We start from the raw sequence: 57,671 nt of genomic DNA on the forward strand, positions 1-57,671 counted from the left end.
GCAAAATAACCGGCAATATATGTGTAGCAAGATAAACGGTAATACCGACTGTAATTCTGCCCTTTTTCAAATTATTTATATCGCTGACCTCGATTTCAAAATCACTATAGATCTTCATGATATCAGTAGCAATTTGATAATATCTTTCTCCCGCAAAGGTCAGAAGTAGACCGGTGTTTGTACGCTTAAACAACTTGGTGCCGAGGTTGGTTTCAATCTTTTGGATACAATGGCTGAGAGAAGGCTGGCTCAAAAATAGCTTTTTGGCTGCTTTGGAAATACTTTGTTCGTCTGCAATTGTTTTCACATATAATAATTCACGCTCTGTCATAGTAGCTCATCTACCTCTTCTATTTTATTTAGAGAAATACTTTTATTTTCACAATTTCCAGGACTACAGCTCTCTATTTACCGCTATTGGCAGCTAGCTTGTTAGCAAATCTATCGATATAGAAAAAAACTATATGAGATATAAAATAATAAGTATTTGATTATACCCAGTCCTCATTATATAATTTGAAATATAAAAAAACAAGAATTTTCACAATACATATATTATTGAAGAATTTTGTTCATGGCCATGTTCTCAGGCGTAAGAATGCCATTGACGAATATGATGCAACATTACAAGCTTGCATAAGTTTGTAAAAATTTTTTATTACAACTTGGTATACCGTATACCATTAATAGTGATTGTAAAAGTAATATAAAAAACAATTAATGAAAGAAGGGTGATTTGTATGGTTGAACTATTAAATAAAGGTGTTTATCTTTTGCAGGGACAGGTAATTTTAGAAGATGCTGATACGCTAAGACCACAAGAGGTTAATAATCGCTTGGCTTATGAGGGACTTGAGCTGCTAGCAGAATCCAGTATTAGTCGTGAACAAGCTCGTGCTGGCACAATGGCCCATCAAATTCTTAGCGCTCATAATACGATCGCTGATAAACAGAATTTGAGAATAAAGTTTGATGCCTTGGCCTCCCATGATATTACCTATGTTGGTATTATCCAGACAGCTTCTGCTAGTGGTATGAAGGAGTTTCCAGTGCCCTACGTTTTGACAAATTGTCATAACAGTCTATGTGCTGTTGGTGGAACAATCAATGAAGATGACCATGTTTTTGGTTTATCTGCGGCTCGGAAGTATGGGGGGATTTTTGTTCCCGCACATCAAGCGGTTATTCATCAATACATGAGAGAAATGATGGCCGGCTGCGGTAAAATGATCCTCGGTTCTGATAGTCATACTCGCTATGGTGCATTGGGAACGATGGCAATTGGTGAAGGCGGCGGGGAACTTGCCAAGCAACTGGTAAAACGTACTTATGATATTGCTTATCCTGATGTGGTTGCGGTATATCTTGAAGGTTCTCCAGTGCCAGGTGTCGGACCTCAGGATATTGCCCTTGCTATCATTAAGGCCGTCTTTAAAAACGGCTTTGTTAAAAATAAGGTCATGGAGTTTGTAGGGCCTGGCATTAGCAATCTTACGGTAGATTACCGTAATGGAATTGATGTTATGACTACTGAAACTACTTGTTTAACTTCAATCTGGAGCACAGATGAAAAGGTAAAAGAATATTTTGAGGTTCATGCTCGTCCTGAAGCGTATAGCAAATTAGACCCTAAATCAGTGGCTTACTATGACGGTTTAATAAAAGTAGATCTAGGCCGCATTCAGCCGATGATTGCGCTACCTTTCCATCCTAGCAATGCATGGACTATTGCTGAGTTCAATCAAAATTCACTTGCTATTTTAAAGCAGGTGGAAGAAGAAGGTCGCAAGCTAATTAATAATCCCAACATTAAATTCCAATTAACAGATAAGTTAGTAAACGGTCGATTGAAAGTAGATCAAGCTGTTGTGGCTGGTTGTGCTGGTGGAACTTATGAAAACATTGTGGCTGTAGCCCAAATCCTTGGAGAAAAATCCCTTGGAGATTTCCCTTTAAGTGTTTATCCATCTAGCCAACCAGTGTTTTTGGAGCTCATGAGTAATCGTTCTATTGAAAAGTTAACAATAGCAGGTGCTAGCATCCGATCTGCTTTCTGTGGACCTTGTTTTGGTGCTGGTGATGTTCCGTCTAATAATGCCCTTAGCATTCGTCACACCACGCGTAATTTCATAAATCGTGAAGGCTCTAAACCAGATAATGGTCAGTTGTCTTCTGTAGCATTGATGGATGCTCGTTCCATTGCGGCTACTGCCTTGAATGATGGTATATTAACGGCAGCCACTGATGTTGCAACGTTGCTGTCACCGACACCAGCATATAAATTCAACCAAGAAATATACAAAAACCGAGTATATCAAGGATTTGGTACTCCATGTTCTGAAGAGGATTTAGTGTTTGGACCTGGTATTATTCCATGGCCTAAAATGCGTCCACTGACAGAAAACTTGTTACTTAAAGTAGCTACAGTCATTCATGATCCAGTTACTACGACTGATGAACTCATACCTTCTGGTGAAACTTCATCCTACCGATCTAATCCGATGAGACTTGCTGAGTTTGCCTTGTCTCGTAAAGATCCAGCTTATGTGGGCAGGGCTAAGGCAATTCAGGCAGTTGAGTTACAACGCCAGAAGTTGCTAGCTGCGGGTAAAGTTCTAGAGGGAATGGATGAACTATTCTTTCCTATTTTAGAAAATGGGCATATGACCCCAGAAGAGGTACAAGAGTTAATCAGTAAAACTGGACTAGGAAGTCTTGTCTTTGCAATCAAGCCTGGTGATGGTTCGGCCCGTGAACAGGCTGCTTCCTGTCAAAAGGTTCTGGGTGGAGATGCTAATATTGCAATCGAGTATGCTACAAAAAGATATCGTAGTAATTTGATCAATTGGGGAGTGGTACCTTTCACAATTGATGAAGCTGATAAATTTAAATTCACTGTGGAGGATTTACTATACATTCCCAAGATTCGTCAGGCAATAAAGAATGGTGACGAAAGAGTGAAAGCTTACATTATTAATGTTAGTGGCAAAGTTGCCGTTGAGTTGAAACTTGAAAATCTTTCGAAAGATGATAGAGATATTATTTTGGCTGGATGTTTAATTAATTATTATGCCAAATAAAAGATGATTGGTGGTAGAGGATGGCTAGCCATCCTCAGCCATGTCTTTTAACGGTAAGACTGTTAAATTTTTTTTGAATTTATTGTTTGGAATATTTAGAACAATCGAGTTGCAACTCATTGAGGAGGGAAGCTTGAGAATAACATATTAGGGTGCTTGTAATGAAACATAAAATATTGGAGGTTGAATATGTTAATTATACTGAGTATTATTGTTGTTTTTATTACAGTGTATTGCTTAGTTAAGCAGTATGAGACACGTCTGGTTCTATTCTGCTCAGGTGTTATACTCGCCCTTATGGGTGGTGACGTTATGGGCCCATTTAAAGCTTTTTCCCACGCCATGCTAGAAAGCAAATTATTTGAAGCTATTATATCAGTTATGGGTTTTGCTTTTGTTATGAAATTAACCGAGTGTGATAAACATCTTATTAATTTATTGATTAAGCCTTTAAAAAAAGCTGGACCACTATTGATTCCAGCAACTACGTTAGTGACCCTATTTATTAATACGTCAATTACGAGTTCTGCAGGTTGTTCAGCCGCTGTGGGCGGAATATTGATTCCTCTATTGTTGGCTGCAGGCATTCATCCAGCCATTGCTGCCGCGTCTATATATGCGGGAACATATGGGGCCATATTTAACCCAGGTTATGCACAGGTCGCGATTATTGTTGATGTGGCAAAATCTACGCCAGTAGCTGTTGTCGCCAACCATTTTCCAGCACTACTTACTGCTGGAGTGATTGGTGCTTTTAGTTTGCTTGTAGTCGCCTACCTACGAAAAGAGAATAAAGGTTACGAACTGCCTGTAGAAAAAATGGTAGAAGATACGACAGGCACTTTTAAAGTTAGTCTAGTGCGCGCTTTTATTCCCCTTCTTCCTATCCTCCTGCTAGTGTTGGGAAGCATGAATGTGATTCCAGCTTTGAAGCAATTGCAAATTTCTCACGCTATGATTATAGGTGTATTTTGCGCTTTCATTGTGACAAGGGTCAGCCCTCAGAAAATTTCTAAAGAATTTTGGAAAGGTGTAGGGGATTCTTTTGGCCATGTATTTGGGATCATTATTTGTGCCTTGGTTTTCGTGGGGGGCTTGAGCTCAGTTGGTCTGATTCAGGCGTTAATTAGTCTCATGATTTCTAATCCTTCTATTGCTAAAATAAGCTCAGCAGTCGGTCCATTTCTATTAGGAGTCATGAGTGGTTCTGGTGATGCGGCAGCAGTTGCATTTAATAAGGCGGTCACTCCTGAGGCTGTTAAGTTTGGTTTAACGTCTATGGACATGGGAAGTATGGCTGCAATTGGTGGTGCCCTTGGACGAACCATGTCACCAGTTGCTGGTGGCTTGATTATTTGTGCAACCTTGGCTGGTGTTTCACCTATGGAAGTTGCTAAACGCAATGCTCCTGGTATGATCCTAGCTTGTATCGCTACCCTAATCTTGTTGTTATACCGGTAGAGATAGGCAACATACGTTATGAGATGAAAATGAAAAGAACAATTAAGCAAAAAATAAACCACGCTTTGGTGAAGCGTGGCTGGCAAGAAGTCGGAGTTTAGCGAATGTTAAATTAACAACAAGAGGATGAGTCCTCATCAAAATAGAATAATAATAAGAGGATAATAACCCAGCCGAAACTACCGAAAAATCTATTGCGGGGGAAACAACCAAAGCTCATATGTATGCCTCCTTTATAATTACTAATACAATGTATGATAGTTAAATGCAGGAGGCGAGTAATTAGTCGATGATAATCAATTAATATAGTTATTTAAGTAGCCACCGGTTGAAACATAGACCGGTGGCTGTTGCTATTTAAATAAGAGAGATGATTATACAATAAAGAGCTACTGACATATAGCCAATAGCCCACATCACTTTCATTAACCTAGCGGATACCTAAAAAAATGATTTCTTATTAACCAGTGGATAATATCATTAGTATGTGGCGTAGTTATGGTAAAAACCGACTTCTACATTGTCTAGGCTGGCGAGGGCTTCATCGGTTAGGACAGCAGTTGAGAAATACAGGGTAAGTAGATAGGAGGTAAGGGCCTTGTTGTCAATTCCCATCGTACGCAACGACAGACTCGGCAGTATTTCATCAGGGATTCCTAATTGGTGCAGTCCGACGACCCCTTGTTCTTGCTCGCCCAGGCGCATTAAAAGTATGCTGGTTGTTCCTACATAGCACCCGCTTTTTGCTTTGCCATTTACCATTAGCTTATTGCAGGGCACGATAGGTACACCACGCCAAGTCATGAAAGGAGAACCATGGAGCGTTACGGTAGCAGGCGGGACGCCACGTTTCGTACATTCACGCCCGAAGGCAGCAATGGCTTTTGGATGAGCTAGAAACAGGGCGGGCTTTTTCCAAACTCTTGAGAGCAATTCATCCATATCATCAGGAGTAGGAGGACCATAGCGGGGCTGTAGGCGCATAGATGGTGCTACCGAATGAAGCAGACCGAAGTCTTTATTATTGATAAGTTCCCATTCTTGTTGCTCTTTCATGGCTTCCACGGTCAGCCGTACTTGCTCTTTTAACTGATCAATGGGATCGTTGTAAAGATCGGTAACACGGGTATGTATTTTTAAAACTGTTTGTATGATGCTAAGGGGATATTCTCTGGGTTCTTCGATATAATCGACGAAGGTTTCTGGTAGTATACATTCACCTTTGTGCCCAGCCTGGATACTAATCTTGTGTTCGCCATGTTCGTTGACTTTGGAGTTCCATTCAGCTTTAAGCTGTGCATTATCTTCCAGTCGTTTGCTAAGTTCTGGTTTTTGACGAACAAGGGCTTCGAATTCGGCTTGTTCCAGTGTCAGAACAGAACAGTTGGATAAGGCTGTGATGGTTGCGGTACAGGGCTTGGTATCCAACAAAGCAAATTCACCAAAGAAATCGCCAGTAGATAAGATGGCTAGCTGTAACTTTTGTCCACGGTCTCCTACTGTAGTTGCTTCGACAGTTCCATTGGCAATAATAAAGAGTTTAGTACTTGCTGTCCCTTCATGAATGATTTCTTGATGCCGCTCATATTGTTCTAGAATAAATTTATTTGCCAGTTGGTCCATTTCCTCATTTGAAATGTTAGAAAGTAAGGGTATTTTTCGCAGCTGATCAGCTGCTACACTGAATTGATCAGTATTTTTCGTAACATGAACTTTGCCTTCTTCTTTAAACAAAACTTTTATTCGATTGGCTCGGTAGGTTCCGGAATTAACTTGAACCCAAGGCAGGAATTGAAGAATCCATCGTGGGGTAATTTCCTCCATCATAGGAAGTGATTTCGTAGTGGTAGCCAAATTTCTGGCCACTTGGGTACTTAGGCTTTCCTGATAATTCATTAAATCGCTACTCATTTATTTAGCCTCCTTACTATTCTATTGAATGGATTTTCGGATGGCCCAAACCAATTTTTCGATTTCCGCAAACGTATTATAAAAGGCGATTGAGGGTCTTATTGTGCTTTCTAAACCAAAGCTACGCAGCGAGGGCTGGGCGCAGTGATGTCCAACACGTAACGCGATACCTTGGTTGTCTAGAAATTCGGCGATTTTTTCGGAGGGAAAACCTGGCACGACAAAAGACAAGATACCGGCTTTATGGTCTGATGTGCCTACGAGGCGTAGTTTAGGGATGTTGCCTAAGGCTTCTGTGGCATAGGACAATAGATTTTTTTCATACCTTTCGATTTTACTAAATCCCAGATTGGTGAGGTAGTCTATAGCAGCCCCTAAACCGACTGCTCCTGAGATATGACCGGTTCCCGCTTCAAATTTGTTAGGGAGGGAGTTGAACGTGGTATTCTCAAAGGTAACGTCTTTAATCATATTGCCACCGCCTTGCCAAGGTGGCATTTCTTCCAGTAGGTCTTTTTTTCCATATAACACACCAATTCCTGTCGGACCGAACAGTTTATGTCCGGAAAAGGCATAGAAATCAACCCCCAAATCCTGAACATTAGTTTGGAAATGGGGCAGACCTTGCGCTCCATCGACCAGTACTGGGATGTTGTGGTCATGGGCCATATCAATGATGGTTTTGATGGGTATGACTGTTCCTAGGGAGTTGGAAACGTGGGGGATGGCAATCAAACGAGTTTTAGGACTGAGCAGTTTTTCATATTCCTCTATAATAAGTTCGGCGTGTTCATTTACGGGAATTACCCGTAATATGGCGTCTTTTTCCTCGCACAATAATTGCCAAGGCACAATGTTGGCATGATGGTCCAATATACTGACGATAATTTCATCACCCGGACCAACGATCCTTCGTCCGTAACTTTGGGCTACGAGATTGATGGCTTCCGTAGCACCGCGCACGAATACAATTTCATCTGGGGAACTCGCGCCGATCAGATTCATAACTTTTTTTCGAGCCCCTTCATAAGCGTCAGTAGCTCGTTTGGCTAGTGCATGGGCGCCGCGATGTACATTTGAGTTATCTTGGGAGTAAAACTGAGCAACAGCGGTTATAACGCTTTGCGGTTTTTGGGTTGTGGCAGCATTGTCCAACCAAATTAGCGGTCGACCGTTTACTTGTTGGTGAAGTGCCGGAAAATCTCTGCGGATAGCCTCAACGTCTATTTCCTGACTAGTAAGTGTCGATGGGGCCGAACTTGGGGTCAAAAAATAGTAACTTCCAGTTTCATCAAAACTTGCTTGTGAATCGGGTAAGGAGGATGATGCCAATGAATTGCGGATTTCTGTTAGAAAGTTCGGCTGTGTTAATTGGTGGGAATTGATGCACTGCGTGGGAAAAGCAGTTTGCATACAGCTTTGCTTGGCTAGTTGGTCAATCGGGCTCCAGTTCCAGTGATTTTTCGCTGATACTAGGCCATCCTCTTTCGTCATAAATACCCCCCCTCTGTTGACTGAATGCTGGTATTTGTAGTGTGCTGCAAATGAAGCAAATAAGTATCTGCATAAATAATATTCGGGCGATTGTAGTATAGAACCAAATTGTGCAAACAAATGAGAAGATGTGGCAATTTTGTACAAATTGTCGCATCTTCTCATTTGTTTTATTGTTGAGATTGTAAAACTAAATCTTCTTAAAGGGCTTGCCTATTGGAATGGAAAAGTTGGTGTTTTGGAAGATTATAAACCAAAAGGCCAGGCATAAGCCTGGCTAGTAATAGAGATGAAAACGTTTTAAATAGGGTAGCCCTAATTTACCTATAGAAACATCTACTATACATAATATGATCAATGGTAAGTAAAGGTGATTGGGTGGTTAAAAGGCCCTCTAAAAAGAGAGCTAAGACCAGAAGGGGAGTATTGAGAAGTAGTATCTGGGGTGGCAGAGATAAAAGTCCAAAAAACCACCTGTAATTGCATATATTTTTAAAATTAGAGGATAATATTGTCTTTTATTGAATAAGATGGAAGTATATTTTGAATTTTCGGAAAAATACGAAGGGGGGGTGGTTGTGATAGAAACTACCACTAAAATATTTAGTAAGGATGGAACTGCAGCAATTGTTATATCCGATGATAGATTTCTTTTCTTAAATTTAAAAACAAAACAAGGTAAAACAATTGGTACAACAAGAAAGGAGGCAATGGAACAATTACGGAATATGGGTAAAATTGACGATTTCCCCAATATATGAGGCTAAGCATCCTTCGAGGGTGCTTTTCTTATGAAAAAGAGATAAACCACGCTTTGGCGAAGCGTGGTTGGCAAGAGGTTGGGGATTTAGTGGATTAGTTTATAAAACTTAACAACTAGAGGAAGAGTCATCGCAGCCGCAGAATAATAACAAGAGGATAATTATAATAATAATACAACTGGAACCACCGAAACCATTACGACCGCCTCCGAAACCACCGAAGCCCATAAGTATTCCCCCCTTTTATTTATAACACATTGTATGTTAGTAAAATGCAGGAGGTGAGTACTTTTAATATTTAGTTAATAAAAAGGTTCTTAAAAACAGAAAAAAGCTAGTTGAAGCGCTTTAATCAACTGAGCTATAACCAAATATAAAATAGGCCAGAGACATTTACTTGTCTTTGGCCTTATTTTATGACTACTTGTTCAGATTGATAACTTTGCTATTTTTAAAGCGCTTTCCATGCTTTTAGTCGATGCGATAAAACCTGCTTTGTGGCAAAATATGGCATCATCTATTTTAACTATGGAATTTATTTCTTCACTTGATTTGCCTTTAATAGATTCTAATAGATCTTTTCTTGCTTCGAAAGTATCAACAGTTTTCTTTACAGTCTGAATCTTATAATCGGTATTATTATCATCTGGAGAAATAACGAACAATACCTCATTATTTATATCTATTTTAAGTAATTGTTGGAGCCAGGGGCATCCGTTTTCTAAGACCATTATTTCCTTAATCGTTCTATTTTGAAAGGCCTCATTTACTATGGTCCTTGCTTTTATAACAGAAACTTGTTTACTTATTATTCTTTTTAAAACCTCAGTAGCATAGTGAACAGCTTCTTCAAATGCCTCATCTTTGGAATCATTTGAATCCCACGTAGGATTAAAACTTTGGATAATATCACTTATTGAAGTTACTTTAATTTCTGATTTTATATCTATGCCATTATCTGTAGCGTCAATTCCCTGGACTAAAGTTTTATCAACATAATCAAAAATTGAACTTATATCATTTTCTTCTAATTGAGAATTAAACTTTTGTATTACTCTTGAACCAAATTCTCTCCAGATTAGGCCACAAGAGGCATACGGAATATTATTTTCTCTTATTTCTTTATTTATTTGGTGATGGTCGAATTCTCCCAAGGATATATCATAAACCAGATCTATTTCTTTTAGTATGTTTTCGTCTCTTGTTCTTGTTACCTTTATATCCCCTAGCAGTAACCGAAGTATAGCGGTAGCCATAACATCGTCTGCATGGAATTTTCCGCTGTGTGTTCCTAAAGTTTTAATATTCTTTTCATTAATCATCATTTACCCTTTCCTATTCGAACTATTTATTATCATTCATATTTATATTATAAATATAGTATAGCATTGTTTAGGAAAATCTTATTCAATAACATGAATTTAAGTAAGTTTTCTAATAGTGATTTGACATAGTTTTTAGACGTTGTGAGCCTTGTAGTGTTTTTATTTTGAATATTTATAATTCCCATAATAGTGTTTTTTGACGAAATAAACTTTTAAATTTACAGTTATTGTAAAATGGTGTATATTAATGATAGACTAGTAGTTAATGGAAGGGAATGATTATAATGGCAAATACATATTATCATAATGGATATTGTGAACCAACAGATAAAGAAAGTAATACCTTGGTTAGTGATATAGTTATAATTGGTGGTTATGTTTTATCCATGATAGCTTTCACAGCTATAATATGGTATGGAGCTTCTATAGGAATTTATGTAGATCCTACGTCTATTTCCTAGTAATTGAGGGTTTGAAAGAACTAACTTTAGGAGAGATAATTATGACAAGGTTAAAGAAAATAGGTGCGTTTATCGTAAGGCAATTTGCAAGGCGGGGCGAATTTATACAAAAAACATGGTTTTATGAATAGCGAATCCATTGATATATGTCAGAAGTTTTGAAACCATATATAAGAAACGCACTCCTACGACAGGATATTTTTTGTGCAATTAATCCCGTCTTACTTTGGTAAGATGGTGTTTTTTATTTAAATGGAAAGTGAGAAAATAAAGCGGACATTGTATCGTAATGATTTTAGCAAATATGCAATAGAATGCAATGGCATCCGCCTAACTTATTATATATAAATATGCACACTACACGGCCTAGTAAGCCCTGTAGTATTTTTTTTATTCTTTAACCATATATTGATGTTCGTATTATTTAATGGGTAACTTCTTTTTTCGTATCGAAAAATAGCAAGAATAAGATGCAATGCGGGCATAGAATAAAGTACCCTCATAATAAGATGTATTGTATGAAACAGGGTTTAAATATCTATATGAGGGGGGAGTTGAATGGGGTATATATGGGCTATTATTATAGTTTATATGTTATCGATGGTTGGCATTGGGATTTATGCTGGGCGTAAACAGGTTAAGGGAGCAGAAGATTACTTATTAGCTGGACGGCGTCTCGGTCCGATTATGTTTGCAGGAACACTAGCAGCAACTGAAATTGGCGGAGGTAGCACCATTGGTGTTGCTGCGAAGGCTTATGGGAATTGGGGGTTATCTGCAGGGTGGTATGTTATAACAGCAGGTATTAGCATCCTGCTTGTATCTTTTATTGCACCTTATCTTCGAAGGGCTATGGCTACTACAGTATCTGAAATTATAGGTCGTCGCTTTGGTAAAAATGCTTATTTAATTTCTAGCATTCTCTCTGTTGTCTCTTTGGTGACATTGGGTGGTGTACAAATTACGGCGACTGCCACGATATTAAGTGTATTATTAGTCACGGACTTAAATTTAGCTATTTTAGTTTCAGGAGCAATTGTAACTTTTTATACGATGGTAGGTGGAATGTGGTCTGTCACTTTAACTGATTTTGTTCAATTTTTCTTTATTATGTTTGGTTTTGCATTTGCAATTCCCTTTGCTCTTGATAGTGTAGGAGGGTGGTCTTATGTTGTTGCGAATTTACCACCAGAACAGCTTAGTTTTACAAAAGTAGGTTGGCAAACGATCGTTGGTTTGACTGTAATGTACTATATGACTTTTTCTACAGGACAAGAAGCGGTACAACGCTATTTTTCCGCAAAGGATGAGAAGACAGCGGTAGTTGGTTCAGTAATGTGTGGTTTTTTAATGGTATTATATTCGTTTGTTCCAGCGATTTTAGGACTTATTGCATTGGTAACATTTCCGAATATTAATGCGAATAATGCGTTAGCAACAGTAGCTGTAGAGTTGACACCACCTTGGGTTGCTGGTATTGTATTGGCCGCAGTAATGTCGGCAACCTTGTCTTCGGCTTCGGGAGATTTTCTTGGCGCAGCAACAGTATTTACAAAAGATATTTGGCAACAGTACTTTAATTCAAAACTAAGTGACAAAGAAATTATGAAAATTACGAGATTAACAGTATTAATATCAGGAATTATTGGAATTGGCTTATCTCTTATGTCTCAGACAATTATTCCAATGCTGGTGTTTGCTTTTACGATGCGTTCAGCAGGGCCATTTGCTGCCTTTATTCTAGGGCTTATTTGGGAAAGAGCCACAAAGAATGCTGGACTTGCTTCTATAATAGTTGGTAGTGTTGTTGGTGCATACTGGCAATATCTTAAGGAACCATATGGCATTATGGCGATTATAGCAGGTTCTCTAGCTGGCTCAGTAGCTTTTGCAGTAACTACCTGGATTGAGCAGAATATGGGACGGCCTCCTGCTCCTCCGGCTATTTCTGAGGACATTAAAAGAAAGTATACGAAAGAAAATAAAATTTGGGATTAAATCAGAAAAAACCAGCAAGCAAATTTGAATTTACTTGCTGATTTCGAAATAGAATTTATTGATTTACGGGTCTGCTTGATTTTATTACAACGGATAAAGCCATTGAAGCTACTTTTTTAGAATCACTCGATGATGCTCCAAAATTTTTGGCTATGCTTCTAATTTCATTTTTAAACTTTTCCTCATCAAAATCAATAATCATAATGTCACCCCCTTTCGAGGTGAAATTTGGATCAGTATAATTGAGCAGTGCTCTTTATTTAAGATATGCGTATTTAACATAAGAGGTGAACTGAATGATTTGTGCTAGATGAGGCAAGTCATCGACGTTAATAATGCGCAGTGAATTGATCACACCAAAGACATAACTAGGAAGACTAATGCCGGCATCACGAATAAGACTAAGAAACAAGAGTCTGCCTTATCTAAAAAGGCATGAAAAAAGGCTCTCTAGAAGAGAGCTGAGAGAAGAATGGGAGAGATGTGTCAACGACGTGAGTATGCGTCAACATAATTATCCCCGATAAATAAGAGTTGTATACATAAAGGAGGAAGGAGGATAAAAAATATTAGAAAGTGATTTGCTGCAGCAGATCACTGTTTCATAATAAACTAGAAAATAGTTAAAATAGAAACTCAAAGGTGGACATAATCTGATCAAAGCTTTTCTGATCTTCATCTAGTTGGCTGAGGTTACCGTCACCCTCTACCCTAACAATAACCCCTTTTTTGTAGAAAAGGTAGCTAACTTTATATACCGATTTATTATTATCAACAGTTATAAAGCGTATGGCTTTGCGGTTGTCAACCATTATGATGTGCTTAGCTTCTAACTTACCTGCGTTTTCAATAAGAAAGTTTGCAAATCTGTCTATCTCTTCCTCACTAGGTTCTATTTCAGTATATCCAAGAGAAATATAAACTTTAATCGTGGAACTACTGGGTGAAGTTGCCCCAAATAAAGTTCCATGAAAGTTGCTGATTTGCCAGTCGTTGGGCAATGTGATGCGAAATGTATTGTGGAATCGATCCTCATACACACTTCCCTCGGACGCAAAGGTGCAATTTGTCATAAATACAATAAACAATATAACAAATAATAATATACGTTTCAAATGAAGCCCCCCTATTTCGGCACGTTGCAGAAAGATTTTATTAAAGTAAATACGTTCCCCTTTCGCTAAGGGATTTTCCACATTCCACCAATATATCGGTAAATGTTTGCTATTTCTTAAGTTTGAGTGACCTTGATAATGAAGGCGGGCGTATAACAATGACCTAAATGGAACAATAGAAGCAATTAGTAACTTTTAATTTAATTCTAGGTAATGATGCATATTAAATGATAGAAACCGCTTACAAATGTAGGCGGTTTTTATTGTTACAATTTGTATTAATTTGAACAAAGGAAATAATTACATTTTATCCAATATATGTAAAATATAAAAAGGATGAAATGGATGTGGATGAATGACTTCTCCAGTAACTCGAATAACGCCTATTTATAAAACTGAATTGAGAAAGCAACCCTATCAAAATATATATTTACCAAATAGGAAACCGAAGGAAATTTCTAAAGAAGTATTAAATAAAGAAATATGTAAGGAATTAGGTTCTAAAATTTCAGTGAGAATTTAAGGTTTTAGCGTCCTATAGGACGCTTTTTTTATGCAAAAAACAAACCACGCTTTGGTAAAGCGTGGTTGCAAGAGGTTGGGGATTTAGTGATTAATCTAGAACAATTAGCAACTAGAGAAAGAGTCTTCACCGCCACAACATAAGAATAAGAGGATAATAATAATAATAATAATACAGCCGGAACCGCCAAAGCCGTTGCGACCGCCTCCAAAGCCTAAACCCATAAGTATTCCTCCTTTATCTTTACTCATATATTGTATGTAGTTAAATGCAGAAGGTGAATACAATGTACCTTAATAATTAATTTAATATAGTTTTAAGTAAGCCATTGGATGAAAGAATTAACAGTGGCTATTTCTAGTTAAAATTCCATGAAAAATAGAATTTGGTGAGGTAGTTTAGTTCACTAACATGTGAAACTGGTATAATAGAAATAGTAGAAGTAGACACTAAAAAAGGCTGCCTCTCGTAGATAAATAAAGTAGATAACGAAAAGTCGTAGAATCGTTATGATTTTAGCTAAGATATACAAAGAAAAAAGGCGAAGGAGATACGACGATGGAGAGAAAAACAATATCAGATACTGGATGGAACTTAGATAGCAGTTATGCCTGTTTGCCGGATATGTTTTTTACTAGATTAGCCCCAACCGCTGTACGTTCACCGCAATTGGTTATTTTCAATTATCCGTTAGCTGCGTCACTAGGGTTGAATACCGAGGCGCTGCAAAGTGAAGATGGCATAGCGGTATTTGCTGGTAACCAGATTCCAGAAGGTGCTTCGCCTCTGGCTCAAGCTTATGCAGGTCATCAATTCGGAAATTTTGCTTTGTTAGGGGATGGGCGGGCTCTGCTGCTTGGCGAGCAGATTAATCCTCAAGGTCAGCGGGTTGATATTCAGCTCAAGGGCTCAGGAAGAACGCCATATTCCCGCCGAGGCGACGGTCGAGCGGCACTTGGTCCAATGCTGCGTGAATACATCATCAGCGAAGCAATGCATGGTCTTGGTATTCCTACTACCCGCAGCCTAGCGGTGGTGACAACAGGTGAGACTTTAATCCGCGAAACCTATCAGCCAGGTGCAATTCTAACCCGTGTGGCTGCTAGTCATCTGCGCGTTGGCACCTTTCAGTATGCTTCAAACTGGGGCACTATTGAGGAGCTCCGGATCCTAGCTGATTATACATTACAACGACATTTTTCAAACGTTGACATTGCTCCGAACCGCTATTTGTCTTTGCTTCAAGAAGTGATCAAGCGGCAGGCCGTATTGATTGCCAAATGGCAACTGGTTGGCTTTATTCACGGGGTGATGAATACGGACAACATGACCCTTAGTGGCGAAACTATAGATTATGGTCCTTGTGCCTTCATGGATATCTATGAACCAGCAACGGTATTCAGTTCTATTGATATACAAGGTCGCTATGCTTATGGCAATCAGCCGCATATTGCTGCATGGAATCTCGCGCGATTTGCTGAAACCTTATTGCCATTGTTGCATGACAATCAGGAGCAGGCTGTCAAGTTAGCCCAGGATGCAATTTCAGATTTTACTGAGTTGTATCAATCTAATTGGCTTGCGGGAATGAGAGCCAAACTGGGAATATTTAATGAAGAAGAACAGGATAAAAATCTTATTGAAGACCTTCTCGGTATGATGAAGAAGTATGGTGCGGACTATACCAATACCTTCCGCGCATTAACTTTTGATACGCGGCCTGATATGGAACTGTTTGGCACCACAGAGTTTGCTCAATGGCATGAGTTATGGCAGGCGAGGCTAGGCAGACAGCAGGAAGTAGAATCCTCCTCGCATCAGTTGATGCAAAACAGCAATCCAGCAATAATCCCTCGCAATCACCGAGTAGAAGCCGCGCTAGAAGCCGCGGTGCAAGGAGACTACAGTGTAATGGAGCGGCTTCTTGATGTTCTGGCAAGCCCTTACGCATATTCCCCCGAACAGGCTGAGTACTCTACACTGCCAGCGCTATCAACCCATCCTTACCGAACTTTTTGCGGTACCTGACGCAGAAGTAAAGGGAAGATGGTAGAGAGAGAGTACCATGGCGGAATTCAAAAAAAGCCACTACTGGTCATTACGACTGGTAGTGGCCCTTTTACGTTTTAAAAGCGGCACTGCTTTTAAAACGTCCCTGGAGGCCGCTATAAAACATATTATAGTAGTTACCGTTTTTTACTTTAGGTATTTGGGTGATTGGGCTGATCTATACTAGCAATATAGGCAGCATTTTTTATATCCTGTTGTTTGTCTTTGGTTGATCGTTGTTGTTGCGAGTTATTGGCTTGTTGCGAGTTACTGGCTTGCTGCGAGTTACTAGCTTGTTCTTGTGTCATGTGATCACCTCCTGACCATATTATTTACGCATAGTGATTGAGCTATGCAATTGGTATTGGATATACGTCGTACCTTAATTGGTAGGGCGGTGTTTTTTATTTTGAAGATTGTGTTATAAAAAATGATAAATAAAGTATGTATATAGTAAGACTGTTCAAAAACATACATAATTGGAGGGGGAGAAATGTGGTTCGATGGGCCTGATGTGCTTGAAGTAGGAGTTATTTTAATTGTAATAGCTGTTATATGTATCTTTTGGCTAAAACATTCGGATCGTGCTTAAAAGCATCGCAACTACAGGCACTGCAAGGCTTTTGTGAACCTTGTAGTGTTTTTAGTTTCAAGTAGTTAGAAGCCCGACTTAAAGTTGATTAATCAACTATTATTAATTCATAGGTAATTATAATTAGTACAACCCAAGGAAAATAATGCGAAGCATTGGATAATAAAGTACAGGCAGTCGTTAAATCCATTATAAAAATCTCCTCTAAAAATAAAATAGAGTTTAACTATACCAACAATTAGAATAAATGTAAAGTATTTACATTTATTCTAATTGAATATTTAAAAGAAAATGGAAATTAATAATGTATTTCTTTGGAAAATAGAAGGTGAATTAAAGTGTAATAAAGAAGAGGACGAATATGGAATAGAAAGTATGATATAAGTGCAGCTTGTCATGCATGAGATAAGAGGCTGAGTATGAAATTATGCAATTTGAAACCAAATCGACACTTACAACCATATGTTAGTCGTTATTGGTTGTGGGAGAATGAACCGAATTTACCTCAAATTATGCCCGGTACAGGAACTGAATTAATGTTTCATTATTATGAACCATTCGCTGGTAGAAATCAGAAGAATGAAATTTTTGTAGCGCCTAATTGTCATATTATATCTCCGCGTTATGGGTGTTATCATATAAATCCAGCAAGGTATAGCGGTTTTATTTCTGTGAGGTTTCGTGCAGGTGCTTTTCGCCACTTTTCTAGAGAATCAGGTAATGATTTAATAGACCGCTTTATTGATATTAATGAAATATGGGGAAAAAAAGGGCAAGAATTTGGACAACGGGTACTAGATGCAAAAAGTCTCCAGGAAAGGATTATTATAATCGAATATTTTCTTATGAGGTTCCTCGAAATGTATCGTCGTCCAAATTCATGGTTAGATGCAGCGGTAAAAAAGGTGTTTTATGGCTGCAGTGATGTAGTACTGAAAGAAATAAGTAGTGAATTATTTATTAGTGATAGGCAACTTCAAAGAAAATTTAGGGAAGCAGTTGGTGTTAGTCCGAAAACTTTTCAACGAAATTGTCGTTTTGAAACGGTATTAAAGCATTTACTACTTAACAAAGAAACAGATTATCTAACGAGTGCACTGGAACACGGATATTATGATCAATCCCATTTTATTAAAGAGTTTAAGACGTATGTAGGAGAATATCCATCTTTATTTTTACACGAGGAAAACTTTATGTCGCATTTTTACAATAGAAAATTGTTTGATTGATATAGTATTAGGAACGAGTGAGTTTAGGGTCGCGTATCCCAATGAAGGTTTTGCATCTTGTGCTCGCCATTTTTTTTATTAGGAGGAACTATTTTGAGTTTAAAAGCGGCATTTATATTTATTGCTCCGGAGAATGATGAGAAAATTCATAATGCAATTATTAATGCTCCGGTTGTACAATTACATGTTGTAGGTGTGGAAAATTATCAGGAAGGTGAGCTAGTCGCTAGAAGAATGGTTGAACAAGGTATCGAAGCTATTGAACTCTGTGCAGGTTTCGGAATTGAGGGAGTTGCGAAGATTAAAGCAGCAGTAAAAGGAAAAGCAATAGTTGGTGTAGTAAGATTTGATAATCACCCAGGTTTTGAATTTAAAAGCGGTGATGATCTATTTTAGTGATTTAACCGACTATATAAGTTATATATTATGTATCTTAAATTTCAAGAATATAACATAATCCTGCAGGAATTTAACAATATTGAGCGAAAATCAATTAAAAGTATATAAATGGCAAACCTTCTGAAAAGAAGGGACGCAAAGCTATGGGTCTAAGGACGATTAAGTCTATGATTGCCAGGTTGCATTTCTTGAAATGCAACCTGGCAATTTTTTTGTGTAAAAATTGATGTTTGTTGCCAGTTTTCATCAAAAGGAATTAACCTGTATAAGTACTGTAGCAAGCTTTCAGGTGAATGAAACGTATGTAATGGGACAACCAGACGTGACTATGAAAAATACATCTTATCAGGACGGTGAGTTTTTTAAGTGAAAAAGGTTTTTATATTACTGTTTTCGGTTGCAACGATAGTCGGTATACCAATAAATGAGCACGGGGGAAACGTGGTATATGCTTCAAATGAAGTAAAAATCGAGGGTGGCAATAAACTTTCTGTAATACCAGGAAATACAGAAAAATTTAAAGCTGAATTTGCATATGAAATGGCACAAATTACAGGTAAAATATTATCTACCCCAACTACTAATGTCGAAAACTTTAAAGTTGAGTTTGCGTATTCAATTGCTAGGGTCACAGCAAAAATAATGCCAATTTTGCCCAACGACCAGAAAAATGAATTCGCATATAAAATGGCACAAATCACAACAAAAATAATTAGTGACCCAAACCTAGATGTTGAAAAGGCTAAAGCTGATTTTGCATATGAAATTGCGCAAATAACAACGAGATTTATAACGAATCCAGATAAACTCACTACTGATAAAAACACAATGCTTACAATAACTAATGACTATGTTGATCCGAAAACAATGCTTAGGAATAATGCAGATATCGAACCTAAAACAGTAGTTCAGATGAACAATACGGAAATTAAAGAAAAAGCAAAAAGTAATACAAATTATATCTCACCGGAAACGTATACAGGCCTTATAGATGATTTGAGTCATGTAGGTGACCGGAGCAGTCAATTGGACAACAAAGTAAAGATTGACGGAGAAATTCGTTATCATTACGCTTTGAATAGTGGTCCTGGGCAATTAGATCGGGATTCATCTGGAATTCGTGCCCGTATTGGTTTTAATAGTGCAGTGAATCAGGATTGGCGTGCCTATGGTATGTTGGAAGGTCAAAAGAATGTAGTAAATTATAATAATGATTTCAAGCTTTCACATCTATATGTGGCGGGAAAAAGCGGCGAATCAATGGTGACAGCCGGTTCCTTTGGTTACCTTATGGCGGACGGTAATATTTATGATAGTGACTTTAAAGGCGTAAAAGTTGAGTTTGGAGATCCGATAAAATACACAGTAAGTTATGGCGAAACCGACTATACGAAAAGAACATTCATAGCAACTGCACGGTATAACGATATTGATTACAATCTTGAAGTCGGTGCTCATCACTACCAAAAGGATGACGGCGATCACAGTCAAAACACAATCTGGACTCTTGGTGGAAATTATAATTTCAGTAATTTTGGTTTAGGGGCCATGGCTTTGGGATCTACTTTGACAGACAGCAAAGGTTATGTGCTTAGTGCTACCTATGGAGAATTAAAAACATGGAGGCCGGGTACCTATGGAGTATTTGCCAAATATTATAACCAACCCCAGGGCACGTATATTGCTCATGGAATGAATGGCATAGGTAACTCTATGCAAGGATTTAAAGGCTATGGCTTAGGAATCAACTATACCTTGACAGAAAATGTTGTTACAGGTATCGAATATTATGGACTAAAAGACAAAATCAGTGGAGAACAAGGCGACACATGGTGGAGCCACTTAACTCATTATTTCTAAATTAATAGGTAGGTGAAATGAGATAGGGATGGAAATATTTGAAAGAATTCGAATGAAAAAAGATTTTTTGGCAGTTGTAGGACTTGGCTATGTAGGGCTACCTGTTGCTATTGCATTTGCTGAAAAAGTTAAAACTCTGGGATTTGATACCAATCAAGAAAAAATCAATGTCTACAAAAAGGGAATTGACCCTACTAAGGAAATTGGTGATGAGAAAATTCAAAGTACGGCATTGAATTTTACTACGGATCCAACTAGGTTAAGAGAAGCCAAGTTCATCATTGTTGCTGTTCCAACGCCTGTCAATGGAGATAAAACACCAGATTTGGCGCCGATTGTTAATGCTAGTAAAATAGTAGGGCAAAATTTATCAAAAGACAGTATTGTTGTTTTTGAATCTACAGTATATCCGGGCGTTACAGAAGACGTTTGTGTACCTATTTTAGAGAAAGAATCAAATCTGGTATGCGGAAAAGATTTCAAGATTGGTTATTCTCCGGAAAGAATTAATCCTGGAGATCGAGTACATAAACTTGAAAATATTCAGAAGATCGTATCTGGTATGGATGAAGAAACTGTAGAAAATATTGCGGCTGCCTATGAGTTGATTATACAGGCAGGTGTTTATAAAGCACCCAGCATTAAAGTTGCGGAAGCAACAAAGTTGGTTGAAAATGCCCAAAGAGATATTAATATTGCTTTTATGAATGAATTGGCAATGGCATTTAATCGAATGGGCATTAATACCAAAGAGGTTATCGATGCTATGAATACCAAATGGAATGCTTTAGGTTTTTATCCAGGATTGGTAGGCGGACATTGTATCGGTGTCGATCCGTATTATTTCATCTATCAAGCAGAAGTGCTAGGTTATCATTCCCAAATTATTGCGGCCGGTAGGAAAGTTAATGATAATATGGGTCTTTTTGTAACTGACAACGTAATAAAGAAAATGATTCAATCTGATATCAATGTCAAGAAATCGAATGTTTATATTATGGGGATTACCTTCAAAGAAAATTGTCCGGATATGCGCAATTCAAAAGCCGTTGATGTTTTTAAATACCTTGCTTCATATGGAATCAAGGTAAAGGTAGTAGACCCGGTCGCAGATAAGGCTGAGTTCAAGAAAGAATTCAATATGGAACTTGTAGATATAAAGGATGTTCGAAATGCTGATTGTCTGGTGTTCTTAGTAGCACATCAGCAATTTAAAGACTTACAGATAGAAGACTTAGAAAGTATGTTAAAGCAACAAAAGCAACAAACAAAGCATGTAATTATTGATATCAAGAATATATTTGATAAAAAGAACATAGAAGAGAAGGGCTACTCTTATTGGAGTCTTTAATGATAAGGGGATGATATACGTGAAAAATAAGAAAATTGTATCATCACTGGTTCTGCTTATAGGTATTTGTCTAATGGGGGTGCTTTTCTCCAAAGACTTCTTTACAACGCAGACAGCCGGCGACTATCGCAATATTACCGATTTAGAAAATTCCTATAATGCCGATGCAGAAGCTGCACAAGCTTTAGCGCAGCTTAAAACAAGTCAGGAGAAAGCAACGGTTATTACACATAGCAATAGTGGACAGCGCCATATTGCATTGACTTTTGATGGATTAACAGATCGCACAAGTGTACAACAAATTTTGGACTTATTAAAAAAATACAATGCAAAAGCGACTTTTTTCGTTGATGGGATGCAGACTGCCGAAGACCCTCAAACTGTTATAAACATTAAAAAAGAAGGACAAAGAGTCGAAAATTATACACTCTTAGGCATGGTTAAAATGGAAAATCTACCTGTGGAAAGGGTAGTTAAAGATTTTTGTCGTGCGCAAAAAATTATTAAGGTGACCACCGATCAAGGGGCAAATCTTTTAAAATGCAATGAAACTAAATATACGGATCAATTGCTTCAAGTAGTGAAAGCCACTGGGTTTAACAGTGTTGTAAAAAGCGATGTTTTCTTAAATGTGAAACAAATAAACTCTCTTCCTACAGCAGACAATTTCGTTGGTAATATCAAACCGGGGAGTATCGTTTCTATTAAACTAAAAGCTAACCCCGAGCCGGTTGTTAATGAACCAGGAAAAACAAACTTAAAACCAGCTATAGACAAACAGCCAGGTTTAAAGGTGTTGCCACAATCAACAGACTTGGGAGAAAAAGAAATTATTGATGCGGTAGAAAAACTGTTAATTGCGCTGAATAAAGCAAATTATACTACAGTCTATGTGGAGGATTTCTCAATAACCAATTCTACCCTAAAACCAGTAAACACCACCCAATTGCAGAATCGCAATGAGGTTAAAGTAAATAACGCTTTTTCCTTTATGCCTAAAATCACTGATTTTTTACGAGAACAGATCGTGGCTTTGTTTACCTGTCGGACAGCTTATGCAGCAGAGATTGTAGATAACAATGCTAAAGAAATTAAGATAGTTTCAACCACAGAACCAGCTCTTTCCTATACATTCGGTGGATTGTCCAAAGAAGCAGTAGTGAATGACGTACTCGGAAGATTGAATAGCCTTGGCATTAAAGCAACCTTCTTTGTAGCGGAAATAGAAATGAAAAAATATCCCGAAACACTACGGAGAATTATTGCAAACGGGCACGAAATTGGTGTTGCAATAAGACCAAAAGAGGGGGAAACAATCGAAGAAACTCGCAATACTATTATACGTTCCCGTAATATCTTGCAAGAACAGTTTGGTGTGAAAACCAATTTGGTTAAACAACCATGGGGTGCCGTATTAGATAACACAAAAGAAGCTGTTTTTAGCTTAGAATGCAAATTAATTGGTCAGTCAATCAATGTTGTGCAAAGCAAACATAAAGATTATACCTCCGCAGATCAGGTTATGGTAGAAATTTTCGGTAAATCTATATTTTCATTAGCCCGCGGACAGATCATACATTTTAGAATGGATTACTATACCAATGATCGATTGGTTGGTGATTTGATGGAAACAATTAAACAACGCAAAGTGGATAACATTGCCTATGCAACATCTTATGATAATCCTGCAAATAATCCTGCAAATTATTCTCAGTATATGATTAAACCAGTCGGAGAAATTCTTAGTAATACAAAATTTACTTATCAATACCCAGTCGATCCGAAAAACATTCCAGTACGATTAAGAAATGATGTTCATAGGTTAACGATTGATCAACACAATTTCCTTGACGAAGTTTCCAAACGCTATATCGGCAACGAGGATGTTACTTATGAAGATCGTATGCTCGGTTTTTCAAAAATGGAAACTCGTCATCTTGATAAGAGTGGTTTAATACAAACAGAAGATAATGTTATTTTCTTAACCTTCGATGACTGGGGGACGGATGCGGCAATTAATAAAATTTTATATGTCCTGCATAAGCATAATGTCCCAGGGACATTCTTTGTTCTTACAAATAATGTATTGAATAACCCGAATTTGCTTCGAACAATTGCCACGCAAGGTCATAATATCGGTAGTCATTCTGACAAACATAAGCCAATGGCAGTTCGTGATCCGAAAACAGGTAAGCAAGTCATAACCCAGAATAAAGAAGAATATACGAAGGATCTTGCCACAGCATATCAAAAATTGCGAGATGTTACAGGTGATGTAACAATTAACGGCAAAACTGCCTTGACCAGATTCTTCCGTCCACCAACGCTGGCAATCAGCAAGATGGGGGCTGAAACATTGTTTGAAACCGGTTACGAGTATATTATTTCTGGTTCGTGTAGCACATACGATTATAAGGCCCAGAGTATTCCTGAGCTTGTAGAAACTATCAAAGAAGGAGTATATGCAAAAAATGGTAGTGTGAAAAAGGGTGCTATTTTAACTATGCATATGGGGGACAGCTGTATCTACACTCCAACAGCGTTAGATATATTACTGACTGCAAATGAAGGAAAATCTGATACTGATCCTTCCAAGTTTAAAGTTGGCAGGCTATCTGACTATTTAATTGATGGCTATTCGCAAATAAATCGAAAAAAGTCACTGAAATTAACTAGCCATGATAAGGATTAAAAAAAATCAGGAAAAGAAAATCTATGGTGAAATGGCGAGAGTGATTTATTTTATGCTGGTGCAGCGTGGAAATGGCAAGGAAGTGAACTATGAATAAATTATTTCAACAACAGACAAAAGAAGAAAAAGATGTTTTACTTGTTGCTAAACCTGACCGCAGGATACTTTCAAAAGTGCCTGATAAGGAAGGGGTGCGTACAAATGTAGATAGGCGCCAAGTAAAAGATAATGAGGGTTCTAGCGATATTTCAAATCTTATAGAACATGAAAAAATGGGCAGACGTTATCTAGTGGATTATGATGTTTCAATCGAATATGTTTCTGCTGACAAAAAAGTAACTTGTCACGGGAAAGGTACTGATATATCGACTACCGGTATGTTAATTGAAGTCCCCCATGAGGTTGCTCAAGATTTGAGTCACGCATCGCAAATCAAGTTAAGGTTTATCATAACACCCGGCAGTATGCCGGAAGGATATGAAATGAAAGTCAATATTGCTGCTAAATATATTCGCTTTGACAAAAACGCGGACGGGAAAACCTTATGTGGAGTAGCATTTTTAGAATCACTAGCCCAGTATGCAACCAAGAAGAAAAATTGGTATATGTTATCGGTAGCCGCATTTTTCCTATTTTTTATTAGTGCTTGTATTCTTTTGATGAGGGCGGAAAGTATACTTTATTTTAAGTTTAACAAAATTTTGTATATGTACAGCATTGTTGCGGCGACCTTTTTGCTCACTAGATATTTGTTCGGTTCTTTTTATCGACCTGTTCCCATTGATAAAGACTTTACACCAGGTGTTACGATCATTGTTCCTTGCTTCAATGAGGAGCAATGGATACAAAGAACGATTTCAAGTTGTATTAATCAAGATTACCCAATTGACAAATTAGAAGTTATTGTTGTAGATGATTGCTCTAATGACCAGTCTTTTGAAAAGATTAAAGAAATCGTCGAAGAACTAAAAATCAAAGAACAACGTTACGATATCGAAAACAGGGTTCATTATATTCGCCAGGAAGTAAATGCAGGTAAGCGGGAGGCCTTAGCAAAAGGGACTTTAATGGCAAAACATGAATTAATTGTGTTCGTTGATTCGGATAGTTTTTTAGATCCTTTTGCAATTCGTAATATTGTTCAGCCATTCAAAGATACGAAAATGGGTGGCGTTTCTGGTCGAACCGACGTTGCCAACACGTATACCAATGCACTCACAAAGATGCAGGCTGTACGATATTTTATCGCTTTTCGTATTAATAAAGCGGCAGAAAGCTATTTTGATGCCGTCACATGTTTATCTGGCCCTCTATCTTGTTATAGAAAAGATTTGATTGTAAAAAACATGGATGCGTGGCTAAATCAGACATTTTGGGGAGCAAAAGCCACTTTTGGTGATGATCGAAGTATGACCAACTTTATATTAAGAGAGAATCGTACAGGTTACCAAGATACTGCCATATGTAATACGATTGTACCGAATACATATGGTATCTTTTTGAAGCAACAGATGCGCTGGAAACGTTCGTGGCTTAGAGAATCGCTAATTGCAGCTGTATTTATGTGGAAGAAAGAACCTTTTATGGCGTTATCTTTTTATATGGGCGTGCTCGTGCCGTTCTTAGCACCCCTTATTGTTCTTTATAACTTGATTTACATTCCACTTACACACAGAGTGTTTCCGTTAACCTTTATCATCGGTATTTGCTTAATGGCTTTGCTTATGAGTATGGCACAATTGTTTCTTAGAAAAAGTTCAACTTGGATTTACGGATTATGGTTTTGCTTATACTACGAAGCTGTACTTTTATGGCAGATGCCCATTGCTTGGTTTACTTTTTGGAAAACCACATGGGGAACACGCATGACTCCAGCAGATCTTGCAGAACTGTTAAAGAAAAATAGTAGAAAGCAAGAGAGGGCATAGATGATGACGATATCAAATGAAAAATTCACTGCCCAAAAAGACAGAAGAAAATTTATACGTGTCGTGATACAAATTACGATCATTCTTGCAGTGATTGCTATTTGTATAACAACTTTTTTTACCCTAAAAGCGTATAAGGCTTTTACACCGCAGAATACAAAGATTTCAGGAGATAAAGGTTTTGTTACTCTTGCCTATTTTGGGGTAGAACGAATTGACAATCAAAACCTAATTGGAGTGGAGCGTTTACATGACCATTTGCAAGCACTAAAAGATTTAGGTTATGTAACTATCACACAACAAGATGTTTTAGATTACTATCAATCAGGAAAAAACCTGCCCGAAAAATCATTGTTTTTGATTTTTGAAGATGGTAGGAGAGATACTGCAATTTTTTCGCAAAAGATTTTGGAGGAAATGAATTTTAAAGCAACAATGCTGACATATCCGGAAAAGTTTGAGAAAAAAGATAATGAATTTTTAATGCCAGAGGAACTAATCGAGCTTGAAAAGACAACTTTTTGGGAAATGGGGACCAATGGATACCGACTTGCATTTATTAATGTATTTGATCGATACAACAATTATCTAGGAGAGTTGGATCCATTGGAATACGCTAAAGTTGTGCCCTATTTAGGACGCAAATACAATCATTATCTAATGGATTATATTCGTGATGAATATGGTGTTCCAAAAGAGAGCTATACCAAGATGAAAAGCCGTATTGCTTATGACTATGAAGCTCTGCGAGATATTTATACTAAATCAATCGGGTATGTACCTGGAATGTACATTCTAATGCATTCCAATACAGGGAGTTTCGGTAATAATGATAAGGTAAGTGCTGTAAACGAATATTGGATTAAAAATTTGTTTAAAATGAACTTCAACAGAGAAGGTTTTTCCTTCAATCAGAGAAACAGTAGTATTTATGACTTAACAAGGATGCAGCCACAGGCATACTGGTACACGAACCATTTGCTAATGCGTATAAAATACGATAATAATCAGGACTTAGAATTTGTTAAAGGTGATTTGAACAAAAAAAAAGCATGGGAAACTCTTAAAGGGGCACTAGAAATCAAAGAGGAAACCCTGATTTTGACCTCTTTGCCAAAAGACAAAGGTTTATTACGCTTAAAGAATAGCAGTGATTTTGATGACGTGAAACTTTCCGTAAGGTTGAAGGGAAATCAACTTGGTTTACAGAAAATATATCTTAGAGCGGATGAAAACTTGAATCGGTTCTTAGCTGTACATATTTTCAATAATGTTTTATATGTTACGCAAAAAGCTGGTAATTCTGAAAAAGAACTATTTAAATTAAATTTAGATAAGCATGACGGTAAAGAAAGCCGATCAATTCCTGAAGATAAAAAAGCAGCCGAAATGCGGGAGCTAGAAACTTTCGTGAAATCTGCTAATTCTACTGAAAAGGCAAAGATTTACTCAGAACGATTAAAAGATAAAAACCTAGAAAACGCTGCCACAGTGACAGAGGGCGCAGAGGAATATATACCGGACCTCAGTGTTCATGCAAAAGGTGATCGTAATGTATCACTCTCTCTCAAGGGAGAAAAGATAAGTATTATGATAGATGGTAAAGATGCTGTAAAGGATTTACAAGTGTCTAATACCAAAGCGGGTGCTGTTTACCTTGAAACGGCATGGGGCGGTTATGGCTGGAGTCAAAGAAATTTGGCGGATGATGTATATGACGGTGTATTTGAAAAGCTAGTTATCACTGAAAATACGGGTGCCGAGAAAGAAAAGATTTTATTCGACAGTAGTATGCACGGATTTGATGCCGTCGAATTTAAACTTAAGAAGTTCTGGCAAACGCTTATAAATTGGTTTATAGTCAACTTGTAATAATAGGAGGAAGTAAGTGGGTGGGCAGCATATTTTGTAAATGTTTAAAAGCAACTATAGTTGCATCTGTCTTTCTTATCTTAATGGGCTGTAATTATAGTAGCAAATCTGCTGTAAATGCAGTTGCAAGCGAGCAAATAAAAAGATCTGCATGGTTAGCTTACTGGGATTTAGATGCCGGCGAGAAAGATTTGCAAAAGATGGGAGATAAACTAAATAAACTTTCTTATTTTGGCGCATATTTTGACAAAAACGATTGCCTATTCATACCAAAAGAACTTAGTGATAAAAGAATGGAACTTAAAAAGAAGAAAGAAAAATATGAGACGTATCTTACTTTTGTCAATGACAAGCAAAATCTTGATGGATCGGTTGTAGTGAAAGATATAGAAGTTCTTCGCAGGCTATTTTCGGATGAAACGTCTATGGAGAAACATATTGATGAAATCATTACATTGACCTTACAAGGCGGATATGATGGTATTGAAATTGACTATGAAAAAATATGGAAAGACGAAAAAGTTGGACAGTCCTTCTTGAAATTTACAGATAAACTTTATGAAACCGCCTTGAAAAATAATTTAAAACTTAGGCTTGTACTGGAACCAAGTGCTCCTTTCTCTTCCTCCGAATTTTCCAAAGGACCAGAATATGTAGTCATGCTTTATAATCTTTATGGATTGCATAGTGCTCCAGGACCGAAGGCCAATAAAGAGTTTATCCAGAAAATGTTAAAGCGGATGGAAACTTTGCCTGGTGAAAAAACAGTAGCATTTTCTACAGGAGGTTGCCTATGGGGCGACAATGGTGAAAAAAGATTCTTGACGGAAGTAGAAGCAAAAACCCTTGCAGTAACATATGGTGTTGAAACCAGAAGGGATGAAGAGAGCCAGTGCGTAGTGTTTGATTATAAAGATATGGGGGTTACATATCAAGTATGGTATGCTGATGTGAAAACTTTAAACTACTGGATAGCTATCTCTAAGGAACAAGGGGTAAATAGCATCAGCTTATGGCGTTTTGGCGGCAATGTAGACATTAACAAAATACTATAAGTAAACTTATATCTTGCAGGATAATATTACCTTTTACCGAAATGCTTATAAAAATGGTAAAGGAGTGATCTTTGTGTCTGCTAAAGTCTATGCTGCTATCTATGTCAAGGGAAAAAAGGAAAAAATAAAGGAAGACTTAAAATCGTATTTTTCTAAAGAAAACATTATTAGCGAAAAGACTTTTGAGAATGTCGAAAGTCTTCACATGTCTATTAGGAGTGGTTCCGAAGAAAACTTGTATCATTTGCATCTAGAGGTTCATGAGGATGAAAGTGAAAAAGCAATGAATCTTTTACATGATTGGCTGAAGAAAAACAAGGGTGTTCAAATACAAAAAACTCCATGCATAGAAAAATAGCGTCCTGTGGAACGCTTTTCTGTACGATTTTCGGTTACACTACATATGAGGTGGTGTAAATGGATGAGGTACAAAAAATCGAGCAGCTAATTGAAGAATTACGTACTCGATTACATAGACAAGCGAAAGGGAAATGTCTTACTGATCCTGACGTAGTGAAAGCGAGTCAAGATCTTAATAAGATGTTAAATGAATATGAGCGATTATTATCAAAAAAATGTAAGTTAGAGTCATAAAAGGCTCTTTCTTTTTTTTAGTTAAATTAATGCTACGTGTAGTGTCTATTGAATCGTCTTTATACTGCTGTTTAAAGAAGCAATACTATTTGAAAGTTGAATGATATTAGCGAAATTGGCAATTGGGTTAGCGGCCTGTTGCTCGACTATTTCTTGTAATACAAACATAGTGAATAATGCAATCGCATTACCAGTGAGCGGGGCTAATTGGGGAAATTCAATTGTCCTATTCGCCTTTTTTTCTAATTCTTCAAGATTCAAAACACCACAAGTGTCTAAACAATCATGGTTTTTATGGCAATTCATCAGCTTCGCCTCCGCTTTCGTTGATACTTATAATATATTCATCAGATTGGATTTTGTACCTATAGGAGAAGCGTAGGGCTTGAGATTATTAATAATCCTCTTATTAGTATGAAATTCCCTGGTTAATTGTTTTATGGCATTTTTTGCAATAGTACACTTTTTTTGACAAAAAAGATATTTATATACAGGGAATTAATGGATTTGGTAGAATGTTGTTTTATATATAAATTCTTAAGGGATTGGACAGGAATTATTACACGGCATTATGAAAAATTATTTTTAGTTATTTAAAAGGGCTGGAATATGAGAATTGGGCAGGGGAGGGGAATGTTGTATGCTCAGGAATCAAAAAGGTTGGATATTAGTAGATTCATTAATTGGTATGATTTTCTTGGGTGTAGCGCTTATATCTATATTAGGAGCGTTTACTCAATTCGTAAGTACAACAAGTACAACTAGGAATAATAATAATGCTGTAAGAATAGCACAACAAATCTCAGAAGAGCTAAAAGTTAATGATGGTTCTAAAAGTGCTCCGTTTGATCTGACAAAATCACCAACTTATCAAAATTCTCCAACTATAAATGGAATAAAATATAAAGTTGAAATTGTAACTAGTGGGTTTGTAGATACAAATACACGATTGCAGCCTGTTAAAATAACAGTTTCTGGAGGAAGTTCTTCAGTGTCTTTAGTTAGGTATTATTACTCTAATTCTAATTAGGAAGGTGATTTATGAATAATAAAGGCTTCACTTTAATTGAAATGTTAGTGGGGATTGCAATATTTATAATTCTTATTGGCGCAGTTTTAGATATCTTTGCATTTTCCATGAAATCCTATAATTATTCATACGCCCAAATAGGACAAGTCCAAGACAACCGTCAAATATTGCTTAATATAACAAATAATCTACAGAACGCTACAGATATTGATCCTCTAAGTAGTCCATTTCAAGAAATACGGTTTTCCATTGGCACTGATAGTTACAAAATAGCTTTTGATACAAATAATAGCGCTGTTACTTTCACTAAAAATGGTTCCATCAAAAGTGTAGGGCAGAAAAAGATTGAGTATTTAATATTTACACCTAGCATCACCACTGAAGAAAGGTGGCGAATCGATATCTCGTTGAAGTTTAAAAATGATACAAATATATATAGATCATCGGTAGTAACCTTAAATAAAATTACAAATCAAGTTATTTTCTAAATAGGATGGTGCTTATGAAATCACAAAGAGGATCTGTAACGCTTTTGGGACTTATGACTATGGTAATTGGATTAATTTTATTATCTAGTATTTCTTCTATGGCTTTTAGCGCAATAAAAACAGGTATCGTAGATCACGATGTGCTACAAGCCCAATATGCAGCAGAAGCAGGAAATAAGAGAATCATTTCATCTTTTAATAGTGGTAATACTCAAATTGATAATTGGGTTGATTCCATAAGTAATATTAATTGGCAGACCTTAAATGGTGACTCAAAGGCACAATATCATACTAAAATATCGTATCAAGCGAATGCCAGTATGGCTGCTAGTCAAATTAATCCACTATCAGCAATTACATCGGGGATATACACCATAGAATCCATAGGTAAAGTCGGTAATATTACAAAAACGGTTACTACAACCATAACCTTAAAAAAAGGCGGAAATGATTTATTTAGCAGGTATTCCGTATTCTCAAGAGGAGATTTTTCTATATATGGAGGGTCTTCGTCAGCGCCGATAATTTATGATATTGCTACTACTGGTACAGCTACAGTAAATAGCGGTAATAAATTTCTCTCTGGTAAAGTATATGGCTTAGAAAGTCAACCTGGTTCTAATACATATTATCCTAACGGTGGTACTGATTGGTATGTACAGGAGACGGCTGATAAAATAGGCAGTTTGGAGATCTCTATACCAAAAGTTCCTTCTACGAATTTAACAAATCCTACTGCACTACCTATTACAGATAAAGGTCAGTATTATAATCAGACATGCGACCTTAAAAAAGATTACTATATCTGCGATGGCTCTTATTTAGTAAATGGGATTAGCAAGATTAACGCAATTAGTGCTAATCCTGTAGTTATTACTATTCATGGTGACTTGAAATTAGATACAAGTGCTAGCATTACTGGGGATAAAGTCAGTATTTACGTTGATGGTGATTTTGATATGGCTAATAATAGTTCTATTAGCGCATCTGATTTAAGGATTTATGTAACTGGTAAAATACATCTTACAAATTCTGCTACGATAAAAGCCAATGATGCAACTATACAAACTACTAGTTTAGCTGGTTATGCTTTGGTAGGCGATAATACTAGTAGCATTATCACCTCAGGCAATACATATATATACGCTAATAATGGCGGTGTCAACCTGACAAATAATTTTACTATGCAAAATAGTGGTGGCGAAGTTATAATGCAAGGTGCTTTCAAAATAGACAACCAAGTACAAGCGTCCAATACTTTTTTTGTTTCTAGCAGCGGAGAGTCTTATATAACTGGAAGTTCAGGAACTGTTTGGCCTAAGACGGTTTCATCTCCTCCTACAAGTATTGCTGGAGCTTATACCAATGGAAGTTTGAAGATTGATGGTTCTCCGATTTTTAATAGTCAACGATCATCAATAGAAATGCCTGGAGGAGAATCTTCGTCAGGATCTATTAATGTAAACTCTTGGAGTGTTAAGTAAAGCTTCATACAAGTCAAATATGGAAACTCCCTAGGTTTTATTACTTAAGGAGTTTTTATATTTTAAGAATGGTAAAGCGTGAGAACGATTTTTGGAAGGGGAAAGACGAAAAATGTCGAATTATAGCATTTAAATAGAAAGAGGTGGATATTATGTTTAAAAATGCAAAAGTTCGCACGAAGATTCTTTTGGGATTTGTTTTGGTTCTAATCATGATGGTAATTAGTATGGGAATTACGTTCTTTTGTTTAGGAGAAATGACACAAGCAACAAATTATATTGTAGAGGATGCCATTCCTATGGGCAGAATAACAGAGCAAGTGTTTGTGGACCTTCTCAATCAGGAGACTGGAGTACGTGGGTATATTGCGAGCAATGGTGACGAAAATTTTTTAGGGGCCTTTAACAATGGTCGAAAAAACATTGCCGTCTCACTAAAAAACCTAGAACCCTACCTCATCAAACATCCAGGTATGAATAAAATTATCAAAGAAGAAGCGATACCTGCGATAGATGCGATTCACAATTACTTTGATAGCCAGATCAACTTAGTTAAGTCGGGGAAACTGGAAGAAGCCCGAAAGCGTCTTGGAGAGGGGAAATCCCTATTTGCAAAGGCCCGTGAAGTAAAGGAAAAAATAGATGCAGATATTGACGTTATTACGAAACGAGACTGGGATAGCTCGTTGGCAGCAAGTTCAAAAGCTAAGTGGAGTGCCGGCTTAATCTTTATTATCAGTTTTATCTTGAGTTCAACGATCGCGCTATTACTTGCCAGACAAATAGCTACTCGTCTTCGGATTGACGTGGAGGCACTACGGGAAGTTGCAGCTGGAAATCTTGGGATAGCGGAAATACATATTAAAAGTAATGATGAGATAGGTGAGATAGGTTTAGCGATTAATAACACTGTTAAGAGTCTGAGAACTCTTGTTAATACAGTGGCTCAATCGACACACCAAGTAGCTGCCTTATCAGAAGAGTTAACTGCAAATGCTGAACAGTCAGCTCAAGCTGCTACCCAGGTAGCAACCTCCATCATGAGCGTCGCCAGCGGTGCGCACCATCAGACAGAGGTGGTTACTAAAGGTTCGGTATTTGTCGAGGAAATGTCAGAAAACGCACAGAAAATTGCCTCCAATACCACTGAGGTGGCCCACGCATCTCAAAAAGCAGAGGCAGCTGCAAAAGAAGGTGCTTTAGCTATAGGCAATGCCATAGTGCAGATGACAAGTATCGAAAAGTCTGTAACTAATTCAGCGACGGTAGTCACCAAACTAGGTGAGCGATCCAAAGAAATTGGTCAGATCGTTGAGACGATTTCCGCCATTGCAGGACAGACTAATTTATTGTCACTAAATGCAGCAATTGAAGCGGCTCGTGCTGGAGAACAGGGAAGAGGATTTGCAGTAGTGGCGGAAGAAGTGCGAAAGCTGGCTGAGCAATCACAAAAAGCTGCGAAACAAATTGCTACTCTTATTAGTGAAATACAGGATGAAACCGATAACGCTGTACAGTCTATCAATGAAGGAACTCGCGAAGTCAAATCTGGTACAGAAATAGTTAATTTTGCAGGCTCGTCATTTGATCAAATAGTATCGTTGGTTAACCAGGTGACTAATCAGATGCAAAATATTTCGGCATCTACTCAGCAAATGGCGAAGGGGAGTCAGCACGTCGTCGATGCGATCTATGAGATAAATGAGGTGAGTAAAGAAACTGCTGGGGAAACCCAAACAGTCTCGGCAGCAGCGGAGGAACAATCTGCATCTATGGAAGAAATCGCTGCTTCCAGCGAATCCCTTGCAAAGCTAGCAGAGAATCTTCAGACTGCAGTTCAGGAATTCAAGCTTTAAAAGTCTTCTGTCCTGTGACTAAAGTGTCTAAAAAAGCTATTAATAGTAATAAATAACAAGCTCCTGCGAAGGTATATCAACCTTGCAGGAGTTTGTTTATTACTTGTAAATAAAAGGCTTACAATGTTATTTAAGATTGTAAGCCTAGCTTAGTCGTGCTTATTTTTTTATGACTATATAAATATAAACATTCATATACTATATCAGAGGTGAGTTTGTGAAAGTGTATGCTTATATTGGCACCTATTACGACTCAGCACATGGCTTTCAAGTACATGTGTTACAGTGTTTACGAGAAAAACCCAAGGACATTGATGTGCAAGAATTCGAAGTGGAAAGCGTAGAGAAGTTGTTTTACGACGGTGAAAAAATAAGGGTACTTAACTGAGGCTTAATAGCCTCTATTTTATTATTACGTTCTGGACTAAAAGAAATTGCCCGACGAATGAATTGTGGGAGATCGCAAATTAATGTAAAGCGCACTAGCGATTGTTTTGAAGATGAAAAGTGGAATATTAGTTACAAATATGGTAAAGATATCCACAAAATACATGTGTTACCAACAGAGTTATCCACAGGACCAGGAGGCGTGACTTAAAGTGATCCACCTACCTGATAGCCTTAATGCGGACGCGGGTAAGCTTGCTAACTACTCAGATAAAGAATCATAAACATTTTGGTTTGATGTAACTGCGGGATCATCTCGTAAGAGTAATTTCTTTTTGTCATTCATGATGGCTGCATCCATTTCTTTATTGACTAACATTAGGTTAGGTTTGTTACTTGTTTTAATGTTGTCCGGAAATTTAAGATAGGAGCCATTATCTCTATAAGTCATATTTATCACCTCATAATTAGTCTATGGATTCTAGCTATTTCTATGCTGCTTTTTGAAAAGTGCGCCTTCCAAGTAATTCAGAGCAAACTGTTGAACGTGAAGGTCAAATAGTGATATATGTACTATAACAGGAAATTTTTTTCATGGAATAAAGTTGCATAATTATGAGGCAATCATTAAAGCAAAAAAGCAGGCTATTTGGCCTGCTTTTTTGTAATAATTCATGGAAAAATTCCTATACCATCTAATGAGTCGTTTTTTTATCCTCTTTTGTTTTATTAGGAGGTGTGGTTCCAGTATATATTCTTTTTAATACTTCTTGTTGTTTATCCCACTCATTAGTACGGTCAGGATGCTTTTCACCCATACTATCACCTCATGATTAGTTTTCCCGAAGTTTTTTATTACATGTGTTAAATCTAAATAAAAAGAAAAAGCTCGAAAGCTTTTTCTGTAAAAAACGATAAGAAGCTAGACTGGCCAGCAACCTTGTCTAGGCCAGCAATATTTTCTAGGGCTACAAAATCTACGAGGAGAACAAGCAAAACCGAAGCCTAATCCTAAACCTAACGCGAGGCCTAACGCTAAGAGTGCTTGACGCTCATCATTGGATCTGTTTTCCCAATCTTCAATTTCTGGCTCCTCCCATTTACGATTGTCCATATAAAGTATCCCTCCCAGTGAAATAGAAACATTATCTATACATAATATGATCGATGGTAAATAAGAGTGATTAAAGCAAAAAAAGGCTCTCAAAGGGAGAGCTGATTAGGTTTATTTTGTCACATTTAGTAAGACAAATCTTACTCTTTTATAAGTAGCTTTTTACGTTATATAATGAAGACGAAAAGAGGTGATATTCATTAGGCCTAATGAAATGTCAGCCCAATTATTTGAAAGAATCACGAATAGCAATAATCCTGTAAAGATTTCTGCATTGGCAGAAGCTTTGCATAGTACTTCACGGCAAGTTCGCTATAAGCTAGATAAGATGGACGAATTTCTGAAAGATAATAGGTTTCCCCAATTCATTCGCAAACAAAATGCAGGAATTTCCTATGTTGCCTCCCCAGAAATAGTGAAGATAATACTGGAAAAACTGCAAGAAGGGGAAGTTCATCATTATGCCTCTCAAGAAGAGAGAATTGATAGCATCTTGGCTATCTTACTTCAACAGCAAGATTACATAACCATTGATTACTTTGCAGAAAAACTACATAGTAGTCGCAGTACAATAATCAAAGATTTGAACAAAGTAAGAGAGTTACTAATAAGCAAGCACTTAGCGCTACTTTCCTCAACGAATCATGGGATTAAAATTACGGGTGAAGAAAAATATCTTCGACGAGCGTCCATTGAGCTTTTGATGAAAAGCACAGAAACCCAGGGGATACTAAGTGAAGAAATGTTGCCTAGTTTAAAAAGAGTGAATTTATTTTCTCAATCTGAAATTGCTACTCTGTTTCCCAATGCGAGTATACAAGTGATTGAGGGGTGTTTGATTGAGGCGGAGAAACAATTAGAAACCACATTTTCTGATGAGGCTTTTTATAGTTTAGTCATCCATATCGCAATCGCCATTAAAAGGCTAAAGCTTGGCAGAGATATTGTGATGTCTTACCAAGAACTTAAAAACTATGAAACAACGAAGGAATTTGCTGCGGCCTCTTATATCGCCAGTAGGTTAGAGAAAGAATTTCAAATTGAAATTCCTTATGATGAAATCGGCTATATCACGATTCATTTGTTAGGCAGTACCGTATATGTTGCCAATCCTTCATCAAGTGAAGATTGGGCAACCCTACAAATATTAACAGGGAAAATTCTAAGTGAAGTAAGCGAAAATCTTGAGCAAGAATCTTTGATTCATGATGATCAATTATTTAGTGGTTTGCTCGAGCATTTGCGACCTGCAATATACAGATTGAAAAATGGTTTAAAGTTAAAAAATCCGGTACTTGAGGAAATTAAAAACAGATACTATTATTTGTTTAACATTGTAAAGAATAGTATGTCGCCCGTGGAATGTCACGTCGGAAAGTTATTTGATGATGAAGAGATCGGCTATTTTACCTTGCACTTTGGCGCAGCTTTAGAAAAATTGAAGCCTAAGAACGAGGTAGAGAAGAACATTTTAGTGGTCTGCAGTACAGGAGTAGGTACCGCAAGGTTGCTATCGTCTAGATTGTTACAATTGTTTAATGTAAATATCGTAGACACAATTGCTTATCGTCAAGTAAATCAAGTTCTCAAGTATCAGCAAGTGGATCTGATCGTTACGACACTGCCAGTGAAATTTGACTTAGTTCCTTGGGTACAGGTGAATCCATTACTTCTAGACAAAGATATCGAAAATTTAAAGAAGTATTTGACACAATATCACTTTCAGCCAAAGAATGTGTTTGTGGAAACGATTAAACTGATTGAAGAGCATTGCGATATAAAAAATTATGATGCGTTACTTTTAGGACTGGCAAAGATCTTAAAAGCGGACATGATAGTGGAACAGAAGGGAGTTGTACAACCATTGTTGAGAGAGTTATTGACAGCAAATATGATAGAGTTAAAGGTTGAAGCAAAGAGTTGGGAGGAAGTGATTTATGCTGGTGGAAAAATTTTAGAGGCTCATGATTTGATTGAACACAGGTATGTGGATGCCATGGTAAATACAGTAAAGAAGATGGGGGCGTATATTGTTATCGCGAAGGGGATTGCCATGCCTCATGCAAGGCCGGAAGATGGTGCCAAGAAAGTGGGAATGGCATTGCTTACCCTAAAAAATCCAGTGAACTTTGGGAGTAAGGAAAATGATCCTGTTAGTGTAGCGATCTTCTTATGTGCGGTAGATAATATTACTCATTTAAAGGCTTTAGCGGAGTTAATGCAACTACTAGACGACGATGATTTTAAAAGAATGGCAGATGAAGCTAGCAGTAAAGAAGAACTTATAGCATATATCAGTAGCAAAAAGAGAGGAGAGGAGTGATTGTATCATGCTTACAATTTTAACCGTGTGTGGAAATGGTATTGGCAGCAGTATTATGCTCAAGATGAAAATTGATGAAATTTGTGAAGACCATCATATCAAAGCTTCTGTGGAATCAGCTGATTTCAATTCGGCACAAGGAAAGAAGACAGACCTGATTATCACGGTAAAAGAGTTGGCCTCTCAATTCGAGGGCCGTGAAGTGGCAGTGGTGCGTAGCTATATAAATAAGAAAAAAATTGAGGAAGATATTCTTGAAATTCTTTTGAGATTACATGAAAGTAAAATGTAGGGGGTATGATTTATGTCCACATTGACTATCATTCTAGAATTTTTTCGAGACGTTCTAAAACAACCCGCCTTATTAATGGGGATCATGGCTTTGATCGGGTTGATTGCGTTAAAAAGGCCTATGTTCAAAGTCATGACAGGGACCTTAAAACCAATATTAGGTTATTTGATGTTGGGTGCAGGTGCGGATTTTATCGTTGCGAACTTGGCCCCTCTAGGGAAAATGATTGAAGAAGGTTTTCACATTACAGGTGTAGTTCCTAACAATGAAGCGATTGTTTCTGTAGCGCAAAAAGTACTAGGAATTGAAACCATGTCGATCTTGTTGGCTGGATTGGTTATTAATCTTATGATTGCAAGATTTACCAAATACAAATATGTATTTTTAACTGGACATCATAGTTTCTTTATGGCTTGTCTTCTTTCGGCAGTTTTAGGTGCTTCGGGGATGAAGGGGATCGAGTTGATCCTTATTGGTGGTTTTATTCTTGGGGCATGGAGTGCCATATCACCAGCGATTGGGCAAAAATATACATTAAAGGTGACCGATGGTGATGAGATTGCCATGGGACATTTCGGTAGTTTAGGTTATTATTTATCCGCATGGGTTGGTAAATTCGCTGGGAAGGCAGAAGAAAGTACAGAGAAAATACAAATTCCCGAGCAATGGGGATTTCTCAGAGATACCACCATATCCACGGCACTTACAATGATGGTATTTTACTTAATAGCAGCCTTTGCCGCAGGACCGAGCTTTGTAGCCACTTTAGCTGGTGAGATGTCACCGTTCTTATTTGCTATCATGGCGGCGTTGAAATTTGCTGTTGGCGTTACCATAGTATATGCTGGGGTCAGAATGATCCTTGGTGATTTAATCCCTGCTTTCCAAGGAATTGCGACAAAAATAATACCTAATGCCATTCCTGCTGTGGATTGTGCTGTATTTTTCACTTATGCTCCAACAGCAGTAGTAATTGGCTTTATTAGCTCCTTTATTGGTGGAGTTATAGGCATGTTGTTCTTGGGTATCGCTGGAGGCGTGCTTATTATACCAGGACTTGTCCCACATTTCTTTTGTGGTGCAACCGCTGGGATTTACGGTAATGCTACAGGTGGTCGAAAGGGGGCTGCATTAGGGGCCTTTGTAAATGGTTTAGCCATTACTTTTCTACCTGCATTTTTACTTCCTGTCCTTGGACAATTAGGCTTTCAAAATACTACCTTTGGTGATGCTGATTTTGGCTTCTTGGGTATTTTGTTAGGTAAAGCATCTAATACGATAGGCCCAGCAGGAATTTATGTCATTGTAGCGATTTTGCTTATTATTTTACTGATTCCAAACTTTATTAAAACAAAAACTCATGCGATAAATAATGTGCAAGGTTAATGAACTCTTGCCGTTCATTACTAACTCAAATTGATAAGTGGGAAGGCGTGCATTCTAGAAGAATCGCACGCTACTTCTCTTAAAAATAAGTAAAGGAAAGAATGATAAATATGTCTGATGAAGTTACTAAAATGGTAGATGTGGTAGGAATCGGGGTCTCAACGCTGGACATGTTTACAGTGATTGATACATTTCCGAAAACTAGAGAAGTGCAAAAAGCTGTAACTATGGTTCTCGATGGCGGCGGCCCAGTTGCTACGGCAATGGTGACATTGGCGAAGTTAGGTGCTAATACGGTTATGATTGATAATCTGGGAGGAGATTGGAGTGGTTCACTAATTTTACAAGACTTTAAAAAGTATAATGTTAACACAGATTGTGTAGAAATTTTCCCAGAACATTCTTCTTCTGTAGCCAATATATTGGTGCAAAAGAGCACGGGAATAAGAGCAATCATTTACCATCCCGGATCGGTTCCAGAGCTAAAAGATATTTCAAAGTATTCCTCCGTAATACAAGCAGCTAAAGTACTGCATATCAATGGTCGGCATTTAGATGCAAGTCTGCAGGCCATTGATATGGCGAAAAAAGCAGGAATCAAGGTATCATTTGATGGTGGTGCGAACCGATATCACCTTGGTTTGCGACTTATTGTCCCAAAGGTAGATATTTGTATTGTCGCCAAGGATTTTGCCCTTGCCTATACTAACGAAACTTCAATTGAATATGCTGGGAAAATGTTGCTGAAAAACGGCCCAGAGCTTGTCGTAATTACAGATGGAGTAAACGGCAGTTGGGTTTTTAGCAATGACATTGGTAGTTTTCATCAACCTGCCTTTAAGGTCAAAAATGTAGTAGATACAACAGGGTGTGGCGATAGTTATCATGGGGCATTCTTATATGGATTAACCCATAACATGTCATTGAAAAAAACATCCAAATTTGCTAGTGCAGTTGCTGCTCTTAATACACAATCCTTTGGCGGAAGAAAGGGATTGCCTTCAGTGGAAACTGTTGAGAAATTTTTATTAAGCTATGAGAGTTAAGTATATGTCATGCTAGATACAAGACAGAATTAACCCCCTTTGGACAATTCCAGAGGGGGTTAATTCTTATAGGTTGCACTCTTGATAACCTACTGATAAGTACAATCAATGTAGGTGTGGTTTGAGAATGACTTTAATACATCCGTCAGTTTTAGTATCGAAAGCTTTATAAACATATTCTGCTTGGTCGAGAGGTAGCTTATGGGTAACAATGTCGCTAGGATTGAGTTTTTCTTCGGCAATCATTTTATATAGGTAGGGTATATAAGGGATGACGGGTGCTTGTCCTGTTTTTGAGGTGAGATTAAGTTTGAATGTTTATGCTAGTGTGCCTAGGGAATTCCCGCTATACTTTCAATAATCGCTAAGCCACTAAATAAAGACGCAATCATTGCGAGTAATATCCATATATAAATAACTATAGCAACTAGTATTTTCCATGGCGTCTTAGAACGAAAACCCGGTAATTTTCTCCAATTGGGTAATGGTTGCTCAGTTGCTAAAGGCATTTTATACCCGCAATGGGGACAATGGAAAAAATCAAATGTAGTGTTTATACCGCACATCGGACATTTCATGTTAACACCTCTGATTAATGTTCCGCATTTGCTATAAGATTATAAGAAAATGTTATTTGCTTTTATATTTTCCTGCTATAGTGTTCTTTACATAATCTTATGGTGATCTTTTTCGGCTTAATTACATAGTATGTAGTAAAAGATTATTTGAGGTGGTTGGGAATGAGTTTGGAAGACTCGGTTATGGCTTCGGCTATGGTTGTAGTTTTGGTTTCAGGCATGGATTTGGTCATATCTTCAGAAATGACCTCAAACCTGACTACAATTATGTTTTCAAGTATGGACTTGGTTAAGGTTTCGGGAATTATAATTGGTGCCAAACTTCTTACAAAATACCAAGAATAGTAGAAATACTAGCCAGTTACCTTTAATTAGGCGATGGCTTTTTCTAATTTTAAATTTATGCCAAATTAAAATTAGATTATTGGGAACGCTATTATCAGGAGGCGATAAAAATGTTATGGTTTTTATTAATTGGATTGATCTCTGGATGGTTAGCTGGCATGATTTCCAGAGGTGGAGGTTTTGGTCTTTGGGGTGATTTGGTAACAGGTGTTGTAGGTTCTTTTATTGGTAGCTTTGCCTTTAATCTTTTGGGTATTGGCGCATATGGTACAATCGGATCGATAATTTCAGCTACTGTAGGAGCTATTATACTGTTATGGGTTATACGGATGTTTAACGTAGCAGCTCCTGCACAGAAGAAAAAATGAATTTTCCTTTTAACCGTCTACCGACAGGTAGGCGTTTTTTTTATTCCCAACAACTGTCACTTGCTTTTTTCATTTCGTAATTCTATAATTTAGAACATATGTTCGACTTTGAAAGGTGAGGTAAGATAGATGAATCGCACCATCCTACATGTAGATCTTAATAATTTTTATGCCAGTGTAGAGTGCTTGTATAGGCCAGAAATACGCAACAAACCTGTTATTGTATGTGGTGATGTTGAGGCACGTCATGGCATCGTTTTGGCAAAAAACTACCTTGCCAAGGCCCTAGGAATCAAGACCGGTGAGGCAATTTGGCAAGCAAAGCAAAAGTGCCCAGAATTAGTAATGGTACGAGCAGATTTTGCTAAATATCTGCAGATTTCTAGAATGGCGAGAAAAATATACACAGATTATACAGACCAAGTTGAACCATTTGGAATCGATGAAGCTTGGCTTGATGTTTCTGGTACAAAAAAAATATTCGGACCTGGTTTTGCTATTGCAAATCAAATTAGACAGCGCTTACAGGATGAGCTTGGAGTTACAGGATCTGTTGGCGTATCATGGAATAAAATCTTTGCTAAGCTTGGCAGTGATCTAAAAAAACCAAATGCTACAACGGTTATTGCAGAAGAGAATTTTCAGCAGGTTGTATGGCCTCTGCCAGTTGGCGAACTTTTATATGTTGGTCGCGCTACCAAACGTAAACTTGCAAATCGTGCTATATATACAATTGGAGAACTAGCCAATCGGGATCGGAATGATTTAAAGCTATTGTTAGGAGTCTGGGGAGAGACCTTGTGGCATTTCGCAAACGGCCTTGATTCAGCTCCAGTCAAGCAAGTAGGGGAGGAAACTCTTATAAAATCGGTAGGTAACAGCACGACAACGTCAAGAGATCTAGTAAATAATCAAGATGTTAAATTAATTATCTATGTCCTGGCAGAGAGTGTGGCAGCTAGGTTACGAAAACACGGTCTTAAATGTAAAACGGTTTCAATCACTACACGCAGTTGTGAACTATTGTCTTTTGAGAGACAGGCCAAAGTTCCCGATCCAACGTTTTTGTCGAATGAGATAGCCAAAAAAGCGATGGAATTATTTCAAGCAAATTATCGATGGGATAAGCCGATTCGTAGTCTTGGAGTTAGGGGGAGCGATCTAGTAACAGCTGAAGGGCATGTGCAGCTTGGTTTATTTAAAAATAGTCAGTTCGATGCAGAAAACTTGGAGTTTACTATAGATAATCTACATAAACGTTTTGGACATTATAGTGTCCAGCGTTGTGCTATGTTACTTGATAGGCAGCTTACTGGTTTCAATCCTAAGGAAGATCATGTTATACATCCAATATCATATTTTAAGTAGGTGATAAAATGGGAAAGGTTTTTGTGCAAGTCACAGCAGAACATGACGTGAATGGCAAAATTCGTCCTTTAACGATTAAGTGGGAAGATGGACGAGTTTTTGAAATTGACCGTTTGCTTGATGTTCGGCAAGCTGCATCACTCAAAGGTGGGGGCATAGGGATGCGGTATACTTGCCGGATCTATAATAAACAAGTTTATTTATTTTGTAACGAAGGTAAATGGTTTGTAGAACGGAAATAAAAAAACCGGAAATGATCCCGGTTTGTCTGCATAAATTTTAGCTTATATATTACTGAGAGACAGAACTTTGTTGGGATTGACTAGCAACAGATTGAAGCTGTTCTGGATTTTCCGTTGTTTTTCCAATTTATCACTTCTTTTAATAGTATGTTTAGGGAAGTAAAAAAATATAATTGGTAATTAAATGAACGATGATTCTACAATTGTTTCTCATTGCATATGTTAGGAACATGGGGGTGCTGTTTAATGTGTAATGAAGAAAAATCTAAGGATTCATTGCTTGCTGATATTGGACTAGATATACAAAGGGTCTTATGGAGTTTATTTGAGTGTTGGAAAAATGAAAGCACTGAAGTTGATCATGTACAAGTATTCGAGTTATCAGTCGAATTTGCATGCGGCGAGGTTTATCAAAAGGTAGTTCACTCTCAGGAAGGAAAAACAGAGACTTTTTACTATAAAAATATATACCATCCAGTTGACGCCACCATATGGATAGTTGATAGTGAAGAGGGTGCCGTCATGATGAGAACTGAAAAGAAGTGATTGAATTTGGTAGAGGTTCGAAAAAAACTCCTGCAAAATTTCCAATGAGGAATTTGCAGGAGTTTTCTACGTATTAAATGGATTCAAATAATTCTTTAACCGTATTCAATTCTTGACGAATTAAGATGCCTTGTGGGCAATGACTTTCGCATTTGCCACAGTCTATGCATTTGGATGCATGGGCTGCAGCTCCTACACGGAAATTATATAAATGCTTAAACCGATCCTTTAACTCTGGTGTACCACCCGAGATCAAATAGTCATTGAGAATTGTAAAACAACCTGGAATGTTTACTCCTGCAGGACAAGGCATACAGTAGGCACAGGCTGTACAGTTGACTTTTATTCGTTTTTTGAAAAGAGCTTTTACTTGGTTAATAATGTCTATTTCCTTTTCTGTTAAAGAATTTCCCTGGGCATCTTGGGCAATTTTTATGTTTTCAGTAACATGATCCATAGTTGTCATCCCACTTAAGGCAACAGATACTTCTGGGTGGTTCCAGACCCAGCGTAAGGCCCATTCCGCTGGAGTTCGTTTATTATCGGCCTGATTGAAAAAGGTAAGAGCATCTTCTGGGAGATTTTCAGCAATTTTCCCTCCACGAAGTGGTTCCATAATGGCAATACCTAGTCCTTTTTTTGCTGCATATTCTAGGCCTTCTTTGCCAGCTTGATAAGTTTCATCCAGATAATTATATTGAATTTGGCAGAAGGACCAATCATAATAGTCTACGATTTCTTTAAACAGGCCAATTCTCTCATGGAAGGAAAATCCTGCATGTTTAATTCTACCATCCTTGATGGCTTGGTCTAGAAAATCTGAGATGCCAGCTTCTTTTAATATAGGCCATGTAGTAGCATTCAGTGTATGCACCAAATAAAAGTCAATGGTATCTGTCTGGAGCCGTTCTAATTGCTCATTTAAGTATCTGTCCATATCGGCTCTTGTTTTTATTAACCAGCTGGGGAGTTTAGTAGCTAACTTCACGCGCTCTCGATAGCCATTTCTTAGTGCTTTTGCAACAAAGGGTTCACTTTCTCCGCCATGTTCCATGCCTTTGCCGTGATAAGGATAGGCAGTATCGATATAGTTTACGCCTTCATCTATAGCATGACGAATCATCTTGATTGCCTTATCCTCATCAATATGAGTCGTATCACCATCAATAATAGGAAGTCTCATACAGCCAAATCCTAAAACGGAAACCATTTCATTTGTTTTGCCATACTTTCGATATAACAAATTAATCACCCCTACCTGTAATAATGTTAAATGTAATATAGATAAAAATGGAAACAATATATAGTATATCGTGTAGTTGATGAATTGTCTCTAAAGATAAAAAGAATTTATACAAGAAATGTAGTGGTAGTAAGCCAGCAGAGTTCTCATAGGGATAAAATAGACTAATTGCAAAACGTTAACAAAGATGTATACATCATTTAGGAAAAAGTACCAGGTATCGAATTTCTCTTTCATGCCATACTATATAGCGTAAAGCATTCGTTAAAAGGAATTCTTGCCTGCGATATTCGCTATCTTTTATATGTCCAACCTACTGTTAATATTAGGGAATCTAATGTTATGTGGATGTCGGGCCACCTTTGAGTGGATGGCAAAAGCATACTAGGATGCCCACTTGCGAGTTGCAGGTTTGGACATGTAAAAGAAACGATATTGCGGGCTATATTTTATCAGAAAAGAAAACGACTTACCTTATGGTAGGTCGTTTTCCATTACTTATTTCATACAGACTATGATATTGAGTGTTTATTAATAATTAAAAAAAAGATTGGCAATGTTTCATAAGAAATATTGCCAATCAAGTGTTATACTTTCTGTTCCGCGAAAAAAAAGCCCTTGCATCTAGCAAGGGACAAGAGGTATCTATTAACGTATTCTTTTCTCTATTGCGTTTTGCCAACGTTTTAGTGCCTGAGTTATGATGCTTCGAGGACAAGCTGCATTCAACCGCATATAGCCTGCATAGGCATCACCAAACCAATATCCGTCATCCAGAGCAAGTTTTGCTTCGTTAATCATAAAGTTGTGAAGTTCATCTTTATCCATTCCTAACTCACGGCAATCAATCCAGACTAGATAAGTGCCTTCTGGGAAGTTGGGATGGATTTGGGGTATATTTTTTTTGCAAAAATCTTGAAGAAAGGCAAAATTACCTTCAATATACTCCTTGACTTGCTGTAACCATTCATCACCATAACGGTAAGCTGCTTCCGATGCTACTAAACTAAAACAGTTATTTCTTCTTATATCTAAGTTTCCTAATATTTCATCAAATTTATTACGATCACTAGCATTGGGGAAAATGGTAATAGATGCCTGTAGACCTGCTAAATTAAAGGTTTTACTAGGAGCGAGACAAGTATATGTGTTCTTACGGAACTCCTCAGAAATCATGGCAAAAGGTGTATGCTTATGTCCGGAAAATACTAAGTCAGAATGAATTTCATCAGCAATAACAACAATTCCATGTGCTAGACAGATCTCGCCTAAGCGAACTAACTCGTCTTTTCTCCACACTCGACCAATTGGGTTATGTGGACTGCATAAAAGAAGCATTTTAGCGCCGTTTTTAGCTAAGCTTTCCAAATGATCATAATCCATTTCATATTGCCCATTTACTAGCTTTAATGGATTTTCTAGGAGCGTTCGTCCGTTGTTTTTTACCACATCAAAAAATGGATAATAGACTGGTGGCTGAATAATAATATTGTCCCCTGGTTGTGTAAAGTGCTGAATCAATAAACTTAATGATGGCACAACACCAGGACAGTGGATCATCAACTGCGTATCTGTAGTCCATTCATGCTTATTTTTAAGCCATTGTTGAATTGCTTGAAAATAAGAATCTGGTCTTGAGGTATAGCCGAAAATTCCTTGCGCTGCACGAGATTGAATTGCTTCAATGATAGGATTAGCCACTTTGAAATCCATATCAGCAACCCACAGGGCAATGAGATCGTCCTTCCCAAACTTTTTCCCCAATTCATCATACTTAGCAGCAAAGTTACTGGATCGGTCCAGTACCGTGTCAAAATCATATCTCATATTTGATCATCCGCCTTACGTATTAGTGACTTAGGATGAAGTATTACTATCATTCCTTACTACTAGACATTCTTCTTAATCGCTTAAATTCCTTTTAGCGGTTGATAATTAGCAAAAAATGATATTCTATGGCATGTTTAGTTAAATTATAAATACTAACAGAATAATTTGAAAATACATATATAGGAATTAGCTTTATATGGTATAATTAGTTTAATATGGATATTGTGGAGGTTGGTCAAGGATGGCTGTTGCAATTAGTCGCTATAAATTATCTCAAATCTTGCCAGGCATGGAAGTAGGACGACCTATATTAGATCGAAATGGCATGGTTTTACTAACCGAGGGGACTATGCTAAATGAAAACCTTTTGAAACGTTTATCAAGATTAGGTTTATCTGAAATTGATATAAAAGAGCAGTCCTTAGTCGATAGTGGATCAATCTTGTTCGATAATGAACAGCTTAAAATTTATCAGAATGCCGTTAGCAAGGTGAAAGATCTGTTTAGAACGATAATAGTTGATAAGAAGGTGCCATTGCGTCAATTTCAAAACATAGCTTGCAACCAAGTAGCTCCCCTTGTTGCTTCTCAATTTGCAATTAATTACTTAAATTTGGAGGGTCCTCGCGCGGATTATACTTATTGTCACAGTATTAATGTTGCCTTACTATCAGGACTTATTGGCAAGTGGTTACATTATAGTCCTGAGGCAATTAATCAACTCATTCTCGCAGGATTATTACACGATGTAGGAAAAACTCAAATACCCATATCAATATTAGGAAAGATAGGTACCCTAACGAAAGATGAGATGCAGTTAGCACAACTTCATGCCACTCATAGTTATCGTTTGCTAAGCAATATACCAGGAATTTCTCCCTCTGTCGTCTTTGGAATCTTACAGCATCATGAACGATTAGACGGTAGCGGTTATCCTGGAAATTATAGTCATGAAAAAATACATCCTTACGCTAGAATTATTGCAATTGCAGATATTTATGACGCAATGACTTCTGATAGAGCGTATAATAATAAAGTAACTCCTTTTTTGGCGGCAGATGCATTAGCTTCAGGCATGATTGCCAAATTAGATGTTGGAATCTGTACTACTTTTCTTGAACAGTTTCGCTATAGTATCTTAGGAAACTCTGTGCAGCTAGCGGACGGACAAGAGGGAGAAATTGTGCATTTGGGAGAATTTCTTAATCCAAATCCAATCATCAAATGTTCGGATGGGAAAATTATTCAACTTGATAATTGGAAGGGAATTTCAAAAGTAAAGCCTGTGGCTAGTCTTATTGGATAACTGCTTAGTATATAATTATTTTCAAACTTTTTACACCTTTCCTTTATAGGATAGGTGTATTTTAATACGTTCGTTTGCGATAGGAATTGTTGACAAAAGTGAGGGATGAGATTATACTTCATTCGAAATAGATATGAAATTTGTTAATTTTACATAGTATTAGGAGAGGAGGGGTATGATGCATTGGAGATCATTTACTATTGGTGCTATGGTAGTGCTTGCTTTTATAGGCGTGTATTTGTTTTTTTATGGAGTTCCGGATTCTTCACAATCATCTCCTAGTCCAGTAGTGGAAACACCGATTCCTTTTGATGCTGTGAAGATCACACCACTTAGAGTTATTAGTGGAAAGGAAGTTCCTTTTGAAGGTAAAATAGAATTGAAACAAGTCATTGCAGGAAAGTTCGCTCAGAAAATAAATGTTGTCAATTTTCAAGCTAAAGGTGAGCATGCTGAAAAATCAAAGCTTATTATTTTATGGGAGAACGGTGAGGTCGAAACAATTTATCCTGGCACAAGGGATCGCGTTTTACCCCCTGAAAGAAGGGCAACCCAGATAACAGTTGTAGGATATAGTATGCGGGAAAGGCGTATTTTTCAGGACTCCAATCGTAAAGGGTATCTTACTTGGGAAATCCATTATGAACCTACTGAGCTGTAAGATTTGAACTTTGGATCCACATGCTGCAATAAGAAAGGGAGTTATGATGTCATTACATTTAGAATTAATTTATTTAGAAAATAGCGGTTTTGTCGTAGAAACAGATAAACATATTTTGGTTTTTGATTATTATCAAGATGCTGCAGGTACGGTTGCCCAATTAATAGCAGAGGGAAAAAAGCTGCATGTTTTTTCCTCTCACAGGCATCATGATCATTTTAATCCGATCATTAGTACGTGGCAAGATAACGTAGCAAAATTTTTTTTGAGTGATGATATTGACAACTTACCTGGCGTTAATGAGGAAAAAATTGTGTTTATGTGTCCCTATGAGACGAGTGTGCAAGATGACTTAAAAGTCCAAACATATGGGTCTACCGATATAGGGGTTTCTTTTGCTGTGGAAGTGGATGGTTGGCGCCTATTTCATGCTGGCGACCTTAATTGGTGGCATTGGAAATGGGATGATAAATATAATCTTATGTTGGCTAAAGATCTATTTAGAAAAGAAATGGATAAATTAGATGGTTTAAAGTTTGATATAGCCTTCTTTCCAGTAGATAGTCGGCTGGAAGAATATCGAGCAATTGGAGTAAAAGAATTTTGCTGTAGAGTAGATGTAGGACAATTGGTAGCAATGCATACGCGTGGAGAAAGATGGGCACCACCCATTGGCTTTTTTGGTAAGGGACAGTCGGTTGCTACTTGGTGCCCCGTTTTTTCAGGGGATAAGTTAAAAGTAACAAAAGAATAGTGCTTGTAACTCTTATTATTAAAAAACTTTAAATTGGATTGCTCATTATCGGGTTGGAGAAATAATGAGCAATTCAATTTAATTTTCCAAATATTCAATAAAATTGTAGAATATATAAAGTATGAGTGATATAATAATACTAAGGAGATGATAATATGCTTAAGAACTATCCATCAACTTCCTTATTTATATTATCAGTAGCAGTCTTCTTGGGTATTTTATTGATTCAACCTATCGTTGGGCCGTGGCATTTGTCTTGCTCTATAACGTTAGAAGTATTAAGATTTACGGCGTCTGTTACTTGTGCATTTTTCTTTTTCTGTGCTTTGATCGAAAATGCTCATAATATGTTTTTTAGAAATCGGCACCATTAAAAAAAATACTTCGAAAGGCCAATAAATCTACTAAATATAATTAGTGCTACAGGCCCAGCAGCTGTCCTTTATATGGACAGCTGTTTTTTGCAAGTAAAGAGAGATGGACTATTGCCTATATATTGGATATACTAAGAAAATATAGTCTATATATTACTAAAGAACAGTCAATGGGGCATCTTGTAGTTAGTAAGAAAGGTTTATTAATAATAAAAGTGTAATAAAATATTTATGGGATGATCATAATGTCTAATAAGTGTGTTCTATAGCAATTGTTGGATGTTCTTATAGTTGTGTATTGCTAAGGAGGAAAAAAGATGGTAACGACAAAGTTTAAACGAATTCATTTAGTGGTGATGGACTCCGTAGGAATAGGAGAAGCACCTGATGCGGCGAAGTTTGATGATGTTAATGTAGATACGTTTGGTCATATTGCTAAAGCATGCGGTGGTCTACATATGCCTAATATGGGAAAACTCGGTATTTCAAACATACGGGATATTGAAGGAATCGAGCCTGCAAAACATCCTCTTGGTTATTATACGAAAATGCAAGAGTTATCGAATGGCAAGGATACAATGGCAGGTCATTGGGAATTTATGGGGCTTTTTACGGAAAAACCATTTCGCGTATTCCCTCAAGGGTTTCCCAAAGAATTAATCCAGCAAATTGAGGAGAAGACGGGGCGGAAAGTGATTGCTAATCGGCCAGCAAGTGGTACCGAAATCATAGAGGCCCTAGGGGAAGAGCATATGAAAACAGGAGCACTCATTGTTTATACCTCTGCTGATTCTGTTCTGCAAATTGCTGCACATGAAGAAATAATTCCAATAAAAGAACTCTATGAAATCTGTGAGTTTTGTCGCAAAATTACGCTGGAAGAGCCTTACAAAGTAGGACGTATTATCGCCCGTCCTTTTATTGGAGAGCCAGGTAAGTTTACTCGTACTGCCAATCGCCATGATTATGCGCTAAAACCGTTTGGCCGTACAGTGATGAACGAGTTAAAAGATGCTGACTACGATGTAATTGCTTTAGGTAAAATTTCTGATATCTATGCTGGTGAAGGGGTTACGAAATCCATTCATACGATTTCTAATATGGACGGTATAGACAAATTACTAACCGTTTTTGATGAAAAATTTACTGGTCTTAGCTTTCTAAATTTAGTAGATTTTGATGCCTCATTCGGACACCGTCGTGATCCTCGTGGTTATGGACAAGCCCTGGAAGAATATGATGCTCGTTTACCAGAAATGCTGGCTAAAATGAAGAATGAAGACTTATTAATTATTACTGCCGATCACGGAAATGATCCAACTTATCACGGTACAGACCATACACGGGAATACGTGCCTTTACTCATTTATTCCCCTTGTTTTTCTGGAGGGAAGGAGTTACCTATAAGAAAAACATTTGCGGATATTGGTGCTACTATAGCGGAGAACTTTAATGTAAAGATGCCAGAGTACGGTACTAGCTTTTTACAAGACTTGACATAAAGTAACATAAAACCGAATAAAAATGCACCACTCACTGGATAGTGTGGTGCATTTTTGTGTCGGATACTAGAGAATCCTATTCAAACTTTACCACCAGACACTGGGTAAATATAAATTTAGAAGGGGATCAAAAGAAAGTGGAGAATATTAACTATAAATTAAAGATGATAATAAAGTTAACGTAATTTTAGGGGGATAACTATGAAGAAATGGAGATTTTTCGCTCTTGCTTTGTTAGTTGGATTTTGTTTTACCAGCTATTCATATGCATCCTATTCGCCTAGTTTTAATGATAGACCGACTGTGTTTGATCAAGGCAAAATTAGGGGATATTTTCTATGGCAAGATAAAGAGGGTTTTCATTTGCGAGCCACATCCAATGGGGGCATCCATAATTTTAGTGGAACGGTGCGTACCGACGGTCGATTTAAGAATGTTTTAGAAAACTATAAAGGCGATAATGACTATCTTGAAGTGAATAAAAGCCAAAATAAGATAAAATACAATATTACGACTTCAGAAGAGGAAGAGGGAATCGATTTTCAGCTTTCTTATGGGAGTTATATAAAATTTAGCTTATCCTTAGATAGTGAAGCTAGTAATCCTAATGAAATTTTTATAGGAAAAGATGGATGGCATCCCGTCAGTCATGATTTTACTATTCTGTATGATGGAGATTATACAAAATACATAGATGGACAAACTATTCTAATCATTGATAGCAGATTTGGGTGGCCAAGAGGAAAAGGGACAGGTCAAGGCAGAGATTAATCAATAATAGGAGGTATGCTAATTATGGATGAAAATAAAGATAACGTTACAGTTATAGCAAATGAAGAAGCTAACTCTGAGCAAGAACCTCCTAAGAAGAAAAGTAGATGGGGTTGGTTTACTAGCATCGGCGGGGTTCTGCTGCTTTTAAAAGCCTCAAAGATATGGGCAATTATAAAGGGAGCGCTTATACTCCTTAAACTCGGTAAATTCCTTACTACAGGTTTGTCGATGATGCTAACCGTTGTTATATATACTTTTATATATGGCTGGAAATATGCAGTAGGGATTGTATTATTGTTGTTTGTACATGAAATGGGACATTTGGTTGCGTCTAGAAGGTTAGGTATTAATACAAGCTTGCCAATGTTTATTCCTTTTTTCGGTGCAATCATCCAAATGAAAGAAGCACCGAAAGATGCAAAGACTGAATCTATCGTTGGCATTGCTGGTCCAATTTTCGGAGCCTTGGGAGCATTTGTTTGTCTTTGGATTGGAGAAATATTTGACTCTATGTTACTATATGCTTTAGCTTATTTCGGCTTCTTTTTAACTGTTTTTAATTTGATTCCAGCCCATCCACTTGATGGGGGACGTATTGTAACTGCTATATCCCTAAAGCTTTGGCTCGTTGGTATTCCTATAATGCTCTTTTTTTCTCTGTACTTCTTCAACCCTATCGGAATTTTAATTTCTATATTGGCAGTAAAAAAAGCATGGGAAGTTTGGAAAGATCGAGAGAATCCGTATTATGATACTGATCCAGGGTTTCGTCTAAAAATGGGCTTTTCCTATTTTGCTCTTTTTGCTCTGTCAGCCTATTATACTTACAATTTACATGAAACGCTGAATAGACACTAATTTTAGCGAATGTTACTTATTTACCGTCAAATAAAGACTTATTAAATTCGATCTTTAACCCCCTTGTTTTAACCTAGGATATTTGGGATAATAATAAGATTGTTAACCTTGATAAGGAAAGAGAAGAGGATTGATTTTAAGCTTGGAAAAGAGGATTATGAATGATTAAAGAATCCATTTATGGATTGACATTAGATCAACTGGTAACATGGCTTGGGGAGCGTGAGCATAAAAGGTCTAGGGCATTGCAAGTATGGGATTGGCTTTATAGGAAGCGGGTAAGAAGTTTCTCAGAAATGATGGATGTCAATAAAGAATGTATTGAATTATTAGCCGATCATTTTGTCATCCAAACCTTAAGTGAACATTTACGCCAAGAATCAGAAGATGGAACGATTAAATTTTTGTTCAAGTTACAGGATGATAACCTGATTGAAACTGTATTAATGAGGCACAAATTCGGTTTGTCTGTTTGTGTTACAACCCAAGTAGGGTGTAATATAGGATGTAGTTTTTGTGCAAGCGGACTACTGAGAAAGAATCGTGATTTATCCAGTGGCGAAATTGTAGAACAAATTATGAAAGTCCAGCATTATTTAGATGGAAGGAACCAAGATGAAAAGGTAAGTCATGTTGTGGTAATGGGTATCGGAGAACCATTTGATAACTTTAAAAATCTAATAGACTTTTTACTGATTATTAAAGACCATAAAGGACTTGCTGTTGCGGGAAGACGTATTACCGTATCTACTAGTGGTCTTGCAGATAAAATTATAGAATTTGCCGATGCTAACTTGCAGGTAAACCTGGCGATTTCATTGCACGCACCCAATGAAGAACTTCGAACCCGCATCATGAAGATCAATCGTATCTTTTCAATTGAAAAAGTAATGCAAGCCGTTACTTACTATTTGAAGAAAACGAATCGTAGAATTACGTTGGAATATATTTTATTAAAAAACGTGAATGATCGTAGAGAACATGCCTTAGAGCTTGCCCATTTGATTGGTGATAAAAAGCATCTTACAAATGTTAACTTAATTCCTTATAATCCAGTGGATGAGCACAGTCAATATCAAAGAAGCGACCTAGATTCTATGCGGGCATTTTATGATACACTAAAAAAGCAAGGTATTAATTGTAGCAATCGACTAGAGCATGGCACAGATATTGATGCTGCTTGTGGGCAGTTAAGAAGCAAACAAATCAAAAAAATGTAGAAAGTAACCTAATATAGAATATAGAGTTTGTATTCAGATGATGAGGTGGAAAGTGAAAATAGCGATATTGGTCAGGGAAGAAACTATGCAACGTTGTACAGGTAGGGGATGTCTTAACGCTTTCTTTCAGAAAAAGGATGCCTTTGAAAAATATGAAGAAGCAGTTCAGCTCGTCACTTTTACTCATGCCGATGGAGATATTGATCATAAAATTGAGACGATGATTAAAAACGGTGTGGATGTGGTGCATTTATCCTCCTGCATGCGCGGGAAAGCAGCGAATTATGAAATTTTAGCAAAACGCCTTGGAGAACATTTTGATGTTATTGGATACACCCATGGATCAGAAGACGGCAAGGGCCAAAAAACAATAAATATTAAGAAGAAGTTATAATGGATGAACGCCTGTATCCTCGAAATTTGAGGGTATGGGCGTTTTTCAATAGCAGGTATTTGTCGGATAAAGTAGAATAATGTAATAGAATGAATGCTTATTGAAAGGCGAGATGATTCAATGCGATTCTTGCATAAATTTACACTGTTATTAAGCACGTTGATAATCGTTAGCAGTGTAATTCAATTTTTTACTTTCGACAGGCTTTTCCTTGCCAATACCAATTCTTTGTTATTGGCTACAAATGAAAAAGCTGCGAAGAATGTTGGAGAGCAACTTTTAACATTCTTTAAAAATACCGAAAATTCCTTAAAAATGATAGCAGCGGATCCTAATATAAGAAGCGATCAAAGACTTCTTGATAAAATAAATGAAGTTATGCCTGAAGTCAATATGATTATTATACTTGATAAACAAGGAGATATTTTACTTGCTAGCCGGAGTGAAAAAATAGCAGGTTTAAATTTGTCTCATAGGGATTATTTTCAACGTGCTATTAAGGGTGAAACATATATCAGTGGCGTATATACAAGTATCACTGGGCGCCAAGTGGTCGCAATTTCAACTCCAATTATCGAAAATGATAATATAGTAGGTGTGGTTGTTGGGACGATTTGGCTGCATGAAAATAAATTGGTATCCATGTTCGATAATAAATCCTTTGGCCGTAGCGGATATATTGCCATTACTGACCAACGAGGGGTTATAGTATACCATTCGGATCAAGAGCGCGTTGGGAAAAAGGGGTGGGTAGTCGATAAATTGCAAGGCTTGACAGGCTCAATTATAATGAAGAATTATTCTGGAAATGAGCGTCATATTGGATATAATAAGGTTCCAGAATTAGATTGGCATGTTATTGTGAGTACCCCGACAGCCGAGTTAGCAGAGCTTCGTAACATTATGCTGTATGAAATTCTTATGGTGACGCTTTTTACGATTCTTCTGGTTATTGTAATTGGTACTTATACTGTGCGGCGATATATGCGGCCACTTGAAAAACTAGTTGAGGCATTTCGCTTTGTCAAACAAGGAAAATACAAAAGAATTGCACCATATGGTTACGCTACGGAATTTGATGAAATGATTCAAGTATATAACGATACCATTAGTAAGCTTGAGGAAGTTCATATTTCATTGGTGGGAGCGGCTGATAGTGATGGCTTGACTGGGGCCTATAATCGTAGATCTTTTGATAAAACATTAGAATTAATTAAAGGTGAACTACAATCAGGATCTCTTGCCACATTAGGAATTATGTTATTAGACTTGGATAACTTTAAACGTCAAAATGATACAAGTGGTCATGTAGCTGGTGATGATATTTTGAAAAGGTTTACAGATATAGCGCAGTCTGTTGTAGGAAATCGTGCCATATTTCGGTTCGGTGGAGATGAATTTGCGATTATCTTACGCAATATCCCAGATACAACGTTTAAGTTATATGCAGAACAAATACGTCTGCAGTCTGCAGAAAAATTAAAGTCTTGTACAGTGAGTATCGGTATTGCAACTTACCCTAAAAATGCTGTTTCTATTGATGAATTACTAAAATTTGCCGATAAAGCGCTGTATATGAGTAAGAATACTAAAAATAAGGTAACAGAGTATCTGGGCTAGTAATTGATTCAAATATACTGGACGAACAATTCTTTTTGTAAATTGGAATAAAAAGAAAACAACTACTGAAAAGTAGTTGTTTTCTCACATGGCAAGTTTGGCTACTATTGGAGGTAAAAGTTTTATTTAGCAAGAAGAACTATCATTATCATTAAAGCAGCACAACAGCAAGAGGATGATTATTATAATCACGACTCCTCTACTGTTATTATGTCCGCCGCCGCATCCAAAGCCCATAATAAACCCTCCTTTTAATGCATATGTAGTACTTACGCTGTATTGTATGATTAAGATGAAAAAATGTTAAAGAATATTTTGTGCATAAAGTATATGGGTACACTTTAAATGTTTGCTTCTTATTTATTTAAAATGAAAAAACGCGGAAAAATCGTGTGCGATTTCTTCCGCGTTTTTCTCATTTCAATTAAGTGAATTTACGTTTTAAAGTAGTTACTGTTGTAAGCGATTCTTTAAAATCACTAAGCGAGCTGGAATTTTAATAACACCTGTACCCAAGCTGACACCTAAGAGA

The 57,671-nt window shown here is 37.3% G+C and carries 55 protein-coding genes, 1 other RNA gene and 1 riboswitch (2 of these 57 cut by a window edge); of the genes, 41 read left to right on the plus strand and 15 right to left on the minus strand.

The window, feature by feature from the left end; genetic code table 11:
• Positions 1-331, minus strand: the beginning of a protein-coding gene (locus QSJ81_RS16420) for a LysR family transcriptional regulator (protein WP_285718436.1). 620 nt of this gene lie to the left of the window's left edge; 331 of the gene's 951 nt are visible here — the first part of the coding sequence; it begins with the start codon at positions 329-331; its stop codon lies off the left edge, out of view.
• 409 nt (positions 332-740) lie between these two features.
• Here QSJ81_RS16420 and QSJ81_RS16425 point away from each other — a divergent pair, with 409 nt between their 5' ends.
• Positions 741-3,080 carry a hydratase gene (locus QSJ81_RS16425; RefSeq protein WP_285718437.1) on the plus strand — a complete coding sequence of 780 codons (2,340 nt, stop codon included), beginning with the start codon at positions 741-743 and terminating at the stop codon, positions 3,078-3,080.
• A 189-nt stretch (positions 3,081-3,269) separates the two neighbouring features.
• The gene (gene dcuC / locus QSJ81_RS16430; protein ID WP_285718438.1) at positions 3,270-4,541 is read left to right on the plus strand and encodes a C4-dicarboxylate transporter DcuC; all 1,272 of its coding nucleotides are present in this window, start codon (positions 3,270-3,272) and stop codon (positions 4,539-4,541) included.
• Positions 4,542-5,021: 480 nt separating this feature from the next.
• Here the strand turns inward: dcuC and QSJ81_RS16435 are convergent, their stop codons facing one another.
• Both QSJ81_RS16435 and QSJ81_RS16440 read right to left on the minus strand, forming a co-directional pair.
• The gene (locus QSJ81_RS16435) at positions 5,022-6,452 is read right to left on the minus strand and encodes a family 2B encapsulin nanocompartment shell protein (protein ID WP_285718439.1); all 1,431 of its coding nucleotides are present in this window, start codon (positions 6,450-6,452) and stop codon (positions 5,022-5,024) included.
• Between the two features lie 21 nt (positions 6,453-6,473).
• Positions 6,474-7,946 carry a SufS family cysteine desulfurase gene (locus QSJ81_RS16440; protein WP_285718440.1) on the minus strand — a complete coding sequence of 491 codons (1,473 nt, stop codon included), beginning with the start codon at positions 7,944-7,946 and terminating at the stop codon, positions 6,474-6,476.
• Positions 7,947-8,524: 578 nt separating this feature from the next.
• Here QSJ81_RS16440 and QSJ81_RS16445 point away from each other — a divergent pair.
• Complete coding sequence (locus QSJ81_RS16445) at positions 8,525-8,707, plus strand: hypothetical protein (protein WP_285718441.1); 183 nt, start codon at positions 8,525-8,527, stop codon at positions 8,705-8,707.
• A gap of 428 nt (positions 8,708-9,135) precedes the next feature.
• Here the strand turns inward: QSJ81_RS16445 and QSJ81_RS16450 are convergent, their stop codons facing one another.
• The gene (locus tag QSJ81_RS16450) at positions 9,136-10,032 is read right to left on the minus strand and encodes an MYG1 family protein (RefSeq protein WP_285718442.1); all 897 of its coding nucleotides are present in this window, start codon (positions 10,030-10,032) and stop codon (positions 9,136-9,138) included.
• Between the two features lie 284 nt (positions 10,033-10,316).
• On the opposite strand from QSJ81_RS16450, the gene QSJ81_RS16455 reads away from it, so the two are divergent.
• Positions 10,317-10,493 (plus strand): hypothetical protein, encoded by a 177-nt coding sequence (locus QSJ81_RS16455; protein ID WP_285718443.1) that lies wholly within the window; start codon positions 10,317-10,319, stop codon positions 10,491-10,493.
• A gap of 558 nt (positions 10,494-11,051) precedes the next feature.
• Positions 11,052-12,491: a sodium:solute symporter family protein gene (locus tag QSJ81_RS16460; RefSeq protein WP_285718444.1), complete on the plus strand. Its 1,440-nt coding sequence runs from the start codon at positions 11,052-11,054 to the stop codon at positions 12,489-12,491.
• 55 nt (positions 12,492-12,546) lie between these two features.
• Here the strand turns inward: QSJ81_RS16460 and QSJ81_RS16465 are convergent, their stop codons facing one another.
• Both QSJ81_RS16465 and QSJ81_RS16470 read right to left on the minus strand, forming a co-directional pair.
• Positions 12,547-12,693 carry a hypothetical protein gene (locus QSJ81_RS16465; RefSeq protein ID WP_285718445.1) on the minus strand — a complete coding sequence of 49 codons (147 nt, stop codon included), beginning with the start codon at positions 12,691-12,693 and terminating at the stop codon, positions 12,547-12,549.
• A gap of 421 nt (positions 12,694-13,114) precedes the next feature.
• Positions 13,115-13,606 carry a hypothetical protein gene (locus QSJ81_RS16470; RefSeq protein WP_285718446.1) on the minus strand — a complete coding sequence of 164 codons (492 nt, stop codon included), beginning with the start codon at positions 13,604-13,606 and terminating at the stop codon, positions 13,115-13,117.
• Between the two features lie 1,081 nt (positions 13,607-14,687).
• On the opposite strand from QSJ81_RS16470, the gene QSJ81_RS16475 reads away from it, so the two are divergent.
• Positions 14,688-16,157 carry a protein adenylyltransferase SelO gene (locus QSJ81_RS16475; RefSeq protein ID WP_285718447.1) on the plus strand — a complete coding sequence of 490 codons (1,470 nt, stop codon included), beginning with the start codon at positions 14,688-14,690 and terminating at the stop codon, positions 16,155-16,157.
• Between the two features lie 173 nt (positions 16,158-16,330).
• Here QSJ81_RS16475 and QSJ81_RS16480 read toward each other — a convergent pair whose 3' ends face one another.
• Positions 16,331-16,486 carry a hypothetical protein gene (locus QSJ81_RS16480; RefSeq protein ID WP_285718448.1) on the minus strand — a complete coding sequence of 52 codons (156 nt, stop codon included), beginning with the start codon at positions 16,484-16,486 and terminating at the stop codon, positions 16,331-16,333.
• Positions 16,487-17,189: 703 nt separating this feature from the next.
• Here QSJ81_RS16480 and QSJ81_RS16485 point away from each other — a divergent pair.
• The 10 genes from QSJ81_RS16485 (at position 17,190) to QSJ81_RS16530 (ending at position 29,750) form a co-directional block, all read left to right on the plus strand.
• The gene (locus QSJ81_RS16485) at positions 17,190-17,999 is read left to right on the plus strand and encodes a helix-turn-helix transcriptional regulator (RefSeq protein WP_285718449.1); all 810 of its coding nucleotides are present in this window, start codon (positions 17,190-17,192) and stop codon (positions 17,997-17,999) included.
• A 93-nt stretch (positions 18,000-18,092) separates the two neighbouring features.
• Entirely contained in the window at positions 18,093-18,395 is a 303-nt protein-coding gene (locus QSJ81_RS16490; protein WP_285718450.1) for a DUF6506 family protein, read from the plus strand.
• 103 nt (positions 18,396-18,498) lie between these two features.
• A riboswitch (cyclic di-GMP riboswitch) is annotated at positions 18,499-18,585 on the plus strand.
• Positions 18,586-18,764: 179 nt separating this feature from the next.
• Positions 18,765-20,258, plus strand: a complete 1,494-nt coding sequence (locus QSJ81_RS16495) for a porin family protein (protein ID WP_285718451.1) — start codon at positions 18,765-18,767, stop codon at positions 20,256-20,258.
• A gap of 28 nt (positions 20,259-20,286) precedes the next feature.
• Entirely contained in the window at positions 20,287-21,609 is a 1,323-nt protein-coding gene (locus QSJ81_RS16500; RefSeq protein WP_285718452.1) for a nucleotide sugar dehydrogenase, read from the plus strand.
• 19 nt (positions 21,610-21,628) lie between these two features.
• On the plus strand, positions 21,629-24,301 hold the full coding sequence (locus tag QSJ81_RS16505) for a polysaccharide deacetylase family protein (RefSeq protein ID WP_285718453.1): 2,673 nt from the start codon (positions 21,629-21,631) through the stop codon (positions 24,299-24,301).
• Between the two features lie 89 nt (positions 24,302-24,390).
• A complete protein-coding gene (locus QSJ81_RS16510; protein WP_285718454.1) occupies positions 24,391-26,229 on the plus strand; it encodes a glycosyltransferase family 2 protein in 1,839 nt (612 codons plus the stop codon).
• Positions 26,230-28,101, plus strand: a complete 1,872-nt coding sequence (locus QSJ81_RS16515; protein WP_285718455.1) for a polysaccharide deacetylase family protein — start codon at positions 26,230-26,232, stop codon at positions 28,099-28,101.
• Positions 28,102-28,121: 20 nt separating this feature from the next.
• Positions 28,122-29,156, plus strand: coding sequence for a glycoside hydrolase family 18 protein (locus QSJ81_RS16520; protein ID WP_285718456.1), 1,035 nt, complete (start codon positions 28,122-28,124; stop codon positions 29,154-29,156).
• A 73-nt stretch (positions 29,157-29,229) separates the two neighbouring features.
• Complete coding sequence (locus tag QSJ81_RS16525) at positions 29,230-29,514, plus strand: hypothetical protein (protein ID WP_285718457.1); 285 nt, start codon at positions 29,230-29,232, stop codon at positions 29,512-29,514.
• A 59-nt stretch (positions 29,515-29,573) separates the two neighbouring features.
• Positions 29,574-29,750, plus strand: a complete 177-nt coding sequence (locus QSJ81_RS16530; RefSeq protein WP_285718458.1) for a Spo0E family sporulation regulatory protein-aspartic acid phosphatase — start codon at positions 29,574-29,576, stop codon at positions 29,748-29,750.
• A 45-nt stretch (positions 29,751-29,795) separates the two neighbouring features.
• Here QSJ81_RS16530 and QSJ81_RS16535 read toward each other — a convergent pair whose 3' ends face one another.
• Entirely contained in the window at positions 29,796-30,056 is a 261-nt protein-coding gene (locus tag QSJ81_RS16535) for a hypothetical protein (RefSeq protein WP_285718459.1), read from the minus strand.
• Positions 30,057-30,390: 334 nt separating this feature from the next.
• Between QSJ81_RS16535 and QSJ81_RS16540 the strand changes: the two genes are divergently transcribed.
• The 5 genes from QSJ81_RS16540 (at position 30,391) to QSJ81_RS16560 (ending at position 34,996) form a co-directional block, all read left to right on the plus strand.
• Entirely contained in the window at positions 30,391-30,780 is a 390-nt protein-coding gene (locus QSJ81_RS16540; protein ID WP_285718460.1) for a hypothetical protein, read from the plus strand.
• Positions 30,781-30,791: 11 nt separating this feature from the next.
• Positions 30,792-31,268 (plus strand): PulJ/GspJ family protein, encoded by a 477-nt coding sequence (locus QSJ81_RS16545; protein ID WP_285718461.1) that lies wholly within the window; start codon positions 30,792-30,794, stop codon positions 31,266-31,268.
• A gap of 14 nt (positions 31,269-31,282) precedes the next feature.
• A complete protein-coding gene (locus QSJ81_RS16550; protein ID WP_285718462.1) occupies positions 31,283-32,752 on the plus strand; it encodes a DUF7305 domain-containing protein in 1,470 nt (489 codons plus the stop codon).
• A gap of 152 nt (positions 32,753-32,904) precedes the next feature.
• The gene (locus QSJ81_RS16555; RefSeq protein WP_285718463.1) at positions 32,905-34,608 is read left to right on the plus strand and encodes a methyl-accepting chemotaxis protein; all 1,704 of its coding nucleotides are present in this window, start codon (positions 32,905-32,907) and stop codon (positions 34,606-34,608) included.
• A 217-nt stretch (positions 34,609-34,825) separates the two neighbouring features.
• A complete protein-coding gene (locus tag QSJ81_RS16560) occupies positions 34,826-34,996 on the plus strand; it encodes a hypothetical protein (RefSeq protein ID WP_285718464.1) in 171 nt (56 codons plus the stop codon).
• A gap of 261 nt (positions 34,997-35,257) precedes the next feature.
• Here QSJ81_RS16560 and QSJ81_RS16565 read toward each other — a convergent pair whose 3' ends face one another.
• The 3 genes from QSJ81_RS16565 to QSJ81_RS16575 all read right to left on the minus strand — a co-directional run bounded on the left by QSJ81_RS16565 (position 35,258) and on the right by QSJ81_RS16575 (position 36,109).
• Positions 35,258-35,446 (minus strand): hypothetical protein, encoded by a 189-nt coding sequence (locus tag QSJ81_RS16565; RefSeq protein WP_038670107.1) that lies wholly within the window; start codon positions 35,444-35,446, stop codon positions 35,258-35,260.
• 244 nt (positions 35,447-35,690) lie between these two features.
• Entirely contained in the window at positions 35,691-35,813 is a 123-nt protein-coding gene (locus tag QSJ81_RS16570) for a hypothetical protein (protein WP_285718465.1), read from the minus strand.
• A gap of 104 nt (positions 35,814-35,917) precedes the next feature.
• On the minus strand, positions 35,918-36,109 hold the full coding sequence (locus tag QSJ81_RS16575) for a hypothetical protein (RefSeq protein WP_285718466.1): 192 nt from the start codon (positions 36,107-36,109) through the stop codon (positions 35,918-35,920).
• 190 nt (positions 36,110-36,299) lie between these two features.
• Here QSJ81_RS16575 and QSJ81_RS16580 point away from each other — a divergent pair, with 190 nt between their 5' ends.
• The 4 genes from QSJ81_RS16580 to QSJ81_RS16595 all read left to right on the plus strand — a co-directional run bounded on the left by QSJ81_RS16580 (position 36,300) and on the right by QSJ81_RS16595 (position 41,156).
• Complete coding sequence (locus QSJ81_RS16580) at positions 36,300-38,432, plus strand: BglG family transcription antiterminator (protein ID WP_285718467.1); 2,133 nt, start codon at positions 36,300-36,302, stop codon at positions 38,430-38,432.
• Positions 38,433-38,439: 7 nt separating this feature from the next.
• Positions 38,440-38,724, plus strand: a complete 285-nt coding sequence (locus QSJ81_RS16585; protein ID WP_285718468.1) for a PTS sugar transporter subunit IIB — start codon at positions 38,440-38,442, stop codon at positions 38,722-38,724.
• A gap of 12 nt (positions 38,725-38,736) precedes the next feature.
• On the plus strand, positions 38,737-40,110 hold the full coding sequence (gene ulaA, locus QSJ81_RS16590; protein WP_285718469.1) for a PTS ascorbate transporter subunit IIC: 1,374 nt from the start codon (positions 38,737-38,739) through the stop codon (positions 40,108-40,110).
• Between the two features lie 110 nt (positions 40,111-40,220).
• The gene (locus QSJ81_RS16595; protein WP_285718470.1) at positions 40,221-41,156 is read left to right on the plus strand and encodes a carbohydrate kinase family protein; all 936 of its coding nucleotides are present in this window, start codon (positions 40,221-40,223) and stop codon (positions 41,154-41,156) included.
• A gap of 332 nt (positions 41,157-41,488) precedes the next feature.
• On the opposite strand, the gene QSJ81_RS16600 is transcribed toward QSJ81_RS16595, so the two are convergent.
• The gene (locus QSJ81_RS16600; RefSeq protein WP_285718471.1) at positions 41,489-41,734 is read right to left on the minus strand and encodes a hypothetical protein; all 246 of its coding nucleotides are present in this window, start codon (positions 41,732-41,734) and stop codon (positions 41,489-41,491) included.
• 162 nt (positions 41,735-41,896) lie between these two features.
• On the opposite strand from QSJ81_RS16600, the gene QSJ81_RS16605 reads away from it, so the two are divergent.
• The 5 genes from QSJ81_RS16605 (at position 41,897) to QSJ81_RS16625 (ending at position 44,603) form a co-directional block, all read left to right on the plus strand.
• Positions 41,897-42,079, plus strand: a complete 183-nt coding sequence (locus QSJ81_RS16605; RefSeq protein ID WP_285718472.1) for a hypothetical protein — start codon at positions 41,897-41,899, stop codon at positions 42,077-42,079.
• 110 nt (positions 42,080-42,189) lie between these two features.
• The gene (locus tag QSJ81_RS16610) at positions 42,190-42,447 is read left to right on the plus strand and encodes a GlsB/YeaQ/YmgE family stress response membrane protein (protein ID WP_038670113.1); all 258 of its coding nucleotides are present in this window, start codon (positions 42,190-42,192) and stop codon (positions 42,445-42,447) included.
• Between the two features lie 129 nt (positions 42,448-42,576).
• Positions 42,577-43,815, plus strand: coding sequence for a DNA polymerase IV (gene dinB, locus QSJ81_RS16615; protein ID WP_285718473.1), 1,239 nt, complete (start codon positions 42,577-42,579; stop codon positions 43,813-43,815).
• Between the two features lie 8 nt (positions 43,816-43,823).
• On the plus strand, positions 43,824-44,057 hold the full coding sequence (locus tag QSJ81_RS16620) for a hypothetical protein (RefSeq protein ID WP_285718474.1): 234 nt from the start codon (positions 43,824-43,826) through the stop codon (positions 44,055-44,057).
• A gap of 246 nt (positions 44,058-44,303) precedes the next feature.
• A complete protein-coding gene (locus QSJ81_RS16625) occupies positions 44,304-44,603 on the plus strand; it encodes a DUF960 family protein (RefSeq protein ID WP_285718475.1) in 300 nt (99 codons plus the stop codon).
• 73 nt (positions 44,604-44,676) lie between these two features.
• Here QSJ81_RS16625 and QSJ81_RS16630 read toward each other — a convergent pair whose 3' ends face one another.
• Positions 44,677-45,813: an aldo/keto reductase gene (locus tag QSJ81_RS16630; protein WP_352230909.1), complete on the minus strand. Its 1,137-nt coding sequence runs from the start codon at positions 45,811-45,813 to the stop codon at positions 44,677-44,679.
• Between the two features lie 308 nt (positions 45,814-46,121).
• Between QSJ81_RS16630 and ssrS the strand changes: the two genes are divergently transcribed.
• Positions 46,122-46,294: non-coding RNA, 6S RNA (gene ssrS / locus QSJ81_RS16635), on the plus strand.
• 200 nt (positions 46,295-46,494) lie between these two features.
• Here the strand turns inward: ssrS and QSJ81_RS16640 are convergent.
• Positions 46,495-47,673, minus strand: coding sequence for a MalY/PatB family protein (locus QSJ81_RS16640; protein WP_285718477.1), 1,179 nt, complete (start codon positions 47,671-47,673; stop codon positions 46,495-46,497).
• Between the two features lie 244 nt (positions 47,674-47,917).
• Between QSJ81_RS16640 and QSJ81_RS16645 the strand changes: the two genes are divergently transcribed.
• The 10 genes from QSJ81_RS16645 to QSJ81_RS16690 all read left to right on the plus strand — a co-directional run bounded on the left by QSJ81_RS16645 (position 47,918) and on the right by QSJ81_RS16690 (position 57,139).
• Positions 47,918-48,982 carry an HD-GYP domain-containing protein gene (locus QSJ81_RS16645; RefSeq protein WP_285718478.1) on the plus strand — a complete coding sequence of 355 codons (1,065 nt, stop codon included), beginning with the start codon at positions 47,918-47,920 and terminating at the stop codon, positions 48,980-48,982.
• A gap of 175 nt (positions 48,983-49,157) precedes the next feature.
• Positions 49,158-49,643 carry a hypothetical protein gene (locus QSJ81_RS16650; RefSeq protein ID WP_285718479.1) on the plus strand — a complete coding sequence of 162 codons (486 nt, stop codon included), beginning with the start codon at positions 49,158-49,160 and terminating at the stop codon, positions 49,641-49,643.
• 43 nt (positions 49,644-49,686) lie between these two features.
• On the plus strand, positions 49,687-50,397 hold the full coding sequence (locus tag QSJ81_RS16655; RefSeq protein WP_285718480.1) for an MBL fold metallo-hydrolase: 711 nt from the start codon (positions 49,687-49,689) through the stop codon (positions 50,395-50,397).
• Between the two features lie 155 nt (positions 50,398-50,552).
• On the plus strand, positions 50,553-50,771 hold the full coding sequence (locus QSJ81_RS16660) for a hypothetical protein (RefSeq protein ID WP_285718481.1): 219 nt from the start codon (positions 50,553-50,555) through the stop codon (positions 50,769-50,771).
• 317 nt (positions 50,772-51,088) lie between these two features.
• Positions 51,089-52,273 (plus strand): phosphopentomutase, encoded by a 1,185-nt coding sequence (deoB, locus tag QSJ81_RS16665; protein ID WP_285718482.1) that lies wholly within the window; start codon positions 51,089-51,091, stop codon positions 52,271-52,273.
• A 201-nt stretch (positions 52,274-52,474) separates the two neighbouring features.
• Entirely contained in the window at positions 52,475-53,044 is a 570-nt protein-coding gene (locus QSJ81_RS16670) for a hypothetical protein (protein ID WP_285718483.1), read from the plus strand.
• A 24-nt stretch (positions 53,045-53,068) separates the two neighbouring features.
• Positions 53,069-53,905 (plus strand): site-2 protease family protein, encoded by an 837-nt coding sequence (locus tag QSJ81_RS16675; protein ID WP_285718484.1) that lies wholly within the window; start codon positions 53,069-53,071, stop codon positions 53,903-53,905.
• Between the two features lie 161 nt (positions 53,906-54,066).
• Complete coding sequence (gene rlmN, locus QSJ81_RS16680) at positions 54,067-55,125, plus strand: dual-specificity RNA methyltransferase RlmN (RefSeq protein WP_285718485.1); 1,059 nt, start codon at positions 54,067-54,069, stop codon at positions 55,123-55,125.
• 52 nt (positions 55,126-55,177) lie between these two features.
• Positions 55,178-55,519 (plus strand): CGGC domain-containing protein, encoded by a 342-nt coding sequence (locus QSJ81_RS16685; RefSeq protein WP_285718486.1) that lies wholly within the window; start codon positions 55,178-55,180, stop codon positions 55,517-55,519.
• A gap of 120 nt (positions 55,520-55,639) precedes the next feature.
• A complete protein-coding gene (locus tag QSJ81_RS16690) occupies positions 55,640-57,139 on the plus strand; it encodes a diguanylate cyclase (RefSeq protein ID WP_285718487.1) in 1,500 nt (499 codons plus the stop codon).
• 450 nt (positions 57,140-57,589) lie between these two features.
• On the opposite strand, the gene QSJ81_RS16695 is transcribed toward QSJ81_RS16690, so the two are convergent.
• A protein-coding gene (locus tag QSJ81_RS16695) for a DMT family transporter (protein ID WP_285718488.1) crosses the window boundary here: on the minus strand, positions 57,590-57,671 show its end. The gene runs 845 nt beyond the window's last position; the window shows 82 of its 927 coding nt (coding positions 846-927); its start codon lies beyond the right edge, outside the window; its stop codon occupies positions 57,590-57,592.

The organism is Pelosinus sp. IPA-1 (assembly GCF_030269905.1).
GTDB lineage: Bacteria > Bacillota > Negativicutes > DSM-13327 > DSM-13327 > Pelosinus.

Bases quoted from the DNA above. Each gene is read 5' to 3' on its own strand.
- QSJ81_RS16500 (WP_285718452.1), top strand. From the start codon at position 20,287: ATGGAAATATTTGAAAGAATTCGAATGAAAAAAGATTTTTTGGCAGTT.
- QSJ81_RS16570 (WP_285718465.1), bottom strand. From the start codon at position 35,813: ATGGGTGAAAAGCATCCTGACCGTACTAATGAGTGGGATAAACAACAA.
- QSJ81_RS16660 (WP_285718481.1), top strand. From the start codon at position 50,553: ATGCTTAAGAACTATCCATCAACTTCCTTATTTATATTATCAGTAGCA.
- QSJ81_RS16510 (WP_285718454.1), top strand. From the start codon at position 24,391: ATGAATAAATTATTTCAACAACAGACAAAAGAAGAAAAAGATGTTTTA.
- QSJ81_RS16485 (WP_285718449.1), top strand. From the start codon at position 17,190: ATGAAATTATGCAATTTGAAACCAAATCGACACTTACAACCATATGTT.
- QSJ81_RS16460 (WP_285718444.1), top strand. From the start codon at position 11,052: ATGGGGTATATATGGGCTATTATTATAGTTTATATGTTATCGATGGTT.
- QSJ81_RS16550 (WP_285718462.1), top strand. From the start codon at position 31,283: ATGAAATCACAAAGAGGATCTGTAACGCTTTTGGGACTTATGACTATG.
- QSJ81_RS16575 (WP_285718466.1), bottom strand. From the start codon at position 36,109: ATGGACAATCGTAAATGGGAGGAGCCAGAAATTGAAGATTGGGAAAAC.
- QSJ81_RS16610 (WP_038670113.1), top strand. From the start codon at position 42,190: ATGTTATGGTTTTTATTAATTGGATTGATCTCTGGATGGTTAGCTGGC.
- QSJ81_RS16545 (WP_285718461.1), top strand. From the start codon at position 30,792: ATGAATAATAAAGGCTTCACTTTAATTGAAATGTTAGTGGGGATTGCA.
- QSJ81_RS16585 (WP_285718468.1), top strand. From the start codon at position 38,440: ATGCTTACAATTTTAACCGTGTGTGGAAATGGTATTGGCAGCAGTATT.
- QSJ81_RS16600 (WP_285718471.1), bottom strand. From the start codon at position 41,734: ATGAAATGTCCGATGTGCGGTATAAACACTACATTTGATTTTTTCCAT.
- QSJ81_RS16480 (WP_285718448.1), bottom strand. From the start codon at position 16,486: ATGACACAAGAACAAGCTAGTAACTCGCAGCAAGCCAGTAACTCGCAA.
- QSJ81_RS16425 (WP_285718437.1), top strand. From the start codon at position 741: ATGGTTGAACTATTAAATAAAGGTGTTTATCTTTTGCAGGGACAGGTA.
- QSJ81_RS16625 (WP_285718475.1), top strand. From the start codon at position 44,304: ATGTGTAATGAAGAAAAATCTAAGGATTCATTGCTTGCTGATATTGGA.
- QSJ81_RS16535 (WP_285718459.1), bottom strand. From the start codon at position 30,056: ATGAATTGCCATAAAAACCATGATTGTTTAGACACTTGTGGTGTTTTG.
- QSJ81_RS16640 (WP_285718477.1), bottom strand. From the start codon at position 47,673: ATGAGATATGATTTTGACACGGTACTGGACCGATCCAGTAACTTTGCT.
- QSJ81_RS16565 (WP_038670107.1), bottom strand. From the start codon at position 35,446: ATGACTTATAGAGATAATGGCTCCTATCTTAAATTTCCGGACAACATT.
- QSJ81_RS16475 (WP_285718447.1), top strand. From the start codon at position 14,688: ATGGAGAGAAAAACAATATCAGATACTGGATGGAACTTAGATAGCAGT.
- QSJ81_RS16690 (WP_285718487.1), top strand. From the start codon at position 55,640: ATGCGATTCTTGCATAAATTTACACTGTTATTAAGCACGTTGATAATC.
- QSJ81_RS16440 (WP_285718440.1), bottom strand. From the start codon at position 7,946: ATGACGAAAGAGGATGGCCTAGTATCAGCGAAAAATCACTGGAACTGG.
- QSJ81_RS16630 (WP_352230909.1), bottom strand. From the start codon at position 45,813: ATGGTTTCCGTTTTAGGATTTGGCTGTATGAGACTTCCTATTATTGAT.
- deoB (WP_285718482.1), top strand. From the start codon at position 51,089: ATGGTAACGACAAAGTTTAAACGAATTCATTTAGTGGTGATGGACTCC.
- QSJ81_RS16455 (WP_285718443.1), top strand. From the start codon at position 10,317: ATGGCAAATACATATTATCATAATGGATATTGTGAACCAACAGATAAA.
- QSJ81_RS16655 (WP_285718480.1), top strand. From the start codon at position 49,687: ATGATGTCATTACATTTAGAATTAATTTATTTAGAAAATAGCGGTTTT.
- QSJ81_RS16650 (WP_285718479.1), top strand. From the start codon at position 49,158: ATGATGCATTGGAGATCATTTACTATTGGTGCTATGGTAGTGCTTGCT.
- QSJ81_RS16530 (WP_285718458.1), top strand. From the start codon at position 29,574: ATGGATGAGGTACAAAAAATCGAGCAGCTAATTGAAGAATTACGTACT.
- QSJ81_RS16595 (WP_285718470.1), top strand. From the start codon at position 40,221: ATGTCTGATGAAGTTACTAAAATGGTAGATGTGGTAGGAATCGGGGTC.
- QSJ81_RS16605 (WP_285718472.1), top strand. From the start codon at position 41,897: ATGAGTTTGGAAGACTCGGTTATGGCTTCGGCTATGGTTGTAGTTTTG.
- QSJ81_RS16645 (WP_285718478.1), top strand. From the start codon at position 47,918: ATGGCTGTTGCAATTAGTCGCTATAAATTATCTCAAATCTTGCCAGGC.
- dcuC (WP_285718438.1), top strand. From the start codon at position 3,270: ATGTTAATTATACTGAGTATTATTGTTGTTTTTATTACAGTGTATTGC.
- QSJ81_RS16450 (WP_285718442.1), bottom strand. From the start codon at position 10,032: ATGATGATTAATGAAAAGAATATTAAAACTTTAGGAACACACAGCGGA.
- QSJ81_RS16465 (WP_285718445.1), bottom strand. From the start codon at position 12,693: ATGATTATTGATTTTGATGAGGAAAAGTTTAAAAATGAAATTAGAAGC.
- QSJ81_RS16620 (WP_285718474.1), top strand. From the start codon at position 43,824: ATGGGAAAGGTTTTTGTGCAAGTCACAGCAGAACATGACGTGAATGGC.
- ulaA (WP_285718469.1), top strand. From the start codon at position 38,737: ATGTCCACATTGACTATCATTCTAGAATTTTTTCGAGACGTTCTAAAA.
- QSJ81_RS16515 (WP_285718455.1), top strand. From the start codon at position 26,230: ATGATGACGATATCAAATGAAAAATTCACTGCCCAAAAAGACAGAAGA.
- QSJ81_RS16540 (WP_285718460.1), top strand. From the start codon at position 30,391: ATGCTCAGGAATCAAAAAGGTTGGATATTAGTAGATTCATTAATTGGT.
- QSJ81_RS16670 (WP_285718483.1), top strand. From the start codon at position 52,475: ATGAAGAAATGGAGATTTTTCGCTCTTGCTTTGTTAGTTGGATTTTGT.
- dinB (WP_285718473.1), top strand. From the start codon at position 42,577: ATGAATCGCACCATCCTACATGTAGATCTTAATAATTTTTATGCCAGT.
- QSJ81_RS16675 (WP_285718484.1), top strand. From the start codon at position 53,069: ATGGATGAAAATAAAGATAACGTTACAGTTATAGCAAATGAAGAAGCT.
- rlmN (WP_285718485.1), top strand. From the start codon at position 54,067: ATGATTAAAGAATCCATTTATGGATTGACATTAGATCAACTGGTAACA.
- QSJ81_RS16435 (WP_285718439.1), bottom strand. From the start codon at position 6,452: ATGAGTAGCGATTTAATGAATTATCAGGAAAGCCTAAGTACCCAAGTG.
- QSJ81_RS16555 (WP_285718463.1), top strand. From the start codon at position 32,905: ATGTTTAAAAATGCAAAAGTTCGCACGAAGATTCTTTTGGGATTTGTT.